Below are 56,043 nucleotides of genomic sequence, written 5' to 3'. Positions count from 1 at the left end.
CCGGAGCGTCGTCGACGATTCGACCTCGAGGCTTGCCGGCGCCATGTCACAGTCGGCCCAGACGTTACGCGCGATCGCGTCTAAATCGACATCCTCCCGCTCGTGAATCAGATCGCCTTCTCGGGTGAGCTGGAGGAGCTCCGACAGCATCTCTTCCATGCGGTCGGCGGCGTCCTCGACCGCGTCGAAATGTTCTGAGTCGCCGGTCTGTCTGGCGAGTTCCGCGTGCCCTTGAATGATTGAAAGGGGGTTTTGGAGGTCGTGTGAAACGATACCGGCGAACCGGTCGAGCCGTTCGACCTTCTGCTCCAGCCGGCGCCGGGTTTGAACGCGTCCCGAGATGTCTCGGAGCATCGCGATCATCCGTCTCGGTTCGGCGTCCGCCGCACCCGCCGTCGACTCCAAGGCCGCCCCGGAGACTTCGGTGGGGACCTTCTCTCCGTCCTTCGTCAGACACGTGAGATCGTCTGTGAAGCCGGTTCCCTCGCTTTTGACCTGCGAGATGAACTCCTCTCGAACCCGGTCGATATCGTCCGGGTGGATGTCCTCGGGATCCATCGAGAGCAGCTCCTCGCGGGAGTACCCCAACAGTTCGCACGCGCGTGGATTGACGTCGACGAACGACTCGGTCTCGAAGTCGACGATCATGACGGCGTCGTTGTTGTACTCGAAGACCTTTTGATATCGCTCTTCGACCGATGCGGGGTCCCCACCGGTTCCGCTCGCCTCAATGCCTTCGCCACCGTCCGTTGATTCGTTGCCCATGTGTCGACTGTCCAGTTTGCGATTCTGGTGGTCGGTTCGACCGGTCGGACCCAAACGGCGGTCGGACAGTTGCGGCCGAAGTCCGTTTCCGCCTCTCTATGGTTAGTTACTGCTCCGATGATATAATATTTCACTGGTCGGACGCAGGGGACATCGGACGGCTCTCGTGTGCCGGTGCGCTCGGCGATGGGCCGGTCTTCCTCGGCGCGCGCCGCGGCGACGCAGACACGACAGGTTACTCTGGCTTCCGCGCGTCCGCGTCGACGAACGTCTCACAGGTGAGGCAGTACTCGCGCTCCGCTTTCAGTTCCGAGGGCTCGATGATCGCGAGCCTGCTTTCCGTCTCGTCGCCGCAGGTCGGACAGGTAGCGTCCCCGCTCATAACTCGATCTGAATGGGTTTACGCTTCGTCCCCGAAGTTCTCTTCGTAGGCGTCGGGGTGATTCTCCTTGGCGTGGTCTTTCAGTTCGTCGAGCGTGTCGAACGTCGCGCCGCAGTCACACGCGTGGATATCGCCGTCGTCGTGGTCGTGATCGTGGTCTGACATCGTCTCTGATAATATGCGGACCACGATTAAATAGCCCCCGCGGAAGTGTACGCTAACCGCCTCGGCGGGAGCACACTCATGAGTCGACAATCACGCGATCGCAACGGAAGCGGAGGGTCGGACGGAACGGCCGATTCGGAGGGGAAGGCGCCCCTCTCGACGCTCACGGCCGAGCACGCGAAGCTCCTCTCGGAGATCGGGACGGAACTGAGCGAGTCGAGCGACGCGATCGAGTCGCTGTCTCGCGGTGCCGCGGAGGCGAACGAATCAAGCTCCGACACAGCGTCGCTGGCGGAGACGGCCCGAGGGTCGGCCCGTGAGGCGAACGCCGACGTCGACGAAGCCAAGGCCGCGGCGGCCGCGGCCGAGGAGAAACTGGAGTCGCTCCGCGAGACGGTCACCGAGATCGACGACATCGTCGCGATGCTGAACGAGATCGCCGACCAGACGAACATGCTCGCGTTGAACGCCTCTATCGAGGCCGCCCGCGTCGGCGAGGCGGGCTCGGGCTTCGCCGTCGTCGCGGACGAAGTCAAGGACCTCGCCGAACAGGCTCAGGAGCGCGCGACGGAGATCGAGGCGACCGTCGAGGAGGTGCGTTCGACCGCGGACGAGACGATAGACCAGATCGAGACGGTTGACGTGCGCACTGACACTGCCGCAGCGTCGATTACGGACGCGGTCGACGATCTCGACGGAATCGCCGACAGCGCGGTTCGAACCTCCGAGAATGTCGACGAGGTGAGCGAGACGACACAGGCGTACGCGGACGACCTCGACCACATCGCCAGGGACGTGATCGACGCGATCAGTCAGGCCAACGAGATCGACGAACGGACGGACTCCCCCGCGGAGCAGTAAGTCGCGTCGAAGCCGCCGGACTCACAACCCCCGCTTAGAGATCCATTTCGGCTGCCGAGTCGACTTCAAACCGGGTGACTTCCGGCTCGCCGGCGAGCAGGCCGGGTAGCGCCGCCTCGAACTCCTGGAAGTGTTCGGTCTGCGAGTGCGCCTCGAACGCGGCCTCGTCCTCGTATTGCTCGAAGAACCGGACCACGTTCGGATCGTCCACGTCCGTCGCCGGCCGGTAGTCGATCATCCCCGGCTCGGCGCGGGATTTCTCAGCGAGGTCGGCGATCAGATCGAGCGCCTCGTCGCGCTTCTCGGGATCGAGCGGAAAGACTGCGTGTAACACGATCATGCGATTCTCGCTCGTCGGCCGCGACGGATAAACCTCGGTCGTGAGGGCGCGCGATTCGGGCAGACGTGGGGAGCGACGGAGGGCGAAGAACACCGACGTGAGCCGAGAGAAACCCTGTTACGTCCGCGTTACCCGTGAGAGCCGTGCGTGATAATCGGTACCGACGAATTAAATCGGAGACCGTCACAGTCGCTCACATGGATTCGCGACAGATCACGGTCTGCGTCCCGCTTGGCCGTCGCTGGAGGTGGAGAGCGTGACGTCCGATCGAAGCCGCCGCGAAAGGGTTCGAAGTCGACTCGTCCCCGCAGTGGTGGAACAGAATCGGCTCGTCAAATTCGGACTCTCGATCGCCTTCGTCATCGCCGCGATCGCGGTGACGGGCCTCTTCACTATCCGACAGACGGCCGGGGTCGTCGATCCGGCCGCCCACGCTGCCGTGACGCGAAACATTCTGTTGATTATCGGCGTCGCGATCGTCGGCCTCGGGGCCGTCGGGGTGGGACTCGCACGTCCGACGATCCGTGAACTCGACGAACTCGGCCGACGGGCGGAAGCACTGGAAGACGGCGATCTCGATGTCGACCTCGAGCCGAAGACGAACGACGAGATCGGCCGGCTTTACGAGTCGTTCGACGCGATGCGGAGCGCGCTCAAGGGTCGCATCGAGGACGTGGAGGCAGAGCGGGAGCGCGCCCGCGAGGCCAAACGCGAGACGGAACGATTTGCGGACACGCTCGAGACGCGCGCCGAGGCCTTCGCGGGAACGATGGGAGAGGCCGCAGATGGCGACCTTACCGCTCGGCTCTCGGTCGAACGCGACGACCCGGAGGCGCTCCGCGAGATCGCGGACGCATACAATGAAGCGCTGTCGGAGCTCGAGACTACTGTCTCCGACGTGCGCCGCTTCGCCGACGAAGTGGCGGACGCGAGCGACGCGATGACGACGAGCGCGGAGGAGGTCGCCGCGGCCGCCCGGGAGACGAGCGGGTCGATAGACGAGATCTCCGCCGGCGCGGAGAAACAGAACGACCGGCTCGTCGAGGTCGCCGGCGAGATGGAGACGATGTCCTCGACGACCGAGGAGGTCGCCGTCTCGGCTGAACAGGTCGCGGCGACCTCCGAGCGGGCGACCGAGCTCAGCGACGAGGGGCGGGCGGCGACGCGGCGCGCCGTCGAGGAGCTCCACGCCGTTGAAGAGCGCTCTCGGTCCGCGACGGAGGCAGTCAGTCAGCTCGAAGCCGGGATGGAGCGTATCGGCGTCATCGTCGACACGATCACCGAGATCGCCGACCAGACGAACCTGCTGGCGCTGAACGCCTCGATCGAGGCGGCGCGGGCCGGCGAGGCGGGCTCCGGGTTCGGCGTCGTCGCCGACGAGGTGAAGAGCCTCGCCGAGGAGACGAGCGAGGCCGCCGCTGAGGTCGAGTCGCTCATCGCGGAGCTCGAAGACCGGACCGACGAGAGTGTGACGGAGATGACGGCGATTCGCGAGCGGATCGACGCGGGCGTCGACACCGTGGAGGCTGCGGAGGCCGCGCTCGCCGACATCGATGACCGCATCACCGAGGCGGACGACGGTGTCAAAGAGATATCCGACGCGATGGACGAGCAGGCCCGCGCGGTCAACGACGTAACGACATCGGTCGACGACGTCGCCGAGATCAGCCAGCGGACCTCGACGAACGCCTCGTCGGTCGCGGCTGCGGCGGAAGAACAGGCCGTCTCCTCGGACCGTGTCTCCGAGAAGGTGGAGGGCCTAGCAGAGCGGACGACCCGCCTCCGAGAGTCGCTCGCCACGTTCCGGACCCACGACCGGACGGAGTCGACGGGGATCGGAGGAGACTCCGACGGCACGGCCTCGGCCGCCGACGACTGACCGGTAATCGGTTATCCGAATGCCCAGTTCCAGTCGGCGCTTCTGTCCGGTAACCGCAGAGTAACGACGTAACCGGGTCCCCCGATAGCGTTTATATCGGCTCCCACCGCCAGTCCGTATGGGAAAGTACGCGGTGTTGCTCAGCGCGGGCCCGGACAGGACCGGGAGCGCGCTCAACGGGGTTGAGTACGCGCTCCGGCTCGCCGACGGCGGCCACGACGTACGGGTGTTTCTCGACGGGGAGGCGACCCGATGGCCGGAAGAGCTGGCGACGCGGGCCGACCACCCGCTCCGCGACGGGCTCGACCGGGCCGTGGGCGGCGGGGTCGAGGTCGCCGCCTGCGCCTTCTGCGCGGCCGCGTTCGACGCGACCGCGGGCTGTCGAAGGGAAGGAATCCCGCTTCTCGGAACGGCCGGCGAAGAGCACGGTCCGGACGTCGCGGCCCTCGTCGCCGACGGCTATGAACTGCTCACGATGTCCTGACGAGTGCGCGGGCGAGGCCGAATTGGTCTGATTCCCCACTCCGCGATTGGTTTCTTAAGCGTGCGTACCGAACGAACTAGTCGAGAGGCACACCGAATGAACGACGGACACTCCCCGCTTCGCCTGGCGTCATGAGCGATGTGCCCGAATCCGGTTCTGTGACGGGCGACGACCCGGAGTCGACGATCTTCGAACGGCTGTTCGAGCACACCCCCGATGCGGTCCTCGTCATCGACCCAGAGGCGAACCGCATCCTGCGGTGTAACGACCAGGCGTGCGAGCTGCTCGGGTACGATCGAGAGCGCCTCCTCTCGCTCGGCCCACCGGATATCCACCCGCACGACTACGATGTCTTCGAGTCGTTCGTCGAGCGTGTTCGCGACAGGGGGAGCGGGTTCACCGCAGAGCTGTCGTGTCACACGCGGGGCGGCGAGGTCGTTCCCGTCGATGTCACCGCGACGACCGTCCAGTTCGGAGGGGCCAATCGGATACTCGCGATCGTGCGGGACGCATCGGCGCGGACGGAGCACGAGCGCGAACTGCGCCGCCGATCGGCGGCGATGGCCGCGGCCGACGACGGGATCGCCGTGCTCGACGCGGACGGCGTCGTCGTCCACGCGAACGCCGCGTACGCCTCGCTGTTCGGGTACGACGACCCGGACGCGATCGCCGGCGCGAGCTGGGGCGAGCTGTACGCGACCCCGGACCGATTCGAACTCGACTGTCGACCGACGGTCCTCGACTCGGGAGAGTGGCGCGGCGAACTGACGATCTCCCGAACGGACGGCGACGACCTGCCCGTTCGAGCGTCGGTGACCGGCCTCGAAGGCGGCGAGTTCGTCTGCGTCGCCCGCGACGTGAGCGAAGAGCGTCGGCGGGAACGGCGCCTTACCGGGGTAACCGAGGCGAGCCGCGAGCTCCTCGCCGCCGCCGACCGTGATGATGTAAGCCGAATCGCGATCCGGACCGTCGTCGACGCCTTGGGCCACGAGCTCGCCTGCGTTCGACTGTACGACCCCGATGCGAATGAGCTGGTGCGGACTGCGACGTCGGACGCGGCCGCAGCGCTCGTCCGAGAGGCGGTCGCGTACGACCTCAAGTCGTCGAACGCCGGTGCGGCCTACCGAAGCGAGGAGACGGTCCAGAACGAGTCGAGCGCGAACGACGCGTACACCGACGACCCGTGTCGGGCCGAGGTCCACGTTCCGCTCGGCGATTTCGGGGTGTTGAGCGTCTTCGACCGCGAGGCACCGCTGACGGAGGAGGACATTCGGCTGATCGAACTGTTCGCCGGCGTCGTCCGCTCGGCGTTGACCCGCGCCGAGCGCGACGAGCGGCTCCGGTCTCGGCAGGAGGAACTGGAGCGTCGCCAGGAGGAGCTGGCGGCGGCCGACCGGTTCAACACCCTCGTCACCGAAGTGATTCGGTCGGTGCTGCGGACGACGAGCGGCGCGGCGGTCAGACAGTCAGTCTGTGACGAACTCGCCGACTCGTCGCTGTACGACGCTGCGTGGATCGCGACCGTCGGGACGGGAGGCGACGCCGACGCCGTGACGATCGATTCTAGCGCGGTCGCGACGGACCCGTTCAGCGAGACCGACGCGGAGTCGTTCCTCACGTCGCCGTTCGCGCGGCAACTGGTTCGGCAAGCCAACGAACTGGACGCCGCGGTCGTCCAGCGGCGACGGTTCGAATCCGAGAACGATACCGATACAGACGCTGAAGCCGATCCTATCGCCGCCGCAGTCCCCGTGGCCTGCGGCCGACAGCGGTTCGGCGTGCTCGCCGTGGCCGGGACCGAGGAGAGCGGGTTCGCCGAGACGACACAGAGCGGGCTCGAATTGCTCGGAGAGACGCTTGGGTTCGCGATCATCGCCGACCAACGCCGGAACACGCTGATCGAGAGCGACGCGGTCGAGTTGGAGTTCTCCTTCGCGAGCCCGCTTGGCGACCTCTCCGCGGCGTTCGACTGCCGGTGTGATCACCTCGGGAGCGTCGCCGACGGCGACGACACGCACGCGTACGAGACGCGGATTACGCACGGGGACTTCGACGAGATCCGAGCCTTCCTCGACGAGTACCCCGAAATTCGCGAGTGTCGACTCGTCGAATGTCGCGGCGAGACGTGTACCGTCGAAATCACGGTCGCGGGCGCGCCCCCGGGGCTGCTCGCCGAGGCCGGGTTCGGACTGGTGTCGCTCCACGCGAGCGACGGCGACACGAGGCTGATCGCCGAGGTTCCGAACGACGAAGACATCACGCGCGTGCTCGACGCGCTCTCGGAGTACTGGGACGACGTCGAGCTGGTCGCCAAGCGCCAGACCCCGACCCGCGGGGCGGACCTCCCTGTTCCGACGGACGGCGCGGCGGGGCTCACCGACAGGCAACGGTCGGTCTTGGAGACGGCCTACGAGAAGGGGTACTACGACTGGCCTCGCGACCACACTGCCGAGGAGATCGCCGAGAGCCTCGATATCGCCTCGGCGACGCTCCATCAACACCTCCGGGCGGCGGAGCACGCGCTCGTCTCGTCGTTCGTCGACGACGAGTGAGGGCCGCGGACCGAACCGGGTACCTACGTGTCTCGGTATCCCTCGCCCGAGACACGTAGCGTGGGTGATCATACCGGCGGCGCGTGACGCATAGTGTATGAGCACCGAACCGATCCCGCTGTCCCGACTCGACGGCTCGCACGAGCGCACGCAGCGCCTCCTCATCGAGGTCGCAGACGTGCTGGGCCACAAGTGGCACCCGATCATCCTCACGCAGTTACTGAACGGAGAGCACACGTTCAGCGAACTCGGCGCGGCCATCGACGACGTGTCGAACAAGATGCTCTCGGACAGCCTCTCGACGCTCGAAGCGGAGGGGCTCGTCGACCGCGAGGTGGTGAGCGAGAAGCCGGTCCGAGTCAAGTACACGCTAACTCAGCAGGGGCGAGAATTAGAGGCGGTCCTCGATCCGATGCTCAGGTGGGGTCGGGAACACCTGTCCGTCGACGGAGTCGAGGGGACGCAGAAGCCGACCGGCCCGCGTCTTCCGGGTCGCGCCGGCGGGGAGGTGCCGGACGATGAGTAGTCGAACGGACTTGTCGACGGACGTCTCGTCGGATGCGCGGGCCGAGCGCGGAGTCAGCCACCGGGGAACGAGAGCCGACGAGAGCGCGCTTTCGGTGAAAAATCCCACACGCGAGGAGGTGTTCCAGACGGTGTTCGACCTCGGCGAACAGGACGTTCGCACCTACGACGCCGTCGTCGAGGTCACGGGAGCGACGACCAGCGAACTGAGCGACCGCCTCGACCGCGACCGCAGCAACGTGAACCGTTCGTTGAAGCGGCTCCGCGAGACCGGTCTCGTGACGCGGGGCCGCCGGCTGCTCGACGAGGGTGGTCACGTCTACCAGTACTACGTCGACAAGGAGAGGTCCGAGGACCCCGTCGCTCACGCGATCGATCGATGGCGCTCCGCGGCGCTCGACGCCGTCGCGCCGGAGTAGCTCGCGGTCTCCTCGGAGCGTTCCGACGCCTGCTATCACTCAGTCAGTTCCACCGTCGGGCGCCAGTCCGAACGCCTCGTCGCGGACGTGGTTCTCGACGAGGAGCAGGTACGTCGCCTGACTCCATTGGAGGTTCGAGTTCCACCTGACCCGGCCGCTTCCGTCGACGCGCTCGGGCAGGAGCCCGGCGGTCGTCGTCCACTCGCGGGCGTCCTCGAACACGTGGTCCGCGACCGCGTCGGGATCGCTCCCGCCGAGCCAGCGCGCGGTATCGGCGTACGCCTCACAGAGCGGCCAGCCGCCGTCCTCGACGGTGCCAGTCGGAGTGTAACGGTCCCCGGGGTACCGGCCGAGACAGGGGGAATCGCCTGCGACCCACGCCTCGTCGGCAGCAGCCGCGAGCGTCGCGGCGACGGAATCGCTGTCCGCGTCGACGACGTTCCAGGGCCAGACGGCCATGAACGCCGCCGCGTCGGGCCGAGCGTCGGCCGACGGGTCGGACGGCGTCTCCGGGCTGTCCGCCGTGACGAGGGCGTCGCCGTACGGCGTGGATTTGAAACAGTACTTTTCGAAGTTCTCCGCCCAGACGGTCGCCTGCTCGCGGCACTCATCTGCGAATCCCTCGTCGCCGCGCGCGTCGGCGAGTTCGCTCATGGCGCGCAGCCCCGCGATCGCGGCCGCGGTGCCCTCCGTGCTGTGGCCCCAAATTTCCTCCCACGGGTCCTGGTGCTTCTTCGGGAAGCCGTAGCCGTTGTCGTACGAGAGGAGGAACTCCGCGGCGCGGCGTGACATGTTGTAGTGTTCGTCCAGCAAGTCGTCGTCGCCCGTCTCCCGCCAGACGAGCCAGTGGGCGTATATCGGGCCGCCGACCTGGTCGAGCTGGAGCGCCCGCCAGTGGGCCTCGCCGGTGACGTAGTAGTTCTGCCACCACGTCCCGTGCCGGTCGATCCCCCGGTCGTCGACGACGTCGCCGGTGATCTGGTTCTCGTCGAACCACCGGAGCGCGAGCCGCGCCTCGCGCTCGGCTCCGGCCGCGATCAGCGCCTGGGTGATGATCACCTGATCGCGCGGCCAGATGAACTTGTACGTCATGTCGCTCGGCTTGAACGCGCCCGCGATGACCCCGCAACAGCCGTCCTGAGCGCACTTCATCGCCGTCAGCGACCGCTCGTACAGGCCGTTGACCGCGGGGTCGTCGGTCGGGCCGTCCGAGACCGTCTCGTGCCACTCCTTCCACGCCGTCGCGAACGATTCCCGCTCCGACTCGTAGCCGCGGTCGAGGAGTCGGAGGGCGTGCTCGACCGCAGCGTCTTCGCCGTAGCCGAAGCCGACGCCCGTGAGCCACGACGCGGCGTCCGTCTCGCCGACGTACAGCCCGACGCCCGCGTCGAGGTTCCCTTCGCCGCGCTCGGCATCGTCGACGAACCCGTCGTTGCCCTCGTAGATATCGGCCCATGCGCTCCGGTCCGGCCCCGCCGCGACGCCCGTGTGGCCGATCCGGCGGCCGTCAAACTCGCGATCCCCGTCGCGGTCCTGTGCGAACGCCAGCCACCGGTCGCCGTCGGTCGCGACCACCAGCTCCGCGCCGTCGCGCTCCGTGACGTACGCCTCCTGGACCGCGTTCGGGTCCTCGTGATCGTGGCCGTGGATCCCGAGGTCGGCGACGGTGTAGAACGTCCGCTCCGCGACGGTTTCGAACTCGGCGTCGGTCTCGATCAGCAGGCCGCAGGTGTCGACGCTCGCGACGACGCGCTGCGTGAGCGTCCCGGTCGATCCCTCCTCGTCGAAGCGATTCTCGAGAGTGATCTCCGGGACTTTGCTCGAAGCGTACGAGACGTCACTCTCGACGGCGTCGTCGCGGGCGTCCAGCGTGTGCCCCTCGTCGGCGTTCCACGCGAGCGCGTGGAGGTCGTAGAACAGCTCGATGTCCGAACGGAACGCCGAGGTCTCCTCGATGATCGCCCCGTGACGGCCGCGGTCGGGGTCGTCGTATCGGTTCGCGGTCAGCAGCACGTTCGCACCCTCCTCGCGCGGCGCGCTGAGGATCGCGTCCTTGTCGCTCGGTACCGATGGCGCGTTCGACTCGACTGGCATGGCCGATAGACGGCCGACGAGCGGATAAGGACGAGGCGAAAATGTGTCCGCGTTACCATTCGACACGGAAGGGCGAGCGCGTCTCGCGGTGAGCCGAGGGTAACCCGCTTACCGCGCGGTTCGGGAAAGAATATCCCGTTTCGAGCCCTCCGTTCGGGTATGTCATCCGACGCGGCTTCCAGCGACGACGCACAGGTCGGCGGGATCATCGACGTGGAGAGCACCGAGTCGTTCGACGAGGCGATCGCGGAGAACGATCAGGTCGTCGTCGACTACTTCGCGGACTGGTGCGGCCCCTGTAAGCAGCAAACGCCCATCCTCGAGGAGTTGTCCGGGACGATCGACGCCCCGGTCCTCGGCGTCGACACTGACGAATACAACGGGCTCGCCGCGGAGGCGGGCGTCCGGTCGATCCCCACGGTCGCGGTCTACCGCGGCGGCGAGGAGGTCGAGCGGTTCGTCGGCGTCACGGGCGCCGACGAGATCCGGGCCGCGTTGGAGTGAGGACTGGAGGTCACCGGACCGACCGTGCTGGACGGCAGCGGAGAGACCGCAAAGGCCTACGCGCTCTCGTTCCATTGATCGGCACGAACTGCCGAGGATAGAGCGGCCCCCGCGACACCGATCGCAGTCGCAACGTTCAGGGAGACTGTCGGTCGGGTGAACCCGACGGAGACCTCGACGGCCACCCAGACGAGGAGCGCCAGCGCGACGCCGATCGCTCCCGGCCGGGCCCACCGTCGCCGCGTGTAGAGCTTGTAACAGACGATCGATGACACCAGACCGAACACCAGACGCAACACGAAACCGGGAAGGAGAAAGTTCTCGATCGGTGCGTTGTCGAGCGGTCCGGTCGGCGGTCCCACGAGTTCGCCGGACGGGGTCACGAGTAGCGCTGTGCCACCGGCGAGCGCGCGAACCGATAGCTGTCCAAGCAGTAGAAGTAGGAGTCAGAACGAGGTCGGACGGCCACGAAGCCTCATTGTTCAGGCTCGGGACGGCTCCTACACAAAAGTTAGCAATTCTCGACAATACCTCGCGTTCTCACCGGGTTTCTTTTGACTGAGAGGCGGTGAACTGCGACGGCTCGCCGACGTCGCTCTCGGTGCGAGCGAGTTTCTCGTATCGATCACGGGATTACGGCGGGGACGACGGCTTTTCCAGCGGTGTGTGACACGCTTCGTGAATGAGATCGGCTCGCGTGTGCGACAGAGGCACACGCCCGTTATGGTTACTTATAGTAACCGCACGTCTTCATTCGTATGGACGAGAGCATAGACCACGCGAACAGAGACGACGGGACCGACGACTGTACGACGACGGGGTCATTCGACGACCACGGAATCGATGACGGGTCAGAACTGATCCGGCGCACCTACTACCGACTGGTCACCGACGACCGGGACGCGTTCGAGCCGACGGAGCGGTTCCTCGACCGCCTCGCGGACGCGTTCACGCGGGCATACCTCACCGCAACCGACGCCTACGAGCTCCCGCCGCACGTCGCGGCCGCGGTCGACGACGCCCGCGCCTGGGTTGGAGCGGAGTTCGCGGACGAACCCGACGCAGACCTACGCGGGACGGTGATCCCGACGTTCTACCGGCATGCCGCCGGGTTCCACTGCGCGTACCGGGAATAGCGGGGCGGGCGACCGGACGGCGGAAGCGTCGGCCGGTTATAATTGATCGGCGTCTGTGCGGTTCGGCAACAACGCACGCTTTTGTTCCTCCCGCGCGACGAGAGCCGTATGTCAGCGGATTTACCGACGGAGTCGTACGACGTGGTCGTCGTGGGCGGCGGTCCCGCCGGCCAGACCGCGGCTTTGTACAGCACCCGATTAGGTCACCGGACCGCTTTGGTCGACCGCGGCGGCGGTCGCGCAGCGATGATGCAGGAGGTCCACAACCTGATCGGCACGCGAGAGGAGACGAGCGGGAACGAGCTGCTCGGGGTCGGGAAGGAACAGCTAGAAGAGTACGGCTGCGACCTCCACCGCGACGTGATCGCGTCGTGTAATCGGGCAGGCGACGACGACGACCGCATCGCGCTAGAGGGGAACAGTGCGGTGTACGAGACCGACGCCGTCGTCCTCGCGACGGGTTTCAACGACGTGCGCCCCGATCCGCCGCTGCCGCGGACGGGACGCGGGCTCCACTACTGCCTGCACTGCGACGCGCACATGTTCGTCGACAAGCCGGTGTACGTGATGGGGCACGCCGAGAGCACCGCTCACGTCGCCGGGATCATGCTCAACTTCACCGACGACGTCGACATCCTCACGCGAGGCCACGAGCCGGAGTGGAGCGACGACACCGCCACGATGCTCGACGACCACCCGATCGACGTGATTCACGCGGACGTCTCCGGCGTCCAGAACGGCGAGGACGGCTGGCTGAAGGCGCTGGAGTTCGAGGACGGGACGACCCGCGAGTACAAGGGCGGGTTCGCGATGTACGGCTCCGAGTACAACAACGGGCTCGCCCGCGAGCTCGGCTGCGACCTCAACGACGACGGGACCGTCGACGTCGGCGACCACGGCGAGACGTCGGTCGACGGCGTCTACGCGGTCGGCGACGTGACGCCGGGCCACAATCAGCTCCCGATCGCGCTCGCCGACGGCGCGAAGGCGGGCATCTCGATCCACTTCGCGCTCCGGGAGTTCCCGCGGACGCCCGAGGCGCTGCGGGAGGCCGGCCCCGTCCGCGACGAGGAGGTCCCGGGAATTCCGGACGAGCTGCTCGAACAGGCGGTCGACTTCCACACGTACGGCGACGAGTAGGACCGATCAGCGGTCGGTACTGTCGCCGTCTCCCACCCGCGCGGCGTATTCCCCCACCAGCCGCGCGTACGCCTCGGCGTTCCGCGCGAGCGCGTCGACGGTCGTGTACTCGTCGACCGCGTGGGCGGTGTCCGTTCCGAAGCCGAACTCCACGGTCGGAATGCCGTCGTGGCGCAGGTCCTTCGCGTCGCCGCCGCCGGTCGCGCTCCGACGGTAGATCCGCTCGTCGACGGCGGCCCCCGCCGCGGCCGCGCTCGCCTCGACCAGCGGCGAGTCGATCGGCTCGTAGCTCCCGCGACTCCACGAGGCGTCCGCGACAGATATCCCCTCGATCCCGCCGAGACAGCGCCGGATCGATCCGAGCGCGTCACGAGTCTCGACGGTCGCGGTCAGCCGCACGTCGACCTCCGCCCGCGCCGACGCCGGGACGGCGTTGACCGCGCTCCCGCCCTCGATCACGCCGAGGTTGACCGTCGGGTACCGGAACAGATCGCGGACGGTCTCGGCGTCGAGTTCCCCCTCGTGGAAGCCGACCGACTCCTCGACGATCGGCCCCATCTCCGGGGCGACGTCCAGCTCACGCGTCCCGAATTCCTGTTTCAGTCGGCCGACCGCGGCCGTCAGTCGGTCGATTGCGTTGACGCCGAGCATCGGTCGCGAGCCGTGTGCGGCCTCGCCGGTCGCCTCTAGCGTCAGCCAAATAGCGCCGCGGTCCGCGATCGACACCGCGAAGCGACCGTTCCGGGAGGTCGTCTCCCCGATGACGCAGGCGTCGGGAGCGAACTCGATCGCCTCCCTGACGCTCGGGAGGCCGGCGTCGCCGCCGGTCTCCTCGTCGCTCACGAACGCGAACCGTAGGTCGACCGGCGGCGCCGCGTCGGACTCCGCGTACGCGAGCGCGACCTGGAGCATCGCGGCGACGGCCCCCTTCATGTCCGTCGCGCCGCGGCCGTAGAGCCGGTCGCCCTCGCGCTCGCCGAGCGGGTCGCGCGACCACTCGGTCCCGTCGAACGGGACCGTGTCGACGTGGCCGACGAAACACAGCGTCCGGTCCGACGCTCCGGGCAGCGTCGCGACGAGATTGGGCTTCTCCGGGTCGACCGCAATCCGCTCGAAGTCGACACCCGCCGTCTCCAGCCGCGACGCGATCCACGAGACCGCCGTCGCGGTGTGACCCGGCGGGTTGGCCGTGTCGTGGCTCAGAAGGGTCTCTGCGGTCGAGACGAGGTTCGTCCGGTTCTCGGCGAGGAATCGCTCGACCGAGTCCGGGAGGCGTTGCTGCGTCATCGCCTCACGGCACCTCTCCGTCCATCGACCCGCGGTACCAGCGCCCCGTCTCGGTCCCGCACTCTGCGCAGCGGGTGACGACAGCCTCGCGACCCGACGCCGCGCCGTCGGCGCCCGGTTCGGTGACGCGGTCGAACTCGCTGTCCCGCTCGGCGTCGCAGTCGGGACAGTACCGGAGCCGCGGCATCTCGCCGTACTCTAGGGGGGCGCCGAGCGCGAGCGCACGGACCGGCTCGTCGCCGCGGTTCCAGCCGCGCTGGAGTTCGCCGCGGTCGAACCGCACGATCTCGTTTTTCCCCACCTCGACCGGCCCCTCCTCGGTCTCGAACGTCGCGGTGCCGGAGATGACGTAGAACGCCTCCTCTTGGACCTCGTGGCTGTGGTACGCGAACGCGAAGCTGTCGCCCGGTTCGAGCTCGTAGTAGTTCACGGCCATGTCCGTCAGCCCGAGCGCGTCAGTGAGCGGTCGCATCACCGCGGCCGGCTGAAGCGAGTTCTCCACGTCGTCGACGCGGACGCGTTTCATACCCGCCAGTGCGCGGCCAGTCGAATAAGCGACGCGGCGCTGTGCGGTGGCGGCCCCAACCCGCGGACGACCGAGTTATGTCTAGCGAGCGCCAGTCGCCGACGTGAACGTCCGACGAGTCCTTCCCCGAGACGCGATTCCGAGCGTCGACGAGCCTCGGTTCAGCGGCGCGTACGACGGAGACGCCAACGACGCGGTCATCGCCGTGACCGACGCAGATCCGCCGCGCGCGTATCCGGTGCGGTACCTCCAGTTCCACGAGATCGTCAACGACGCCCTTGACGGCGCGTCCGGCAGCATTCCGATCGCCGTGACGTGGTGTCCCCTCTGCGGGAGCGCGGTCCTATACGACCGGAGCCACGCGGGGCGGACGCTCGAGTTCGGGGTCTCCGGGAAGCTCGCGGACGACGACCTCGTGATGTACGATCGAGAGACCGGCAGCGAGTGGAAGCAGTCCACCGGCGAGTGTATCGACGGTGCGTTCGAGGGCGACTCGCTGTCCGTCCGCCCGGCGGCAATGCTCTCTGCCCGAGAGTTCCGCGAGTCGTACCCGGACGGCGTCGTCCTCGACCCGCCGGGGGGAGAGAGCGAGGCCGCGAGCGACGACAATGAGCCCGCCCCGATCGACTACGCCGAGTCGCCGTACGAGGCGTACGCCGCGGGCGAGGGGTTCGGGCTCGCAGCACACCGCGGCGCGGCCGACACTCGGGAGTGGGACGGACCCGCGGACCTCGACCCCAAAACCGTCGTTGTCGGCGTCGAGTTCGACGAGGACGCGGTCGGCTTCGCCTTTTCGCGGGTGCGGGCGGCCGGCGGCGTCGCGCGGACGACGGTCGGCCACCGGGATGTCGTCGCCTTCGCGACGGACGACGGTATTCACGCGTACGCGGACCCCGGTCACGAATTCGAGATGACCGACGCCGGCGTTGTCAGCGACGGGACGACGTGGAATCCACACACAGGCGCCGCGACGGACGGGCGCCGGCTCGACTGGGTTCCGGCGCGACGACTGTACGCGTTCACTTGGCTGGACGACCACGGTCCAGACGCGTTCCACCGACCCGACTCGCTCGACTGAGCCGCCGGTCTTCGCCGAGCCGACTCCCTCGGCCGAGCCGACCGTTCACCGCCGACGCCCCTCCGCGCCCACGCCCCCGTACTCGACGCCGGTGAGGTCGGCGACGTCCCGTTTCCACGTCGTCAGGTCGCGGCGCTCGAACTCGGTCAGCGCGTCGTGGCCGCAGGCGCGGGCCATCACCTTCATCAGCTTCACCGTCGCGGCGAAGTAGTTCGCGAGCCCCTCGGCGGCCGAGTCGACCACGAGCCGGTCGCGAAGTCCCTCCTTCTGCGTCGCGATCCCGACCGGGCAGTTGTTCGAGTCGCAGGCGCGCATCCCGAGACAGCCGATCGCCTGCATCGCGGCGTTCGCGACCGCGACGCCGTCGGCGCCGAGCGCCAGCGCCTTGATGAAGTCCGACTCGGTGCGAAGCCCTCCGGTCGCGATCAGCGTCACGTCGTCGGCGCCGCGGGCGTCGAGGTGGCGACGCGCCCGGGGGATCGCCGCGATCGTCGGCACCGAGATGTTGTCTTTGAACACGTCCGGCGCGGCGCCCGTCCCCCCGCCGCGGCCGTCTAAGATCAGGTAGTCCGCCCCGGCCTCCAGCGCAAAATCGATGTCGTCCTCGATGTGCTGGGCGGAGAGCTTGAACCCGACCGGGATGCCGCCGCCGACCTCGCGGACGCGGTCGGCCATCGCCGCGAAGTCGTCTGGGGCTTCTAAGTCGTCGAACCGCGCGGGGCTGACGGCGTCGGTGCCCGGTTCGAGGTCCCGGACCTCCGCGATCTTCCCCTGGACCTTCTCGCCCGGGAGGTGGCCGCCGGTGCCAGTCTTGGCGCCCTGGCCCGCCTTGAAGTGGAACGCCTGGACGTCAGCGACCTTCTCGATGTCCCAGCCGAACTTCCCGGTGGCGTACTCGTAGAAGTACCGCGAATTAACCGCCTGCTCCTCAGGGAGCATGCCCCCCTCGCCGGAGCAGACCCCCGTCCCGGCCGCGTCCGCGCCCTTCGAGATCGCGACCTTCGCCTCCTCGCTCAACGCGCCGAAGCTCATGTCGCTGACGAACACCGGGATCTCCAGTTCGAGCGGGTTCTCGGCGTTCGGGCCGATCACGAGCCCGGAATCGACCGGCGCCTCGTCGTCGAGGGGCGTCCGGTCGAGCTGGGCGGTGAGGATCTGGAGGTCGTCCCAGCTCGGCAGCTCCGTCCGCGGGACGCCCATCGCGGAGACGCTCCCGTGCTCGCCGATCCCTTCCGGACCCTCGCGGGCGAGCGTCTGGATGTAGTGGGTGTGCGGCTCGGTCTCGGCCTCCGGTTCGCCGTAGAACTCGGGGTTCACCGCGGCGTCCACGTCGTCTGCCTCGTCGGCGTTCTCCGGTAGGTCGTACGGCTCCGGGTGGTCGTCGGCCCACTCGGCGACCGCCGCCGCGTCGACGTACACCGCCTCCTCGCCGTCGCCGTCGGCTTCGATCCATGCCGGGAACTTCTCTAACCGCTCCGAGTTGTCGTACTCGCTCACGCCGGTGTCGTACCGGTAGTCCCAGCCGTGGACCCCGCAGATGAGGTCCTCGCCTTCGACGTGGCCGTCGCCGAGGAGCACGCCGCGGTGGAGACACCGGCCGTACAGCACCGACACCTCGTCGTCGTACCGGACCACGACGAGGTCGACGCCGGCCGCCCGGGCGTGCGTCGGCTCCCGGTCTCCGAGGTCGCTCCACGTCGCGACCCGCTCGGGGTCGCGTGCGCTCTCGGCGCTCATCGGCCCGTTCGCCGCCTCGTCGGTTCGGGTCGCTCTCTCCTCGCCTCTAGCCCCGCGTCCGCGTCCGTCAGTTCAGCCGCGTCACCGATCGCTGGCGTCATTGATAAACGGACACACTACACCGAACCGTATAACGCTCCGGTGAGTCCGAGGTAACCCGCGTGAACCGACGGGCCGTTCTACTCGGCGTCCGTCCGCGACAACGGGACGGCGAATTCGTCGCCGAACGGGTTGTCGTACTCAATATCGAGGCGGTCGTACACCATCGCCGGAATCGAGAGGTCGACGAGTAGGAGGTCACCGCCGACGGCCGCGAGCCCGGTCTTCGGCAGCGCGAGCGTGACCGTGCGGTCCGGTTCGACCGCGACCCCGGGCGCCTCTCCGGTCGTCGCGTTTGTGCCGGAGGGAACGTCGAGCGACACGATTGTTTCCGCCGCGCCGTCGACGGCTTCGATCAGTTCCGCCGCGGCGCCGCGGGGCGCCCCGGTCAGTCCGTAGCCGATCAGCGCGTCGACGACGAGACCGTCGAGCGCCGCGTCGATGTCTGCGTCGGCGTCGACCCATTCGATTGGTACGTCCATCGCTTTCAGTATTCGTAGCTGTTCCGCGGTGACGCCGTCGACTTCGGTCGGCGCGCGGTCGAGAACGACCCGGACGGGGTGGTCCCGGTTCGCCAGATGTCGAGCACACGCCAGTCCGCCGCCGCCGTTTCCGCCGTTGCCGGCGAGCACCGTGACGGGGAGATCGGCCGGTCGAGCGGCGAGAACGGCGTCGGCGAGCCCCCGACCGGCGTGTTCCATCATCCGGGGGAGGTCGAGGCCGATATCCTCCACGGCGACTCGGTCGACCGCCCGCATCTCTGCGGCCGTGACCGCCGTGACGGGCCGATCGTCGGGAGCAACGAATGCAGACGCGTCCATACGTTGTTGTTCGAGGCGGGATTCAAAAAACGGAGGTCGTCCGGGAGGTGTGAGGTCCTTTCGGCGCCTTAGAACGTGATAATTTCGTAGTCGTCGTCGACGAGCGAGCGGATGCTCGGGTGGCCGTCGTACTCGTCGAGGGTGACGAGCCCGGAGTCGGCGACGGCGTCCTCAACGCCGAACGCCCCGGAACAGAAATCACAGACGGCTGCTTCGTCGCGAACCGCCTGGTAGAGCTCGTGGTAGTCGCTCTCCTCGTCTTCCAGCTCCGGGATCCACTGTGTCCCAGCGCCGTCGAAGATGAGCTCGAGCTCGTCGTCGTCGTTCTCGGCGAACTCCTTGGCCGCTTCGAGCGCGTTCGCGAGGCGACCGTAGTCGGAGTGCGATTCGTTGCCGGCGAGAATCACGATTGCTGCTTTTGCCATCGTGTTCATTTATAAGACGCATACATACAAAACCCGTCCGCGGGTGTGTGTTCGGAACGTCATCTCGGCATGTGATCGCGTATCATACTCGTCGGAGCGCGTTACGAGAAGTGATCGGCGTCGAACGATTGCGGCTCGGGTCCCTGATCGGTGAACCGAACCGACCCGTCGTCGATGGCAACGAGGGCCGCCACCCCGCCGTACCCGTGCGTCTGGTCGTGACCGCGGACGACGACGCGGGCGACGTCCTCGGGAACCGCGACCGTCGCTGACCGCGTGAACGGCTGCTCGGAGTGGGCGTGGAGCAGCTCCCGGCGGCCGAGCCGCGTCCCGTCGAGCCGCTCGACCTGCCACCAGTTCGCGTACCCCTCCTCGCCGTCGTCGTGATGGAGCGTCACGTCGAACACGTAGCCGCCGTCCGTCGCCTCGAACGCGACGTCAACGACGTTCGCCTCCCGGAGGTCGAGGTCGTCGGCAGCGGGCGGTTCCGATCCGGTTTCGCCTGCGGTGTCGGTGTCGCCCCCAGAGCCGGTATCGGCGCCGCCTTCGGCGTCAGCATCGCCGTCGGTACCGGTGTCCCTCTCGGTACAGCCGGCCAGCGCTCCCAGTGCGCCGCCGCCCATGAGGCCGGCCAACAGTCGACGCCGAGAGAGATGACCGCGGTCGTTCATAGTGGGTGTTTGGTGGGAAGCGACAAAACCACTCGGCTGACCGGGAAGTCGCCGTGTTCGGCCGCAGCGCTGCCTTGACGGCTATCCGTGGTGATGATGTCCGTAGTCGTGTCCGCCGCCGCGTGAGAACTGCCCGGAGAAGGCCCGGTCGACGACCTCGGAGAGCGCGGGGTGGATGTGGACCGCGTCGCGGATGTCCGCAACGGTCCCCGAGCCGGCGGTCATCGCGACGACGACCTCCTCGATCAGGTTCGACGCCTCAGGCCCGATGATATGGCACCCCTCGATGTTCCCGTCGAGGTCGATGAGGACCTTCACGAACCCCTCAGCGTGCATCGCGCTGCCGCGGGCCGTGTCGTCGTATGCGTACGTGTTCATGGCGTACTCGGCGTCGGCCTCGCGGAGGTCTTGCTCACGTGCCCCGACGCCGGCGACCTCGGGCGAGGCGAACACCGCGAACGGCATCGCCGAGTAGTCAACCGGCTCTGGCTCGTCGCCCAGCAGGTTCCGGACCACCGCCTTCGCCTCGTGGTTCGCGCTGTGTTTCAGCAGGTACTCGCCGACCACGTCGCCGAGCGCCCACACCCCCTCCGCGTCGGTCCGGAGGTACTCGTCCGTCTCGACGAAGCCGTTCGCGTCGGTCTCGACGCCCGTCGCGTCGAGGTTCAGCGAGTCGGTGTTCGGGCGGCGGCCCGCGGCCACGAGCAGTTCGTCGCCCGCGACGGTCACCGGCTCGGCCTCCTCGGGCGCGCCGACCGGCTCGTCGCCCGCGCGGACCGAATCCGCCTCGGGGTACGGGCGAGCCTCGACGGTCACCTCGCCGTCGGCCTCCTCGGCGGCGACGGCCTCGTAGCCCGTGTACACGTCGAACCGGTCGGCGTAGCGGTCGGTGAACGCCTCGCCGACCTCCGCGTCCGCCTCCGGCAGGAGGTGCTCGCGCCGGCCGACGATCCTCACGTCGGTGCCGAACGTCCCGAAGAAGTGGCCGAGTTCGGCCGCGATGTACCCGCCGCCGACGATCACGAGGCGGTCCGGCGCCGTCTCCAACTGGAGCGCCTCCGTGCTCGTGAGGTAGTTGAGGCCGTCGATCCCGTCGATCGGCGGGATCGAGGGGCGCGTGCCGGTGGCGACGAGGACGGTGTCGGCCCGCAGCGTGGCGCCCGCGTCGTCGCCGTCGACGATCTCGACCGTGCGGTCATCGACGAACCGTCCGGTTCCCGAGAACAGATCGTGGCTGTTCGAGGACTCGAGCCCGCGGCGGATCGACTCCGAGCTCCCGGCGACGTCCTCGTTCACCTTCCGGACGATCTCCGCGAAGTCGATATCGGTCACCTCGGCGTCGATCTCGAACGCGTCCGCGCCCTCGATCGTCTCCAGCACCTCGGCGTGATAGAGGAGCTGTTTCGAGGGGATACAGCCGCGGTTGAGACAGGTCCCGCCGAGCCGCCCCTCCTCGACGACCGCGACCGAGTTCCCCCGGCCGGCCATCGCGTTCGCCACGTCCAGTCCCGACCCCGACCCGATCACGAGGAAGTCGAACTCCTGCATGTCCCGGTCGACGGGACCCGCGGTCATCAAGTCCCGTCCGCCGTGGCACGCGCCGCACACGACCGCGGGGCAGGCCAGCGGGAGAGGCGGGGCGGCGGATTCGCGGTTCCGAGCCGTTCGGCGACGGGATATCACCGCTCCGGCCTCGGCGATCGACCACGTCCGAAAACGACCCCGCCCGAGGCCGCGCGGGCCGGGCCGACCGCCCGACTGTGTTTTCGTCCCGCACGCGCAGCGGTCATTTATGACCGCTCGCCGCGTCGCGGCGGTATGACGCTCGCGCTCTCGGTCGAACTGGCGGCGGCGATCGCCGTCGTCGTCGCGGTCGCGGGCGCCGTCAACGGGGTCGCGGGGTTCGGCTTCGCCGTCGTCGGGACGATGGTGCTCGCCGCGACGCTCGATCCCGCGACCGCCGTCGCGTTCATGATCGTCCCGATGTTCGCCGTGAACGTCGCGCTCGTGGGCGACCTCACCCGCGAGGAGCTGCGAACGTGTGGAACTCGGTTCGCACCCCTGCTCGTCGCCGCGCTCGTCGGAACGGTCGTCGGGATGGCGCTCCTCGACCGGATCCCGGGCGCCCCGCTCCGGGTCCTGCTCGGGCTCGTCTCGCTCGGGTTCGTCGCGGCGAATCAGCGTCTCTTCGCTCTCCCGTCCCTCCCGGTCGTGAGCGACCCGGATGTCGCCGAGACGCCGCTCGTCATGGCGACCGTCGGCGCCGTCTCCGGCGTCCTGTTCGGCGCGACGAACGTCGGGGTCCAGCTCGTCGCGTACGTGCGGAGCTTCGACCTCTCGCACGGGCTGTTCGTCGGCGTCGTCGCGCTCGTGTTCGTCGGCATCAACGGCCTGCGAGTCGGCGCTGCCGCGGCACTGGGGCTGTACCCGGATCTCGGGCTCGTCCTCGCGTCGGTCGCCGCCGCGGTCCCCGCCGTCGCGGGGGTCGCGGTCGGAAAACGCCTCCGCGAGCGCGTGAGCGAACGCCTCCGGCGCGGGGTCGTCCTCGGACTGTTGACGGTCATCGGTGTCCGGCTGATCCTCGGCGGCGCGGGAGTCCTCTGACCGCCGGTAGCGATACCGCGCCTTCCATCCCCTCACCGGTCAAGCCGCCAGCGGATCGCGACGGCCGCGACGAACACGGCCGCGAACGTGACGCCGCCCGAGATCAACGCGCCGCGAGCGCTGGACGCGCCCGTGGTGAGGACGGTCGCGGAGGCGCCGCCCCCGGCGAGGAGCGCACCGCCCGCGACCCCGCCGAACCCGATACAACAGAGGCTCAAGAGGCCGACGACCGACAGCGACTCCAGCAGGCCGTCGTCGCTCATCGGCCTTCCTCCTCGGTCCGGAACGCGTCGAGCGCGAGCGACCAGTCGTACTCGCGGTAGCGTATCCGTGAGACCGCGTCGGGGTCGATCGCGTCGTGCTCGCGGAGGAGCGCGCGGATGCCCGACCGTCCGCCGAAGTCGCCGCGGTACCACAGGAGGAGGCGCGGCACGCTGGCGGTCCCCTCCTCGACGACCGTCTCGCTTCGCAGATACGAGCCGGCGGCGCGGTTGAGCTGGTCGTCTACGTCGGTCGCGTCGTACGCGGCGACGGCGGGACAGGAGGCCGCGCCGCAGTTGAGCGCGAAGTGGACGCGCGCGTCGGGGTCGGCGACCCGGTGCCGCCGGACGAACGCCGAGGGGAAGGGATTCGGGACGTAGCCCAGCCCGTACTTCCACTGCGAGCCGCGGAGAATCCCGTGTTCTATCTGATCGAGGCTCAGCTCAGTCCCGGCGACGGTGACGATCGGCTCGCCGAAGAGCCGACGACGGTCCTCGAAGCGGTCCGGGTCAGCGAGCAGCGCGGCCCCCGTCGCGGCGTTGTAGACGTTGAGCCAGAACGCGATCCGCTCGTCGGGTGCGAGCGCGTCCAGTTCGTCGGGCGAGGCGTCCGCGATCCGGTTTCTGACGGTATCGAGCGCGGGCCCGCGGTCGTCGGGAGTTCGGACCGCGCGGAGGAACCGCTGCGAGTCCGCGACGAGAGCGGGGGCGGCGGCGGACGCAGAGTCGGAGTCGTCAGGTGGCGACCGGTCGGAGTCCGGTGCGGGCGTCGACTCTGGAGCGACCATGAACGGACATCGATCACCCCGTGCGAATAGGTGACGCGGTCTGGTGCGCGAGGCGCCAGACCGACCCGGCGTTATGCCGTGGCCTCGTCTACCCCGTCCATGAGCGACTCTCTCGGTCGTCCCGGGCCCGATCGGTGATCAAGGTTCGATCGGCCGCCCCGGATCGATCTTCGTCGCGACGTACGCGAGGCTGGCGAGGAGCAGCGCGATCCCGATCGGTAACAGCCAGACGAACGCCGTCAGGACGACGGCGGTCGCCTGGACGCCGACCGCGAGCAGCACGACCGGGCCGCAACAGACCGTCCCGGAGAGGAGGGCGGGAACGGACGCGACCAGGCCCGAAACGGCTCCGATCCCGCATTCCGCGGGCCGCCGAACCGCGAGATACGTCGTCCCGAGGTTGATCCCGACGAGCCCGGCGACGACGGCGCCGATCGCGACGTCGACCGGTGAGAGCAGTAGCCGAACGACGCCGGTGTCGACCGTGGCGATCGCGCCGAACGACGCCGGCCCGGTCCGGGCGAACAGGCGACCGAGCGGGTCGTCGATCACGAGTACGCCGGGAGCGACCCCCGTGCGAAGGGACAGATCGCCCGTCGCCCAGAGGTACGCCAGCAGGTAGCCGACCGTCACGGCGGCGACGACCGCCGCGCTATCGCGGCGGCCGAGAGCCAGTCGCACCGCCCCGTCGACGTCCCCGAGGACACCGGAAACCGTCGCACGTGCGCCGCGAGCGGTCATCGGTGGAGGTCGGTCATGGGGTAGTAGCCGTACCAAGCGAACCACATGGCGTCGAAGGCGATCTCCCGCTCGAACGGCAGCGAGTCGGGAGCGTGAACGGAACCGTCGACGACGACGTCTCCGTCCTCCCACGAGAGCGTCGCGGTTTCGAGGTCGGCACCGTCGGTCCCGTCGCTCTCGGCGCCGTCTCTGGGCCGGTACACGTACCCGGTGTCGAGCGATCCGTCGTAGACGGCCGCGTGGCGGACGGCGTCGAGGTCGAACTCGATGATCCGCTCTTCGCGGAGCGTCTCCTTGCGGACGGCGACGGCGCCGTTCGCCGACCGCATCCCGATCACGACGGTCTTCGGGGCGAGCCGATCGTCCTCCGCGAGCGGCGGAAACAGGAGGGAGTCATCGGCGTAGTACCCGCTCCGGGGGTTGTACCCGCCGTACGGATCGCTCCCGTAATTCCGGGCGAATCCGGTGTCGTCGGTGAGCACGACCGTCTCGGGATGAGCCGACCGCCACCGTTCCCAGGTCGTCCAGACGACCCGGAACTCCTTCAGGTGGTCTCCGGGGTCGTCGCCGGTGATCCGCGTCGCGAGCATCTGCGGCCACCGGGCCCCCGTCGCCCGGTCGAACATGACGAGGTTCGCGTTGATCAGCTGTCCCGAGACCCCGAACGTCGTCTCCCCGCGGTGGAAGCCCTGTGCGGTGCCGGTGAGCGGACAGTACGTCACGGAGACGGGCGTCCCGGCGATAACGTCGTTGGCGATCTCGTGCCACACGAGGACGGACTGCGGGTACGCCTTCGCCTCGCCGTCGAGGACGACGCCGAACACCGGATCGCCGTCGTCGAGCAACGCCGGCGGGTCCGTCGCCTCGGCGAACTGCGGGTCCTCGATCGCGGGAATGCCGTCGGGCGGCGGCCCGCCGGACCGGCTCGCCGCCGCGAGCTCCTCGGCGGTGTACGCCGCCGGGAGCGACCGCTCGACCGTCGGTGGCCCCTCGGCAACCGAACCGGTCGATCCGTCGGAGCCGCCGTCGATCGACCCCGATTCGGCGCCGGCGTCGGAGGAGCCGAGACACCCCGAAACCGACGACATCCCGACCCCGAGGGCGCCGAGGAGGGACCGTCTGCCAATCTGTACCATACAATGAGTCGGGGTCGACGGATGTTAACAGCGTTCAGATCGTGCGTCGAGAGCGCACAGGCGGTTCGACCGAACCGAGAACGTGCTCGACCGGCGAGCGGCGATCGATCCGCTATCGACGATGGCTCCCGACACCTGGTCTCGGATCGTCTGCCGATCCGGAAGCGGCGGCGGCGTCGCCGAGAGCGCGCCGACGAGTCCGCCCCGGAGGAGGTGACCGACGAGCGAGCCGAGACGAGGGTCGGGAGCGGCGTCGCGGATCCGACGAAACTCGTCGACGACGGCGTTCTCCACGACGGTCTCGCCGACCTCGTCTCACGCCTCGCTCTCGGGCTTCGGGAAGTCGATCTGCGGACCGGCGATCGGGACGGCCGTGGTGTCGGCGTCGATTTCGAGTTCGCTCACAGATACATATAGTAGCCTAGTACGAGTGGGTATGTGACGGTGCGGCGTGGACGCTCACGACGGGCGAAAGTGACGACGGCCGCCGGCTCCGGCGCGTCGAAACCCGCCGTCTCCACGCGTTTGCGTGGCAGGACGACCACGGGGCCCGTTCGTTCCACTCGTCGTGAATACGCCGTTGCGAGCGGTGCGACGGACGAACCCCGGGACGAGCAGTCGAGACGAGACGTGGTCGCACGCTCCCAGGCGCACGACGAGATCGGATATATGACCCGTTGATTTCGCATCGATCTCCGGACGGAGTGCCGTTCGATAGAGAGCGATGGTCACATAAACGTGAGCCTCGTACGTGGGTACGATCAACCGTCTCATTACAAGTTCACTACTACTGTATGAAAGAAGCATGTGCCGTGATGCTCGCTCGAGTCTGCGCGCTGTCCGACTGAGGAAACGAGTCGCGCCCGTCGCAGTATGAGCAACGAGTGTTCCTTGTGCGGTCGATCGATTCAGTCGTCCTCTTTTGAAGCACCCGGTGAGCGCGCGTTCTGCTCGAGCGGGTGTCACGACGTGTATGCGACGCTCGGAGTTGCCGACCCGCCCGACGTCGACCGGTCCACACCTGAGCGGACACCGGACGGACACGGTCTGCCCGACTCGGATGACTCCCGGACGTTCTTGCGGATCGACGGGATGTACTCCGCGACGTGTGAAGCGTATCTCGAGTCGCTCGCCGAGAACCGGGCGGGAGTGACCGCCGCTGAGGCGAGTTACGTCACGGAGACGATCCGCGTCGACCACGACCCAGGAACCGTCTCGAAGGGCGCGCTGCGTGACGCGTTGAGTACGCTCGGGTACACGGCGTACCTCCGTGACGACGCCTCGACAGAGGCGGACACAGCCGGCGGGACGACGCGCCGGTCACGGGAGATGGGTGGCATTCGGAAGCGGCGGGACGACCAGCTCCTGGGGATGCGGTACTCGCTCGGGTTCCTCTTCGGTGCGTTTCTGTTGGTCCCGTACGTCGCGATCCTGTATCCCGCACACCTCGCGTCGATATTCGACTGGCAAGCGCTCGCGATATTCGAGGGCGCGTTTCAGTTGAACAGCGAGGGCGCGTTCGTGTTCCTCCGGCTGTACTTCGTGATGACCGGACTCATCCTGGTGTTCACCGGGCTTCCGGTGTTGCGGGGTGCGTACATCAGTCTCAAAATGCGGCGCCCGAACACCGACCTGTTGGTCGCGATCACCGCGGTGAGCGCGTATCTGTACAGTACGGCGGCCGTCGTCCTCGGACAGAACGACATCTTCTACGACCTCGCGATCGTCGTAACGGCTGCGGTCACCGCGTCGGTGTTCTACGAGTCGTCGATCAAACAGCGCGCGCTCGACCGGCTCACCGAGCTCACGATATCGCAGGTCGAGCGGGCGCGGACGTACGACTCGGACGGAACCACTCGGGACGTTCGCGTCGAGGACCTCGAGGCGGGCGACGTCGTCCTCGTTCGACGGGGGGAGCGCGTGCCGGTCGACGGCGAACTGGTCGAAGACGGCTGTACCGTCGACGAAGCGATCGTGACCGGTGAGTCGCTTCCGGTGTCGAAACGCGCCGGCGACGACGTGATCGGGGGGTCGATCGTGACGGACGGCGCGGCGTTGGTCCGCGTCGGCCCGGACGTGACGAGTAGCATCGACCGGATAACGACCGCCGTCCGGGACCTACAGAGCGCGACGCACGGGGTCCAGCGGCACGCCGACCGGCTCGCGTCGTACGCCGTGTTCGTCGTCGCCGGAGCCGCCGTCGCGGTCGGCGGCGTCGGTGCGCTCGCGTTCGGGATGGGCCCGGCGGACGCCGTCCGCCTCGCGCTGGTGGTCCTCCTCGCCGGTTCGCCGTGGGCCCTCGGACTCGCGACGCCGCTGTCGGTCGCGAAGAGCCTCTCCAGTGCGCTCCGTCGCGGGATCATCATCTTCGACGAGACGGTCTTCGAACGGCTCCGCGAGGTCGACGTCGTCGTCTTCGACAAGACGGGGACGCTCACGACCGGAGAGATGGAGGTGATCGAAGCGGACGCGCCCCCCGAGCTGCTCGACGCCGTCGCCGCGCTCGAACGACGGGCGTCACACCCCGCTGCGAACGCGATCGCGACGGCGTTCGCCGGCAGGGACGGGGGCGACGACACGGGGGATCAGTCGGACTCGGCGGACGACGCCACCGGAACGGAAGGCGGCGATCGGATACGCGAGTTCACGACCCATCGGTCCGGTATCGAAGGCGTGATCGGCGACACGTCATATCTCGTCGGGAACCTCGACCTGTTCGCGGAACGGGGATGGACCGTCGACGACGACATCAGGTCTCGGGTCGCCGACGCTCGGGGGTTCGGTCAGCTGCCGGTCGTGATCGGTCGCGACGGGACGGCGGAGGGGCTGATCGTCGTCGGCGACGAGCCGCGGGACGGCTGGGACGACACCGTCTCTCGGCTCGGGGAACGGGGCACGGAGGTCGTCGTCCTGACGGGCGACGACGAGGAGGCGACGGACTTCTTCAAGCGACACGACGCCGTGACGCACGTCTTTGCGACGGTTCCGCCGGAGGGGAAGACGGCGACGATCCGGCGGCTCGGATCCGACGGCCGGGTCGCGATGGTGGGTGACGGCACCAACGACGCGCCGGCGCTCGCCGCCGCCGACCTCGGCATCTCGCTGGGCGGCGGGACGGCGTTGGCCGCCGACGCCGCCGACATCGCGATCGTCGACAACGACATCCGATCCGTCGAAACCGCCTTCGACCTCGCGGGAGCGGCCCGTCGTCGCGTGAAACAGAACAACCTCCTCGCGTTCTCCTACAACGGCATCGCCCTCGCGGCGCTGGCCGTCGGGTTTTTCAATCCGCTGACAGCAGCGGCTGCGGTCATCGCCGGCGGCGGGGTGATCGCCGCGAATACTCGGCGGAAGCTGCTCGGGTGAAGAGTCGCTATCTGTCACTCGAGCATCGTCGATCCGATCGTTGAGGTCGTCGTCCGGATCCGCATCGCGTTCGTTTCTAAAGGACTATCCTTGTCTAGGCACAACCACACCCATGGAATTCGACTTCACGCGCTCGGTGGTTCCGCTCGCCGCGATCGTCGCCGTCGCAACGGTCGCGCTGACCGCGGTGATGACACCCTCGACCGTCTTCATGATGGTCCTCCCCTCGATGATCGCGTTCTCGGTGGTCGCGTACTTCTTCGGGATGAAGCACGGCGAGTTCCGCGCCAGTCCGTAGCGGTCCCGTCCGGTATCGGCCCCGAAGTCGCAGAGTCGGCCGTCCGAAACGTCCTGATTCGGTCACTACGTCCGGTAGTCCGCACTTCGTTTCGTAGATCTAGTCTTCAACAGCCTCCTCAACGATCTCGATCTCCTCGTCGGTCAGCCCGTACAGCTCATACACGATCTCGTCGATAAGCCGGTCCGTCTGTTCGATCTTCGCGTCGAGCTCCGCGGCGCGTTCCTTCGTGTCCAGGTAGTTCTCCAAGTCGTCGGCCACGTCGTCGACGTCCGGCACCTCGATCGCCTTCAGCCGGTCGATCAGCGAGTTCGTCTTCGTCGCCGTCTCGCGGAAGTTCGCGAAGCCGCCCGCCTCGTCGACCGCGACCGGGACGAAGTGCTCGATCAGGTCCGCCTCGCGCTCCGTGAGGTCCGTGATACGGAACGCCGGCAGGTACTCCGTCTCCGTGTAGCCCCACTGGTCCGTCTCGTGTGCGTCCTCATCGTCGGGCTTGTAGCGAGCAGTGAGGTGGATTTCAACCGTGTTTCTTGAGACCCGCTTAATCGTCGAGTCACCGGTCCGCAGGTTTGTCTTCTCGTCAGATGTCTGCTGGAGTATTGTCGGCGTCGAGCCTTCTGGAGGTTGTTCAAAACCAATATCTCCTAGCTCAGGCCCATTCGTATAGGTCCCAAGATGGTCTGTAAGATTTGTATTGAGTACTGACTGCTCTTTTTCTTGAGTAATCCGTTCCGCAGCCAGAGCTCGGAGAATTTCCTGATAAGACGGGCCATCTCCAGAATCCACTGAGTTTCCGGTAGCGAACAGATTATTCGCTCTTTCAACAAGGCGTTCTGAATTCAGCTTTTTGCTCGCCGCTCCGATCGACGGGATACAGAACGGTTCCAAGTAGTCCGTTTTGAAGGTAAAGTAGCCGCCGCGGAGTACGTATCCAGTACTCCTTAGGTAGAACCAGAACAGCTTACTGTTCAGTAAAGTCAGAAGGTATTCATTGTCGATGTTTTCTTCCGACACGATGCCGTAAACTTTCGACTTATGGAGTACACCAGTCTCGTCTAACGTGAAGTTACCCCCGTAGCTGATCTCGGGAGTGACTATTTTGTCATTCAGAAATTCACCCATATTCTGGGCCCGAGTGAAGTCATACCACCGTTCCGTGTCCATACTACCACTGTCACGCGATCGAAGCTTCGACTCGTGACTCTTGAAGTACTCAAATGCTCGTGGGAACTCTGAACGAAGGGATTCTTCTGGTATGAAGTCTAGTTCGTTGTCATCAACCCGGTATGGTAAGATGATTTGTAGAGGCGGATCTAAGGGAGCATATCGTTTCACGTCTTTTCCTTTCAAAAAGGGGTGTAGAAGCTCTGATTCTACCTTAAATTGCTCACCATGTCCGTTTTCTACAACTGTCAGATCTCCCATCTGTTCGGTGATTTCCACCAAGAAAATACTATCAGCACTCGTTATGATTCCCTGATATATTTTCTTCGTAGCATCAGCTAGACTTAGTGGGTTATCCTCGATTTCCTGAATAATCTCTAGAACTTCTGGCGATTGGAATACCCAAGCATCTCCGTCAAGTTCAGGATTGATGTGACGGAAATTAGGATCTTTCCCAGTTGCTAGATCCGCAGGATCGACTTCAGCATATTCGAGTCCGTCCTCGTCATATTTGCTCAATATAAGGACGCAGGTATAGACAGAGGCGTTCCCAAACACCTGCTTGTGACCGAATGAGAGGATCTTATCGAGGGAATCATTGTCTGCGAGGAACTCGCGGATACCTCTTCCAAATTCATTTTGGAAGAATTTGTGAGGCTCAATAAACCCGAGTAGCCCCCTCGGGGATAACAATTCGTACCCCTTCTCGGTGAAGTTTACATAGAGATCGAAATTCTGCTCGGAGGATCGATATCTAGAGAGATACTCCGCCTGTTCTGGCACATTTGTCTGTAGCTCTTGGATTCGCACATAAGGCGGATTCCCGATCACGGTGTCGAAACCGGCTTCAGGCATCCGCTCACCGTCGGCGTCGAAGAACACCTCGGGGAACTCCAGTTCCCAGTGGAAGAAGTCCTGCTCGTCGGCCGTCACCTGTGCCGCGGTAAACCAGTCCTCCTCGCGGATCTCCGCCCAGTCGGCTTCGTCCTCGATCGCCCCCGCCATCTGCTCGTAGGCGTCCTCGGGCACGTCACAGCCGAACTCCTCGGCGGTGTGGACGTTCGCCAACTCGAAGAGGCGCGTGTACAGCGGGTCGTCGCGGATCTCGTCGTACAGCTCCTCCATCGATTTCACGCTCTCCAGCGAGTCGTTGTCGTACGCCAGCAGGTCCGCCATCAGGTCCATCACGTGCCCGAGGGTGTCCTGCCGAACGCGTGCGAACGCCTGTGTGAGCGTCAACTGGCCGTCGTTCTCCTCGGTGTCGTCGGAGAGGACCTCCGTGATGTCGCTGCCGACGAGCGAGTTCCCGTCCTTCAGGTGGTGGTCGAGGAACGCGAGCGGCTGGTCCGCCGCGAGCGTCTCCAACCACATCGAGAGCTTCGCGAGTTCGACCGCCATCCCGTTCAGGTCGACGCCGTAGATGACCTCCTTCGAGATCGTCCGCCGGATGTCCTGTTCGTCGTACGACTGAATCTCCTGCTCGCGAACGACGCTCATGACGTGCTCGGTCAGGTAGCCCGTCGCCTTCGTCAGGAAGTGCCCCGAGCCCATCGCGGGATCGAGGACCGTCAGATCCGTCACGCGGTCGTAGAACCGCCGGAAGTACTCCCCGTCGCTCCGGGAGAGCCCGTCGGCTTCGAGGTCCGCGTGAATCTCGTCTATCAGCGGGTCGATCGTCTCCTCGACGATGTAGGTGACCACGTAGTCCGGCGTGTAGTACGCCCCCGTGGCCTTGCGCTCGCCCTCGTCGTTGACGACGTACAGCCCGCCCTCGTCGACGACCTCGACCGCGTCCGCGACGGAGACCTCGTCGCCGGGCTTCCACACTTGTCCGCCGTCCTCCGCGACCGCGGCCATGCCCGCCTCCGGCGCGATCCGGAACTCGTGTTCCAGCAGGCCCTCGTAGATCGAGCCGAGGTGCCGCGTGTCGAGGTCGGCGTAGTCCGCCGGGACGTACTCGCCCTCGTCGTTCTCCGTGGTCGACAGCCGGAAGATGACCTCGGCGATCGCCGGGTCCGAGACCGAGTTTTCCGCGAGGAACTCGTGGTCGTCGTGGTCGAACAGCCCGCCGTTGTACGGCGGGATGTCGAGCTCCTCTTCGCCCTCGTCGATCAGCTCGAACAGCCGCGAGAGCCGGTTCCAGATCGTCGTGGAGAAGGTGCTGTACTCCTCGCGGAACGCGGCGCCCGACTCGACGTCGCCGCCCTCGACCGTCTCGATGATGTCGCTCCGCACCGCTTCGAGGCTGAAGTTCTCGTGGTACTCCGCGTTCGCGCTCGGCTCCTCCGGGTCGATCAGCCCGCGCGACTCCGCGTAGAGAACGAACATCAGCCGGTACAGCAGCACGAGCGACTGTTCTTTCAGTTCGCTCCGCGCCGACTCGTCCTCCGGGTCGATCGCGAGGTCGTTGTTCTCGACGAACCCCTTCCCGAGGACCCGTAGCGCGGTGAACACGTTGTCTTGGAGGTCCTCCCCGAGCTCCTGTGCGGCGGTCTCGGACTCCGACCAGACGGTTTCGAGGAACGAGCTACCCGCGACCTCGACGAACGCCTCGGGCCGGAAGAAACAGTAGAAGTACTTGAACTGCTGGAGGTCCCCGGATTCGAGCAGTTCCGGCAGGTCGACCTCGTAGTACGTCTGTGTCTCGTAGTCCTTCGTCCCGTAGAGCCGCCACTTCTTCCCGTCCGTGAGAATTCCCCACTTGAGGTCGGGCGGCGTCCGTTCGAGGTAGTACTTTACCTGGTGCGACGCGTCGCGATAGGGTCGCTCGTCGCTGAACCGCTGCTCGAAGTCGTGGCCCCACTGTTTGGCTTCGAGCAGCGCGGACGCTCCGGAGAACATCCCCTCTCGGTCGTCGTTCTCCTTCCGGTCGACGGCCGCGTATCGGTCGTCTCTCGACTCGTAGAGCAGTCGGTCGACGTACCCGCCGCCGCCCGGAAGCGTCCCCTCGGAGATCGTGTCGAACCCGAGGATATCGAGGACCTCACCGATCCACTGGTCGATCAGTTCGTCTTCCCCGTGCGTGGCGACGTACTCTCCCTCCAGTTCCCAGAGTTCGCGAAGGTCCTCGAACGCCGCTTCCGCCTCGTCGTCGGACTCCCAGTCGTCGAGGTCGGCAACGCGTTCGTCGAGATAGTAGCCAGAGAAGAGGCTGGAGTTCCGGTAGGGACCGCTTCCGAGCGTCGCTTGGCTCATTGAATATCAAACCCACACGTCAGCGCGATTAAATAGATGACGGAGGAACTCACGGATTCCGAACGGTCGCGGGTCGACACGGAGACGACGCTCTCGTGTCGCGATTAGAACTGGTCGCGCGGCGCCGCTTCCGCCACCTCGGTCGCCGCCCAGCGCCTGCCGAACAGCTCCGTCTCGACCTGCCCGCCCGTTTCGATCACGACGTTCAGCCCCGCTCGTTGAGCTTCACGATCGGGCGCAGGTCGGTCGGGTCCGGCATCGACTCGACCACCGCCGCGACGCGGTCGGCGATCGCGTAGGTGTCCGTCGTATCGTCGGCGTAGTAGAGCACCGGCACGTCCCCTCGCGTCTCCGCGTCGAGAAAATCGGTGTCGTGCGTGAGGACGACGTGGCCGCCCTCGCGAGCGAACGCCGCGATCGACTCGTCGTCGACGCCTTCAGAAAGCGCCTCGTGGACGTGTTCCGCGGCGACGCCCTTTCCCCGGAGTGACTCCGCGACCCGCGGACTCGTGTTCTCGTCGACGAGGACCCGATACTCCAGCCAGTTACGCGCTCTCGTCGTCTTTCAGCTCCGAGAACGACACCGCGCCCGCCTCCCGCGCCGCGGCCTCGCGTTCCGCCCGTTGACCTTCGACCGCCGCCATCTCGTCGGGGTGACTGTGGTAGTACTGGAGCGCGCCGTACACGTCCGCCACGTCGAGGTCGAGCTGCTCGGCCACCTCCTCGGCCGACTTTCCGGCCCCCTCGACGAGCCCCTGAATCCGCCGGACGGTCACGCGCCGTCCCTCGATATGCGGCTCGTCGTGGACCTCGGTCACGATCCGAACCGACGACTGTGCCATACCCGCGCGTATTAGCCGAGAAAACATACAACGTCGCTCTAGCGGCCATCGCTGGCTTCAGCGAGTACTATTCGGTCTATGTCAGAGATATCATCATCACAGTACCGGCACTGCGCGGTTTCGTCGGAACCGCCGATTTGGCGGTTCATAGCGCACCCTCGAATGCGTTTTTCGGGCGTTAGAAGGCGTTGAGACTGCCGATAACGGCAATCTGTAAAGAATCTGATGGGACCGCTGAGGACACAAACACGGTTTTTGCTGCGCTTCATCCGAATCGAGAGTGTCGTTTGAGTGTATCATTGTTCGTACAGTTTGTCGAGGTTCTCGCGGCGGATCGCCATCCGCTTCAGCTGCTCGGGTTGGTCGTAGACGCTGTTCACCAGCTCCACAGAGGTCGCCATCTTCGTCGCAATCTCCTCCGGCGGCCACCCTCGGTCGCGATGCCACGTCACCGAGCCCGTCCGCCACTTGTGCGGTGACCGAACCGACGGGCAACGCGACTTCTGTCCGGGCACCCGTGCCTCGCATTCCTCGGGGTCGCGATCGTGAGGGCACTCCTTCCCGACCTGGCACGGCTGAGTAATCTCGTACGACCGAATCCGGATTCCAGAGACGGTGATCCGGCCCGGCGCCTTCTTCGAGGAGAGCAACGGCTTCCGTCCGTGCTCGTCGGTCCCCGCCGCTCGGCGGACTCGGATGTACGCGCCGAGCACGTCGCCGAGTTCCTCCGAGATGTTCACCGGCCGCGCGCCGCTGTCCTTCTTTTTCAGCGGCGTGTCGGTCTCCGGCCGGTGTCGGAAGTAGATGAATGGGAGCTCGACGCCCGTGAGGATGTCCTCTAGGACGGACTCCCCGACGTCAAGATCCTCCTGGTACCGTAGCCGGTCGAGGTCGTCCTCCTCGAGGTAGACGTCTTCCAGGTCGAGCGCTCGGAGCGAACCCGCACGGGCGCCGGTCTCCCAGAGCAGGAACGCGATGACGTGGTCACGGCTCGCGTACTCGTAGCGGTCGAGGAACGCGAGGATGTCCTTCGCGCGCTGCGTCGGGAGCTTCTCGCGGTTGATCCGCTCGTCCTTCGAAACGTGCGGGATGTCGACCTGACTGGCGACCGTAGGCTTGACCGCGTTCGCCTTGATCCCGAACTCGAGGAACTGCCGGATCGTCCCGAGTTGGTTGTTCAGCGTGTTCTTCTGAATGTCGCCGCTCGACCGGCGCATCGAATCGAACCGGAGCAGGTGACGGCCGTTCAGGTCGTTCAGGTTCTCGATACCCTCCTCATCCTCGAGGTACTCGACGAACGGCTTGACCCGGTAGCGATAGCTCTGGACCGTGCTCTCCGCCTTGTCCATCTCCTGGCGTTCGAGCCAGATGTCGAGCGCCTCCTGCGGCGCCATCGGGATCAACTCCTCACCGCCCGCCGGCGCCTCGTACGAGTCGTCCCTCACCGCTTACCTCCGAGTGCGCGGATCGCGTCCCGCAGCATCTCCTCATCGGCGCCGTTCGCGAGCTCGACGAGGCGCTTCACCAGCAGGTCCCGCTCGGTCGACGTCGGCGGGTCCGGCCACGGCGTGCCCTTGACCTCGGTCCAGAGCAGGTACATCGCCTCCTGGTCGAACTCGACTTCGAGCGGGCCGTCCGCCGTGATCAGCGTGAGAACGTAGCCGTCGGCGTCGACCGCAGGCCCGTACGTTACCCCCGTAAGTGGGCGCTCGGCGTCGACGACGCGGCGCTCGACGTTGCTCTCGCTCATCGAAGGAACACCCCGAGGCCGTTGATCTCGAACTCCTTCGGGTTCCCACACACCGGACACTCACCGGGGAAGCCGGGGAGGGAGATCTCCCCATCGGCGCCGACTCCAGCCGGCTCATCGAGTTCGATCGTCTCCGGCTCGTGGTCGCAGTACTCCGGATCGTCCGGCTCGAACCGGTCGTACGCCGCGACGCCACACTGCCACTCGACAGTGGTCTCGCCAGCGAGCCGTTCTTCGTACGGGTCGCTGTACTCGTCGTCAGCGCTCATCGATCGCCCTCCAGCATCGCCTTCTCGGCCTCGACGACACGCTGAAACTCGGCCGTACTCCCGCCGTTGTCCGGGTGCGTGTCCGCCTTCCGCGCTCGTGCGGCCGCCTCCACGACATCCGCCGGCGCGTCCGGGGCGACCCCCAGAACATCGTGCGGCGGTTGGCTCGTGGCAGACGCCGCGACGACCGCTCCCTCACCGTCTCCCGGCGGGAGCCGCGCCGCCGCGAACTCCGTGTCTCCCGTCTTCACGGGACGGGTCCCGCGCATCCGCGTCTCGCGGACCCACTTGTAGACCGTCCGGACGTTGTCCCGGATCTTCGGAGAGGCGTCGCACGCCACTGCGAACTGCTCTTCGTCGTCGGTCCACCGCAGCACGAATCCCGGATCGTCCGGGTTCGCGTTGTGGAGCGGGAGACCGTTCGACTTGGTGTGCGCGTTCGCGATTTCGCCACGCCACGCGTCGACGTCCATCCGGTCCATCTCCGTCGCGAGCGCCTTCGTCGTCGCGCCGAGCGTCGCTTCGAAGCTCCGGTTCCGTTCGCGCTCTGCGGCGGCCGTCCGCTCGAAGCCGGCGGGCCAGTCGAGTCCGCTCACGCCGAGACACCTCCCGAACGCTCTTGTCGCTGGTGAGCGACCACACCGGTAGATCGATGAGCGAGTCTACCTCCGAGACGTGCGCCAGTTGCGACGAGGCCATCGAAGGTCGTCCGCGCCACTTCCGACTCCCCACCGAGTGGCGGATGTATCTCGAAGACGAGCGGGACCTCGGGTGGTTCCCGCTGGCTCCCGTCGTCGTCACCTGCTTCGAGTGCTACCACGACCTGAAAGAGCTGAAGAACAGCCACTCCGAGCTTCGAGCGTACGGAACAGACAGCGATGTCGACGAAATCGAGGGTGAAGTCTTCGACGTGCTCGACGACCTCACTCTCGACCGCATCGTCGACGAGGGCGAGATCTGAGCTACGCATTCCGACCACCCCGCTCGAACGGAACCAGCTTCACCTTCAGGTGACCGAGCGGATGGACGCCCGCTGAAACGATCCGAAGATCGTGGTCTCGGATGACGGGGCTCAGGTAGTACGTCCCCGGCGAGCCCTCCACCTCGACGCGCAGGTACTTCGTGATCTCTCTGTCCTCTGGGCCGCGCTCGAAGTCGATCACTTCCTCGATCGAATCGAGGTCGTCGACGATCGCCTCGACGTCGCGATGGGCGCGCATGTCCACCGGCGGCGGCGACTCGCCGAGCTCCTCGGGTCGGTCGAACTCGCCAGTCTCGCAGTCCAACTGATCGAAGACCAGCACTGAGTTCGCGCTGGCGCCACAGTCGACGCATTCGTACTTCGCCAAGACCGACATTCCGGTCTCGACCGCGATCCGCCGGACCGTGTGGTCGGTGATCTCGAACGTCCGCTCCGTCTCGCGTTCGACGACTTCCGGCATCACGCATCCCCTCCGTCGTCCCGCGGGATCATCGCCCACTGCGCGCGCTGGTCCATCGACACCGTGACGCCGCCGAGCCGCTCGATGTCCGGGTAGTACTCCGCGACCGCGACCTGTGGCGCCTCGTCCGGCTTCCGGCACCACTCCGGCGTCAGGTTCTCCTCCGCGTTCTGGAGGAGGACCTCGGGGAAACGGTTGAACAGCCGGCGCTCGATCTCCTCGATGTCGATCGCCTTCGCGACCTCGTCACCGACCGCGCTCTCGTCGACCCACGCGTGGAGTCCCTGATCGTTCCGGTGGAGCTTGATCGGCACCTCGATGACGGTCGGTTCGTCGCCGTCGGCCTCGGCGATCGCCAACTGCTCCGCGACGGTGCCGGCGTGCGAGTTCTCCGACATCACGCGCCTCCGTCGATCGCTCGCGCGATGTGGTCGCGGCGCTCGTCGAGGACGCGGAACCCCTCCTCGGTGACGCGGTAGAAGTTCGACCGGTCGTCGATCTTCCCCTTCTCGATGAGCCCCTTCGTGGCGAGCTCGTCGAGGTTCGGGTACAGGCGGCCGTGGTTCACCGGCTTCTCGATGACGTCTTCGAGGCCGTCCTTGATGGCGAGGCCCTTCACCTCGCCCAGCGAGGACTCCAGCCGCGCGCAGACGGCGAGGAGGTCGATCTGGAACATCGTGAGGTCGGTGTGGCGGATGCGGTGCGTCTCGGGGTCGGTCGTCGGCGTGGTGGAGTCGGAACTCATGAATCTGTGAACTGCGAGGTGTCTCGGCCGATCGCGTCGAGCAGCTCCCGAAGGGGAACGCCGCTGACGTCGAGGCCGCACGGTGACAGCGTGGCGCGACCGCCGAAGCCCTCGAACGAGTAGCCGTGCGTCGAGAGCGGGCGACCGCACCCCGGACAAGCGTCGCTGTCGCCAGTGAGAACGATACCGCCGTGGTCTGTCCCGGGAGTTTGAAGATGCCCGGACGGGTTTGCTGACATGGCTTTCGTGGGGTCGACACGGAAGCCCACGCGGACCCGCTGTCATCACCAGCGGGGTCCGCATCGTTTCTGAGGGACCCACCGCCGAGCGACGGGTCCGCGAGATTGCTTCCGTAGCTACACTTTCTGAAGGCAGGGGTTATCAATCTAACGACGTACGTAGTTGAAAATTCACTACATACATGGGTAGACTGAAATGATATAGGCGAGACTTTACTTTCATGGTCAGTGATGTGATTCGAGAAATGGTTGAACGCGTATCGTGGCTCTCTCCGGTAGATTACGAGGTTCTCGAATTTTTCGAGAGCCACGACATCGTGACCTCGCCGAAGGTACTCGCAGCCAACATCGACTACGACCGGCAGTACGTGAGTAAACGGTGTCAGACCCTCCTCAGCAGCGGACTGTTGGAGCAGCCCGAAGACGGTCTTTACCGACTCTCTGACCTCGGTCGTGATTTCCTCGCTGGGGATGTTGAAGCAGAGGTCATCGAAGAAGCTGGCGAGTAATAATTCGGACACCAGACCCGGATCGACTGAAGCCTTTTTGTGTGACAGCGTGGTAGGCGGAGATATGTCTGTCAGGAATGTGGGGGAGAGTGCCTGAATGACCAGCCTCGCCCTCGCAGTCCTAGAGATCACCGCAATTTCCGTTCCGCTAGTCGCGATTCTGGTGATCCAGATCCTCCGAACGGACAAACTGAACGAGTTCGTCCCTGACGATCTACTGAGGTATGTGAACCGACTCCTTATCGCGACGAGCTTGCTGTTCGTACTCGCGATCGTCTCATCGATGAGTCTCGCTTTTGAGTCCGGGCTCTCTCTGTGGGGGCTGGCGAGCGTGACGTTCCTCGGGATGGGTTTGGCTCTCCTAGCGATCGTGGTGCTTTTTTTCCCGCTGGTGGCACTGACGCTCTTCGGCGAAAATACGGAACAAGCGACGCTCTCCGAGACGACCAGCGAATCGGAAGATGGTGAGGAAGATTTACCACCCCAGCGGAAAGAAGGATCAACTGAGAAGACAGCCGACTCGGAAAAAGAGACGTAGATCCGGGCCGGTTGCGGAGACCGCCCATGGCGATAAAAACGCTCAACCCGCGGGATATCGACGACCTGTTTAAGTCGGTAGTCTGGGCTATGGCGATTCTCGCAGGCGGCGTTGTACTCCTCGCAATTGGGGCGTTTACTGGGACCAGCGCGGTGAATGCCGTCGGCTACATAACCATTGGAATCGCGTTCGTGATTCTCATCATGGCGAGCCGACCGGCTTGGTAGTAGTTCGGCGCCGACGACCTCCACACGTAGTGTAGCTGGATCGACGAGCATCGCTGACGCGGTCACACCTCCTCCGGATCGAAGTTCATCACGAGCCGCTCTTTGGCGTCCTTCGATGACCCGCGCTTCCCGTTGTTGATGAACCGTTTCTCTTCGCGGTCGAGCACGTACACGTCCTCGAAGCCCTCCGGTAGGTCCTCGTACGAACAGATCCAGTCGCCCTCCAGCCGCGCGAGCCCCTCGACGAGCGCCTCGTGGTCGATCGTGTTCACGAGGTAGTAATCCTCGTAGCCGACGTACGGCGGGTCGCAGTAGAACACGGTATCCGCGCTGTCGTACTTCTCGAAGACATCAGCCCAGTCGAGGTTCTCGACGACCACGTCCCCGAACCGCTCGGCGAACTCGTCGAGGCGGTCGACCTTGTTCGCATACGATAGAGCCAGATTTCGGACCTTCGAGGTCCCGAACCCGGACCGAGAGTCGTACTTCCCTCCCCACTGCGTGTAGCGGAGGTAGAAGAACTGTCCGGCCCGCTCGATCGGGTCGGCTGGCCGATAGCCGTGGAAGAACTTGTGGGCCCACTCGTCATAGATTTCGCGCGAGTACGGCGTCCGATCGAGCCACTCGACCAGCTCCTCGCAGCGGTCGCGGAGAACCTCGAAGAACTGGACGAGGTCGCCGTCGCGGTCGTTGTACACCTCGACGTCGCTCGTGTCCGGGTCCTTGTTCGCGAGGACGCCAGCCGCGCCTCCGAACACTTCCACGAAGCAGGTGTGCTCAGGCGTCTGGTCGAGGATCCACGATGCGAAGCGACTCTTCCCGCCGGGATAGGGGAAGACGGCGTCCGCCATCACCGATCCCCTTCCAGGCGCTCGCCGACGACATCGGCGACGCGCTCGACCCAGTTGGGGATCACGTCCTCGGGAACGCCGTCGCCGTCGTTGAACGCGCGGACGATCTCCAGCGAGCCGCTGGCGATCCGGGCGTCGAGCTCCCAGTTCAGTTCGTTGGCCGCCTCGATCTCGATGCGGAGCGTGGAGTTCGCGTCGACGCTGACGACGACGCTCGCGCTGTAGGGGCCGGTGCCGGTCTCGATACCCTCGGCGACGAGGTCGACGGTGAACTCTTTCGTGTGTGCGCTACTGCCGTGGACAGGTGGCTTCGAGGCCATACCCATCCGTGGTCAGGACTACCTCTTGAGAGTCCCACAGGGTGTTCCAGATGGTTCCAGATGGTTCGAAACCCGAAGACGTGACGCGGTTAGACGAATTCCGGATGTTGTTCCGGATGGTCAGTCCCCCTAGATGAGATTTTACAGCTCCCATGCTGAATATACAGCGCGAAGGTCGCTGTCGCGGACACAATAGCTGCCGGTCGTGGAAATTGGTTCTAAGCCGCTTATATTCCTCAGCTAAAGATTAGGCATCTAGATTCCAAATTTGAACCATCGCATTCGCTAATTCAGAAGTCCGCTGTTCGATCTCATCAGTACTCCAGTTGTCGTAATCCTCACAAAGTTGCTGGTTCATACTGAGTTTTGACTCAGCGTATGCCTCTTTCTTCTTTTCAAATGGATCGGCACCGATGGATATGTTCTTGTCTGTCTCAAGTAACGTGAGGTTCCCGAGTTTATCTCGGAACTGTTCAAATTGAGCTTCCGTAGTACCGAGTGTAGAGGGCCACGCACTGTATTTTTTGGCTGTGAAGGAGGCTCTTGGCGCGATGTGCTCGCGATCTAGCTCGTCAAGATTCACTTTTGCGCCGTCGTAGTAGTCCATCTCAAGCCGTTTGAGGATATAGCTCGTACGGTCGTTTAGCCGCACTCGTTTATTTTCAATCGACGCAATGAACTCCTCGTCGCTGGGGCACCGATCTGAAAGTCCACTGTAGATCTCGCGGATCGAGTTTTCTTTCTCAAAGGCTTCAGAGCAAATCCGGGAGTAAATCCGATCAAGTTCCCCACCAGTCGGATAGCTGGATACCTTCCAGCGCATCAGGAAGCTTTCGAGGAGAAGTAGACTCTCCATTACCTTATTTGCCGTATTATATTCTTCAAAGACACGCAGAATGAGTGTCCTCGCTTGGACAGAATTGATGATCTCTAAATCTTCAAGCTTGGAATTAATTGCCTTGTTGCCCGCATCGTCGTACATGTCGATTTCGTGGCAGAGAATCTTTGCGTAGAGCTCTGCCTTGTCAGCCACCTCAGAAACGTACTCATTCAGCGAGATCCCTGCTTCAGGGAGCTTGGAATCGACAATCTTCTGGTACTCATCGTATAGTTTGTAGTCAGAGACGTCGCCATCATAATTCGGCTCTGACGCAGACATGATGTAATGTCGGAAGAATCGACTCGGTTGACTCATGTTCGGCATGAGTGTCTTAATGAGTCGCTCCCAGTCGTTCTGTACCTGCTCGTAGTCGATCTCCGAATCAGGAGCACTCGCAGCCTTACTAAACGTGTAGTTCTTCATCAGATCGACTGATGATAGTTCCATACCCCGATCGTTCAGTGTCTCGAACAGGCGGAACGCAGACTGTTCTCCCTCACAGCGGATCGATACAAGCGTAACTGACGCTAAGAGTCGCTTTCTCAACTCATCTAGTTCTTGAGTGTCCAAGTCATCGAGCTTGCTCGCGTAGAACTGGACAGCTTCACGCAGCTGTCCTTCATCCATCTTCTCGTATTTCCGCTCGATCACCTTCTCTAGGTTGGGGTTGTCGAACGTGCTGAGAGTGAGATTCTGGTACTCGTTCAGATCAAGATCTTGCTTCTTGAGATACTTGTTCTCGATATCCTCAGCCTGCCCTGGCTCTCCCAACTCGTAGTACTTCTCCCGCATCAACGACAGAAGGACAGTGATCGTTGCGATCCGCTGCTGGCCGTCAACAATTTCCAGTTTGTTCAGTTCATTCAGGCCACTTGAGCGCTCGATGAGGACAACCGAACCCAAAAAGTGCGTTGAGTCAGGCCGGATTGAGTTTAGATCAGCCCACAACGCCCCCCACTGTTCTTCCTGCCACGAGTAGCGACGCTGGTAGTCCGGAACAGTATAACGGTAGTTCCGGGTGAGAACCTGTTCGACTGTATCTTCAGTCGCAGAGAGTCCAATCCCGTTCGGCATGTCCGAAATGTATCATTCGAGTATAAATAAAACACAAAGAAAATTCCTCGGCGATTCCCGTCCAATTGGGATGAAGACAGTAGGGAGTTTTTACTAAGTACCTAAGGCGCGAACTCGTCGTACTTCTTGAGGACAAGATCAAAGTACTCGTCTGTCATCCGGCGCGGATTTTGTACCTGGTAGAAATCGTCGAGCACGAACTCGGTTTGCTCACGATCGAGGCCATATGCGTGGAACGCACCAGCGTCGAGTTCTGCCTGAATCCGTTCGCGCTCATCCGATGACGTCGCAGCTTCGAGGTCAAGGCGATCGCGCATCTCGGCGAACGAATCACCGTAGCAGTTGAGTTTCGCAGCTCGTGTCCAGATGTGTTCGAACCAGTTGTCACCCTCAGTTAGACGTGGCATCTGTGATTCTCTGAGCTTGTACATGACAATATGGCTCTCAACTTTTGTTCTCATCAGGAAGTCAAACGGAATACTGTTCAACAATCCAAGGGCCACAAACAGCTCTTTGTCGGAGAATCTACGTTCGTATACACTGTGTAGTGGTACAGCTTCCAAATCTTCTTTCTCAGGTTCAATATCGTAGGGACGAATAGTGTGAACAGTATGGACAGCGACTGAACCTTTGGGTATCACCGACGCAATGAGCGTTCTTTCATCATTCGCCCTTGCTACCTCCCGAACTGCAATCCGATATGTAGTACAGTCAAGTAGAACATCTTTATCGGATAGCGGTTCTCCACGCTCACGCTCTAGAAGGTCATTTACAAATTGAACTTGGGATTTGCTTGTTTTATTACCTCCCATTTCATCATAAATAGAACGTTTCAGATTGCGTACTCCCTTTCCTCGAATCATTGCTTTAGCGCTCTTGTCCTGATCTTTCTCCTCCGAAATTCCCCAGAGAGATATGTCGCCAATATCAAAGTACTCGCTGTTATATGAAAATTGATATACATTCTTTCCCTCATAGATTGGATAGTCACCACGCAATTCATCCTCAAATAGATATTCAGAATCTTTTGAACGATGTACCTCTGAGTACGGATCTATTTTCCAGGTTCCCTCTATTTCCTCACCAATGGACGGATTTTGAAGAATTCTATGTAAGGTGTCTACCTCCTCTTGTTTTGTTACGAAAGGGAACACCCCCGACTGTGGTGAAAATTCTCTAAGAACGGTTCTCGGAATCTCAATTGTATGATGTCTGAAGTTTTTGAGTATAGCCAGATCTCGTTGCTGAAATGTGCCCTGAAGAACATCGGTACTTCCAGAGTTTTTGAAGGTGGTGACAGCAAACTTATATCGATTATCAATTGATTCGAATATTCCATGGTTCTCAAATCCAACTATTGATTGTACATCTGTTTCATCAAGTAGATGAAGGCGAATATCCTTTGTATTTGATCCAGAAAAGATGGTTCCAGGTAATACCTGCGAGACGTAACCCTCGTCTGCAGCAAGTGAATATATTCTCTCAAGGAATAAGGCAGACAATTCGTTTTGGTTATTTGAGGCCGTCTTTCCTGCTATTTTGGGTGTTTGGAGTTGATAAACCTCTGAGCCATTAAAATAATCTGCCCTGTGTCGCATGCTTTCCTTATACGCATTGAAATCAGTCTGGATCTCCTCATCCTCCAATAGTTCATTTTCTATCTCATCTTTCTCACTCTGCGTTCGGGTTCTAAATCGCGGATCATAGCGAGCAAAGAACTCCTCGCGATCTGTTGTTAACACATCCCATGGAGGATTTCCAACAATAACATCAAATCCGCCTGCATTGAACACCTCAGCAAATTCTAGCACCCAGTGGAAGGGATCATAGTTCTGTAAATCGCTCTCAGAAACATCATCAACAATATCACGGAAGTCAGCGAGTATGTCTTCATTAAGATCTTCTCGGTATTCGTCTAATAATTTGAGCGCATTCTCCCGATGCTTTTCAGCTTTCTCCGGGAAAGCACTGTACTCCTCATGGAGTTCGATTTCCTCAATGACATCATCATATCGCGAGCGGACACTGTCTTCTGTCCACTGCTCAAATGTTGCTAATCCATCTTCTGTCTCTTCTTGGAACCCAACGTAGCCAATCAGCGAGTTCCCCTGACGGACGTTGAACGTGATATTCGGCAACGCCAGCTGCTCGGTACTCAAGTCATCGACGTCTTCTGCCTCCAGCTCGGAGACAATCGAGAGCCACAATCGTAGCTTCCCGATCTCGACGGCGGGCTCCATGATGTCGACACCGTAGATGTTCTCCTGTACCGTTGTCTGTTTCACGCGGTGCCGGCTCGGTGTCTTGTCGAGCGTCGCCCACAGTTCTTGGCGGACGTTGGTGATCTCCTCTACGACGGACGTGAGGAAGTGCCCCGAACCCATCGACGGATCCACGACATAGAAATCGTCGACGTCGTCGAGTAGCGTCAAAATCATGTCCTTAGACGCAGCGAGTCCATCGATGAGCTCGTAGAGCGTGTCGTACTGTTTGATCTCGGCCTCGGGCCAACCCCGATCCTCGATCAAGATGCGCTCGAATCGTTCCTTTAGTGCGGGACGAACCGTCTGCTCGGCGCTGAACCGGGTGATTTCCTTTGGAGTGTAGTAGGCGCCCAGGTCGGCGTTCTGATCGGCGGGATCGGTGGTGAGGTAGTTGATCGTCTTCTCGAACACCGAACCGAGGACGCTCGGGTCGATGTCTGTCGGTCCGCCGTCGACAGAGAACTGGTAGCGCTCTAAGAGCTCGATGATCGATTCGAGGACGCTGTCTCGGACGTTGAATCCGCGCTCGTCGACGTCGGAGTCGTTGCTGAGTTCCGGCCGGAACAGGCCACCGTTGAGATACGGAATCTCGCTGTAGAGGTCGATGTCCTCAATGTGCGACTCCCGCTGGTCTTCCTTCTCGTTGAATACGTCGTAGAACAGCGGGTCGAAGAACGACTTGTACATCGTCTGCGGGTACACGCCGCTCTCGTAGGTATCGAGGATGGTGCGCAGTAAGTCGGGTCGGACGATGCGCTTGTCTTCGAGGAACTTGATGAAGATGAGCCGATTCATCAAGTCGACGGAGAACAGCCGTGTGTCGTCTCCGTCGGCATCGTCCGGTGGCATGACGCCGTCGCCGACGAGGCTCCGAGCCCGGCGCTCGTCTTCCCCCTCCGCGACGCCGAACACGTACTTGATGTAGTCGTCGTAGAACTCGTCGGTGACGGCCTCCTGCTTCTCTTTAATGACATCCTGCGCGTCGTCGATAATCGACCGGAAATTCGTGTTTGCGAACGTCCGCACCAGCTCCGCGACGAGCTCGCGTTCATCGTCGGTGACGACCTCGGTCGCGGGGTCGTTCGTCGTCGACGCGTTCTGGTGGAGTCTCTGGAAAACAGGACGGAGATTGACGTCGGAGATGACGTTGTGCGTGTACGAGTCGGCGTCGTACCGGACGAAGATCCAGCGGATCCCGTCCGTCGCGAACCCGTAGTCAGACTCGAACTCGCGCTGGCTGAGCCACGACTTCACTTGGTCCAGTCCATGCCCGCGATCTTCGAGGGGCTTGTTGAGCGGTTCCGCTTCGATCAGGAGCCGCGAGGAGTCGACGCTGGCGACGTCACGAAGCGAGATCGCGTAGTCCGCCTGTTCGCCACGTGTGTCAGAGAAATCTCCCGCTTCGTATCCGTAGTCATCGTAGCCGAGTGTCTTAAGCAGGGGCTCGATTACACGCGCCTTCGTGAATGGCTCGGGATCCAGCTGGTCAGTGGTGTACTTGGACTTGAAATTGTACGGAGCAGGCGTTGATCGCAGAATCCCATCGAGATCGTCGTCGTCGATCTGATCGCGCATCCTGCCGATCGACTCGGCGATCGCCTCGATGACAGCATCCTCATCCTTTCGGGAGACGTCGGTGTCGAAGTCGTCAAAATCGAACTCAGTTTGTGAGCCGGAGGCCGACATTACGCCCGACTTTCACGTGCGCCGATAAGAAACTGGCTGTGGGTTAGCCAGCCCGGTGGGTACCCTGGAACATCTAGTCGGGAGTTCAAGACGATATCTTGATTCTAAAATAACCTGAGTAATCGGCTAAGGCTGCGCTACACGGCCGATACTAGCGGGCTCTGAGAGGCTATAGAGCTTCTTTCCGGCCCGACTTTCTGTCTCGACGAGTTCGTAGTGTTCTAGCTTCGCCAGGTGTGCGTCCCGGAAATACCGCAGACTAACCGGGTCATCGTGACGCTCGGAGTACCGCTCGTGGAGCTCGCGCTGGATCAACGGTCCTTCCTCCTGAAGCACGTCGACGACAACCCGCTGGTGATCGTTCAGCTTCGAGTACGTCTTCCGCGCGATCTCCTGCTCCGCCTCGGAGATCGAGTCCTCGACGAGCCGCCTCGGAATGTTCGACAGGCCCTCGCTGCTCGCCTTCCGCGCCGCCGCCCGGAGCGTCGTGATCCCCATGCGAGCGTCGCCGTCGGCGAGCCGCGCGATCGTCTCGAACACCTCGTCGCTCGCGGCGTTCGGCCCCAGCCCCTCACGAGCCCGTCGCTCTAGAATCTCCGCGATCGTATCCTCGCCGTACCGGTCGAACCGGACCCGGTAGCCGACTGAGACGCGAGAGCGAACGCGCTCGTCGAGATCGGCGAGCAGGTCGACCTCGTCGTTCGCGATGCCGATCCACGAGAGCCCGCGGAACTCGTGGAGGTCGTAGAGCAGCTCGGTCTCGCGCAGCTGGTCGACCTCGTCGAGGATGACGACGCCCGGGCCGTTGAAGTCACGATGGACGCGATCGAGGAGCGTCGACGTCGACGCCGAGCGTGGAACCGCGGCGCCGACGAGGTCGCGAGAGAGTCGTTCGAGCACGGCGTTCCGGGTGTAGTCCCGCCAGCAGTTTACGTAGGCGTACGGGACGTCGAGGACCTCCCGTCGGAGCTCGCGAACAGCGGCCCTCGCGACGGTTGTCTTCCCGGCGCCGGAGGGACCGAAGAGAAAGCAGTTCTCGGCGCGCTGGCCGTCTTCGATCGGGGCAAGGGCGTCGGTGACTTCGTTCATGTGGCTGTTCCGGCCGACGATCGGATCTGGAAGGTGGTCGTCTTCGAAAACTGCTCCGTCGCTTATCACGTCTCACCAGGAGACAGTACCGGGATTTAAGCGAAACCCTCGGTGTTCCGGATGGTTCCGGATGGTGCTGGAATCACTTTCACTACGGTCACTCAAGACTTTATTAGACGGGTTGATATGATGATGTATGCCGATTGAACGAGATTCTGGGGATTGGAGGACTGGGGATGAATCGCCGACGGCCGAATCCATAGTCGTTGATTTTCTCAGCAACCACCCAAACAAAGCCTATAACCTCCGGGAACTCGCGAACGAGCTCGGAGTCGCAGATTGGGATAAGGCGAAAAAAGTCTCCGAGGATCAAATGAGGATGGAGAAGTCGGAATTTGATAAAAAATACCCTGTTGAAGACAATCATCCGACGCCGAATTCAGAGATTGATGCTACCCGGCAGTTCTACACAATGATCCGACCTCTAGCCCAAATGGATATAATCGACATCCGCAAGGTGGACGCTGATGCTTTTGATGATGAGTATATACTGCCTGACGAAGATCTAGATACAATCACTACAGTTGCGTACACCGCTGACGAACATTCACTGACTGTATAGGTGTCTGGGACTGGTGGAGAGTCAAACAGCTTCACTCAATTAGGTCGCTGTCCTACCTCTATGTCGCCACATTGCGTACCAGTTGACGAGTGTTGCTCCAACAGCCATTAATCCAAAGGCTACAGGTATCAGCAATCCGGTTAGATGTATAATATAATATTCTTGAAGAGGTTCGTAGCTGAATATTAGAAGGTACGGTATTAGTATCGCACCGAAGACGACTAGCCTTGTACCACCCGCACAAAGTAATGTAGGCTCAGCACCACAAGCCCAGCGAGTGTAGCCTCTATCTTGCTCATTGAGACCAAATTTACTCAAATAGCCTGTAGTGATTGAATCTCCCAGTAATCCAATACCAAGTATACCCCAAAACAGAGTTTGAAGCTCTGCTAATGGAAGCGTGTACTGTATTACCACGGTGATAAGGATAGATACCACGGATATCAGTACAACTGGATACGTCAGAACAACTCTGTCAAGCACTTGTGTCCACTTCATGTGTATACTCATTCACAATTTGTCCGGATAAGAGCGGTGTCTCTGACTGGGTCAGATGCTACTAGCACATGGCGAGAAGCACATCCTTTTCGCCCAACTGGCGAGTTGCCGATCTATTTTATCAATCCTCCAGTTGTGGTCACTTGACCGCTCTGGATTACGCGCTAGACAAGAATAGTCTGTCTACGTCTTCGCCGATGCGATAATCTCTCAGATCAGTCTGGAGTTAACATTCGTGTTTTTCCAGATTCGGTCCCAATAATCACGGACTCAGCAAAACTACTGAGCGTCACGACTTCTTCGTCGATCTCCATTCTATGTGTCACCGCTCCATCCGACTTTCCACAGCCAGTCAGTCCATCATTGGAGTAATAAAATAGTGTATCTCCCAGCCATACTGGTTCTGTAAACCTCGCTTCATAGTCTCCGTGCGTCCATATTTCTTCTCCGGAAAAATCACCATGCCAGATGCCGCCTGTAGTATATATAAAAACTCCCGAGTTGATTGTCGGACCACTAATTGAAGGACTAACCCCCGTATCTTCTGAGTTGATCTCACTTGCGACGGTCTCTTTCCAGACCACTTCCTCACGTTCGAGTTCGATCGCGTGGAGTTCAATAGGCTCGCTCCCACTGTAAGCTCCCCCGCGTTCACCCCCGCCAGTAATGTAGTAGGCTAGTGACTCTCCCACTGCGAGACCGCCTGAATAATCAGTCTCAGGGATAGTTACCTGTGATTTCTCGCCAGATTGTCCTGGTTCTTTTATGGACTTTAGTTCGCCTCCACTATAGAATAGCGAGCCATTGAGAAAGACTGGATAATAAAAATAGTCATCTGTCATTTCCCAGATTGTGTCCCCAGCACTAGTTGAGAATGCTTGGAGAAATTTCTCTTGACCACTGGAAGCCAGCACGACTACATCTTCATTATTAGCAGCATCAGGCCTCGAATTGTAGCCAGTCGCGTTGTGGCTGACACTCCACTGTGTTTCACCTGAATCCTTTCTGAGGGAGGTTACGAGACTTGTAGTGACTAGTATTAGACTATCATTAGTTGTCCCAAGATGAATCAGCTTCCCGTCAAAACCTTGTGTCCAGTTTTCTTTTCCTTCTGGAGAAAGGCTCCGTACAAGTGACGAATCGGTCCCCGCATAGATGGCTGAGTCGCCCCTTTCGAGAGTGGTAATCGTTTCGTAAGTGTCGATAGCATCCGTCCATTCTTCTGTGAATCCTTTCACCGGGGTATCAGTCGAAGTTGGAGAGTCACTCTGTGTTGTGCCAGTTCCGTCTCCACCCGACACATCGTCTTCCGATGCGGAACTGGGCTGGTTACTGTCACCGCTAAAAAAGTACCCGGCAATTCCGCCTACCCCAACGAGTCCAAGAGTTTTCAGGATAGGGCGACGTGACTCGTCTCCACCTCCTCCTGATGTCGCGCTATCAGTACTCGGGGTCGAACCTGCCGCTCCAGCCTGACCACTGGTTTCCAGTGTGATTTCCTGGTAGTCCTCGTCCCCACCGACATCGAAAGAGCTGGTAGCTTGATCAAATCCATCTTTCGTAATACCCACTTCCACCTGTGTCCCAGACGGGATCGAGAATTCCACTTCTCCGTGTTTGTCGGTTCGAGAGCTCATTTTGGTACCACTCGTCGGGAACGCAACCTCGACTAAACTGTCTCGCAGCGGGGAGTGCTCGCTATTGACAGTACGAATGGTCAGAGCGGTAGATTTTGCGAGCCCCATATCTTCGAGAAGTTGGTCGAATTCATTTCGCATCCGTAAAGCATCACCTGGGCTGACCGGAATCGTTACAGCAGAGTTCGCAAATTCGTTTTCGCCAACCGGGCTCTTGTCGGCAATTAGTGAAATTTCAGGCTGGAACTCTTGTTTTTCGCCGTCAGTCACAGGTCTCCGAACTGTCGCCATTCGAGGATCCGCATCGGGGTGCGGGAAGATCGGCGCATCTCTCCACTCACCATCGAGGTTCTCTACATCTGGGTGGATGAGCTTATGACAGTCAGCACAGAGATTAACCAGATTGCTGAGGCTGTGTTGTCCATTTTTGCTAACTGGTCGGTAGTGATGACAATTAAAATAATATTCACCAGATAGTGAAATACGGCAACGGGCACATCGACCATTCTGATGTTCGAGAACAGCTTCGCGGCGGTCAGTCCAGTCTGGGGGGTAATTTCCGTTTCCGAAGTGGGAGTTCTCTTCGGATACGTTAGAAGGATGGTCGTACTTTCGGTCAATTCCGTATTTCTCGTACATCTCTCGGGTGGTAGATGTGGTTTTGTCTGAGGACATTACAGAATGAACACTAAGTCTATCTTATCGTATAGATATCTGGTCTGATATAGGTATATGTATCTCAATCAGATTTTGAGCATGCCAATAGCACTACTCGATCTTGAGTCGTTTGAGAGTGGGCCAAGTCTGAGTTTTTTCACGGAGGCCAATAGTGTTCACGTATCTAAAACTAGAGGGAAGTTGGAAAAGACCGGTGTGTCAAAACGTTGGCTATCCCTGTCATCAAAAACCCAGAAATAAATACATATTTACATGTAGGCTACAGAACACATATATGGATTCAATCTCTCGACGGCGTCTCTTGGAACTTACCTCAGTTGGGGCCGTTACAGGGACAGCTGGGTGCTCTAATATCCTAGGTAGTTCGGGATCAACAACCGCACCGTCATCGAATACTTCGGGAAAGTCTAGAGCTGAGCTTCAGAATCGTATTGCGGAGTTACAGAGCAGGGTTGAGTCTCTTCAGGATGACATTTCGTCAAAGGACGAGGAGATCGTGTCGCTACGTCAGGATCTGGAGGAACTTCAAGAGAGGTCCAACGAGAAGGATCAAACTGCTAGGTCTCTAAGGTCTGATCTCAGGGAAGCCGAGGCCCGAATTGAGGAACTAGAACAGTCTGTAGAGTATCAGTACAGTGCTGAAGTGAGACAATCTGCGACTGACGCCGGTCGGAAGCTTCGAGAAGCTGTCGTCTTGTTCGAATTCGAGTACGAAGGCAATTTTGGTTCAAGTGGAACAGGGTGGTTCATCGACCAGAATCACATCATCACGAATAGACACGTTGTTCAGGACGCGGGTACTGCTACTTCGAAGACTGGATATCTCCTTGACGGCACAGAATTTGATTTTTCGGTTAGTCACACAGCGGAAGATGATGATATAGCACTGGTTGAGACCGACGTGACAGCCCCCTATATCCCACCACTCGGGACTGCGTCTTCACTGACTGCTGGTCAACCACTTGTCCAGGTCGGGCATCCAGCAATGATTGGGAATTGGGTCATCAGTCTCGGTGAATTCCTTAAAGATCAGGAATTCGGGAATGGACTACATACAGAGATGCCGTCTACATCTGGAAATAGTGGGTCACCACTCATTACACTTGACGGGACCGTTGTAGGGCTCACATACGCGAGTGGCAGTCGTGACACCAACAGTGGACCACCGACACCGAGTGAGGAAGGAGCAGTTGAAGAGTACCCATATCAGGAGGTACAGTACAGCATACACGAAGGCATAGACACCGTACTGGACTACTACGAGCAATGGACTGAAAAGTAGCGACATGAGAACCAGCATCGGTCGATAGTGCTACTAAGAGTGTGTTTCTAATGCTGGTGTACTTCGGGTAGAGAGTCGGGCAATCTACTCATATTGTTGTCAAGGAAGTCATGGAGAGTCGGACACGAGCGGCTCTTCTGCGAACCGATTAGAACGGGAGATCCCGTCGTCGTGAGCGAACACTAGGGTTCCGGAGAAGATCACAAACAACGCCGCTCAACCAAAACCGGAAGACGTGAGCTCCGCACGACCGTTGCTCACAGCGCTACCCCGCTCATCGAGTCGATGATGTTCTCCTCTGTCGGCGCCGCGAGGTAGGGCTCGATCGCGTCATAGGAACTCCAGCCGCCGAGCGCCATCACGATCCGCGGGGAGACGTGTTCCTCGACGAGCAAGTGGTTCGCCCAGCAGCGACGGAGGTCGTGGGTACTCACCCGCTCGAAGTCCGAGTCACCGCTCTCTTCGGCAGCGCCGACGGCGGCTTTCTCGACCCAGTTCTGAACGGTGCGCTTCGTCACGTCGACGAGCGACTCGTCCCGCGCGATCTCCTCGGTCTGGACGTAGCGGTTGATGGTCGCCTCGACGTCGACAGGGAGCCACGTCTCGCGCTGCTTCCCGTCGACGAACTCGCCGGTCGTGTCTTTCCCGCCGACGACTTCGAGCTCGTAGTGCCGGCCGTCGGTCATCCGGGAGATGTGCCGAGGCTCGACGTCGAGTACCTCACCGACACGGAGTCCGCAGTCACCCATCAACCGAATCGCGATCTCGTGCTGGAAGGATCCAGCGGCTCGGGGTAGTGACTGGTACTCCTCGCGGGACATCCAGACGTTCCAGGAGCCGTCGCGGTTTCGCTCTGTTCTCATTTCGTGCTTCTCCGCATGTCCATGAAATATGAAGGTTGCGACGGACGGGGTTTCGGGAGTGATCGGGGCGGATTCGGCGGCTGTTCTTCGCGTTTGTATAGAAACGTGAAGCACCGTTCAGCAAACATCCTCAACATTGTCCTGTAGTTGAGGCCGACGCTTTTGGAGTGGTATGTATCTGAATGGGACTTGGAAACGCTCTTCAAACATCAAAATGGGGCTACCCACAGGCTGTGAGATGAGGAACTTGAGTGGTGGTAGAGTAGTTTTAGTCGACCTCAGAATATCAGCTCGGGATGAGTAAATCATTATCAAAGTTGCCAAACCAGATACAGCATCCAGTCCCGATTCTAATAGTGTTCATTAATTATAGATATTCACACATAATAAAGATATTTAGTTTTATAGAATACATGTATCAGCCAGTATGATTGAGTCTGTCGTGAGCAGCCTAATCGCCACTGGCTTAGCCAAGGCTGGCTCACACGGTAAAGAATACTATGAAGATGCCCTTTCAGAAGATTTCTCTGAAGATCTCAGCGAAATTGGTGAAGATTTTAATCGCTCGCTCCGCGATAGTGTCACCGAAAGGATTGAAAACCAAAACATCGAACAAATATCAGGTATAGGTGAGCAATGGACAGTAGTTGAACGTAGGTTGGGCGCAGAAACGCAGTTGGACTTCTCCGACGAAGACGCGGCGATCGAAGAGATCACCGATGCTATATTATATGCCGTAGGCCCTGAGGCAAGGGTTCGCTCCTGGATTCGCCGGAGTGTGAAAGAAGCTGTTGCCGAAACATATACTGAGGCAGTACAGGACTTCAAACAGCGGATCGCTGGTACTGATCGCGCCGACTTACTTGGGTTCGCAAACGATGAAGAGTTGTTGGAGCAGTGTAGCGCAATTGAGGCAAAGATCGGCAACATCCTACAGTTACTCCAGCGGCGACAGTACTACACTTTGTTCGATGGGACTCCTGAGGGTTTTGAACAAGCTCGACGAGAGTTAACGTCAGAAAATATTGAATTCGTTGACCGGGAAATTCTCCCCGAAGATATCGAAGCATATCGTTTGCTGCTTATCGGACGAAAAGGGGTTGGCAAGTCGCGGACACTCGCAGAATTAACGCGACGCATCGATAGTGACGAAATTTCACATATTATTATTCCGAGTGAAGGGTTCGATTCGAGAGAGGATATTGGAGCGATTGAACAGGAGTCCTTTTCAGGGGATGTACTACTCTTGTGGGATGACATACATAAGATATCTGAAGAGGGAGAAGACGCAACGGTTCTAAGTTTGGTAAAGAAACTAGAGAATATTCTTGACAACCAGGGGTATAGTCTTCGGGTGCTTGTCGCGAGTCGATCAGAACGTCTTGATCAGTTACCTGGAAGTCTTAACGACCCAGATTCATTCTGGTATGAGTTTGAACAAATCGAACTTCCCCCGCTTGATCCAAAGGTTCTCGTCGAAATACTGCGTCGAACGTTGGAACACTACGAAGTAGAAGCGAGTGAAGATGTAGTGCGAGAGTTCGTGGCGAAGGCCCTACAGACCGACCCTTCACCATTCTACGTGGTGTCTGTCGTCGGTCTCGCAGATAATGAATTGACAGAAGAAGACATTGAGAGGCTTCCGGAGACGGCTCTCGAAGTGTGGGAATATCAGTACGGGCAGCTCAGGGAGGAACCGCAAAGGATACTGCGCACTATTGAACTTCTGTCCCTCACGGGTAGTCCATTCTATAAGTCCCTCGTGGAAGGTGCGTATAGGAAGGTATTCAACCGTCCTGCACCGGAATATGGATTTCGAGACCCCGTTGAACCATTACTGAACCAACAGTGGATTACGCTCAGTGACTCAGACACAGATCCATTCAAAGGTGAAACTGAATACCGCGTACACGATATTCAGATCGAAGCTATTCAGCATCCAGTCGACAACGCTCTAGAACCTTTTTCAAACTACCTCCTCAGCGAGTTACGGGCGGATCTCCCTGAGGCAGAGAATGAACGAAGAGTATCAACACACCGGCAATTTGCGAATCAAGTTTCAGAACTAGGCACAGAAGAGTCATCAGAGATTGCGACGGTACACTACCAATACATTCTACAATCCATCGACTCTGATGACACTGCAACTCGGATATTCTTTGGTCGCCATCTCAAGAATCAGGGAGAAACAAAAAAAGCGACTGAAAAGTTCAACTTCGCTATCGAGTCTCTCACAGAAGAGATTGAGAACGGGCGCAACGATCCGGCAATCTACGCCATCCGAGGTATGACGAGA

General features: G+C 62.2%; 56 protein-coding genes and 1 pseudogene (1 of these 57 only partly in view). 21 read left to right on the top strand and 36 right to left on the bottom strand.

The annotated features are described in order from the left end of the window. The 3 genes from BM286_RS13465 to BM286_RS15680 all read right to left on the bottom strand — a co-directional run. Window positions 1-765: the 5' portion of a PAS domain S-box protein gene (locus tag BM286_RS13465; protein ID WP_092923463.1), read on the bottom strand. It extends 321 nt beyond the left edge of the window; the window shows 765 of its 1,086 coding nt (coding positions 1-765); it begins with the start codon at window positions 763-765; the stop codon falls past the left edge of the window. 235 nt (window positions 766-1,000) lie between these two features. After that, complete coding sequence (locus BM286_RS15685; RefSeq protein ID WP_158293488.1) at window positions 1,001-1,147, bottom strand: hypothetical protein; 147 nt, start codon at window positions 1,145-1,147, stop codon at window positions 1,001-1,003. A gap of 18 nt (window positions 1,148-1,165) precedes the next feature. Further along, entirely contained in the window at window positions 1,166-1,312 is a 147-nt protein-coding gene (locus tag BM286_RS15680; protein WP_158293594.1) for a hypothetical protein, read from the bottom strand. A 78-nt stretch (window positions 1,313-1,390) separates the two neighbouring features. On the opposite strand from BM286_RS15680, the gene BM286_RS13460 reads away from it, so the two are divergent. After that, window positions 1,391-2,173: a methyl-accepting chemotaxis protein gene (locus tag BM286_RS13460; protein ID WP_241989492.1), complete on the top strand. Its 783-nt coding sequence runs from the start codon at window positions 1,391-1,393 to the stop codon at window positions 2,171-2,173. A gap of 34 nt (window positions 2,174-2,207) precedes the next feature. Here BM286_RS13460 and BM286_RS13455 read toward each other — a convergent pair whose 3' ends face one another. After that, the gene (locus tag BM286_RS13455; protein ID WP_092923460.1) at window positions 2,208-2,513 is read right to left on the bottom strand and encodes a putative quinol monooxygenase; all 306 of its coding nucleotides are present in this window, start codon (window positions 2,511-2,513) and stop codon (window positions 2,208-2,210) included. A 313-nt stretch (window positions 2,514-2,826) separates the two neighbouring features. On the opposite strand from BM286_RS13455, the gene BM286_RS13450 reads away from it, so the two are divergent. The 5 genes from BM286_RS13450 (at window position 2,827) to BM286_RS13430 (ending at window position 8,372) form a co-directional block, all read left to right on the top strand. Further along, on the top strand, window positions 2,827-4,392 hold the full coding sequence (locus tag BM286_RS13450; protein ID WP_245779361.1) for a methyl-accepting chemotaxis protein: 1,566 nt from the start codon (window positions 2,827-2,829) through the stop codon (window positions 4,390-4,392). A gap of 118 nt (window positions 4,393-4,510) precedes the next feature. Next, window positions 4,511-4,876, top strand: coding sequence for a DsrE family protein (locus tag BM286_RS13445; protein WP_092923454.1), 366 nt, complete (start codon window positions 4,511-4,513; stop codon window positions 4,874-4,876). Window positions 4,877-5,034: 158 nt separating this feature from the next. Continuing rightward, on the top strand, window positions 5,035-7,428 hold the full coding sequence (locus BM286_RS13440; RefSeq protein ID WP_167603409.1) for a PAS domain S-box protein: 2,394 nt from the start codon (window positions 5,035-5,037) through the stop codon (window positions 7,426-7,428). Between the two features lie 97 nt (window positions 7,429-7,525). Next, window positions 7,526-7,954 carry a winged helix-turn-helix transcriptional regulator gene (locus tag BM286_RS13435; protein ID WP_092923448.1) on the top strand — a complete coding sequence of 143 codons (429 nt, stop codon included), beginning with the start codon at window positions 7,526-7,528 and terminating at the stop codon, window positions 7,952-7,954. Then, entirely contained in the window at window positions 7,947-8,372 is a 426-nt protein-coding gene (locus tag BM286_RS13430) for a helix-turn-helix domain-containing protein (protein ID WP_092923445.1), read from the top strand. Before BM286_RS13435 ends, BM286_RS13430 begins: the two co-directional genes overlap by 8 nt. Before the next feature lie 39 nt (window positions 8,373-8,411). Here the strand turns inward: BM286_RS13430 and BM286_RS13425 are convergent, their stop codons facing one another. Then, a complete protein-coding gene (locus BM286_RS13425; protein ID WP_092923442.1) occupies window positions 8,412-10,466 on the bottom strand; it encodes a glycoside hydrolase family 15 protein in 2,055 nt (684 codons plus the stop codon). A gap of 159 nt (window positions 10,467-10,625) precedes the next feature. Between BM286_RS13425 and BM286_RS13420 the strand changes: the two genes are divergently transcribed. Then, window positions 10,626-10,970 carry a thioredoxin family protein gene (locus BM286_RS13420; RefSeq protein WP_092923440.1) on the top strand — a complete coding sequence of 115 codons (345 nt, stop codon included), beginning with the start codon at window positions 10,626-10,628 and terminating at the stop codon, window positions 10,968-10,970. 56 nt (window positions 10,971-11,026) lie between these two features. On the opposite strand, the gene BM286_RS13415 is transcribed toward BM286_RS13420, so the two are convergent. Beyond that, entirely contained in the window at window positions 11,027-11,353 is a 327-nt protein-coding gene (locus BM286_RS13415; protein WP_092923437.1) for a hypothetical protein, read from the bottom strand. Window positions 11,354-11,728: 375 nt separating this feature from the next. Here BM286_RS13415 and BM286_RS13410 point away from each other — a divergent pair, with 375 nt between their 5' ends. Together BM286_RS13410 and BM286_RS13405 are read left to right on the top strand one after the other, a co-directional pair. After that, on the top strand, window positions 11,729-12,106 hold the full coding sequence (locus tag BM286_RS13410) for a hypothetical protein (protein ID WP_092923434.1): 378 nt from the start codon (window positions 11,729-11,731) through the stop codon (window positions 12,104-12,106). A gap of 108 nt (window positions 12,107-12,214) precedes the next feature. Then, window positions 12,215-13,246 (top strand): NAD(P)/FAD-dependent oxidoreductase, encoded by a 1,032-nt coding sequence (locus BM286_RS13405; protein ID WP_092923431.1) that lies wholly within the window; start codon window positions 12,215-12,217, stop codon window positions 13,244-13,246. A gap of 6 nt (window positions 13,247-13,252) precedes the next feature. On the opposite strand, the gene BM286_RS13400 is transcribed toward BM286_RS13405, so the two are convergent. Continuing rightward, entirely contained in the window at window positions 13,253-14,533 is a 1,281-nt protein-coding gene (locus tag BM286_RS13400; protein WP_092923427.1) for a M20 family metallopeptidase, read from the bottom strand. Window positions 14,534-14,537: 4 nt separating this feature from the next. Then, window positions 14,538-15,059 carry a cupin domain-containing protein gene (locus BM286_RS13395; RefSeq protein WP_092923423.1) on the bottom strand — a complete coding sequence of 174 codons (522 nt, stop codon included), beginning with the start codon at window positions 15,057-15,059 and terminating at the stop codon, window positions 14,538-14,540. Between the two features lie 103 nt (window positions 15,060-15,162). Between BM286_RS13395 and BM286_RS13390 the strand changes: the two genes are divergently transcribed. Continuing rightward, window positions 15,163-16,137 carry a DUF3179 domain-containing (seleno)protein gene (locus BM286_RS13390; RefSeq protein WP_092923420.1) on the top strand — a complete coding sequence of 325 codons (975 nt, stop codon included), beginning with the start codon at window positions 15,163-15,165 and terminating at the stop codon, window positions 16,135-16,137. A 45-nt stretch (window positions 16,138-16,182) separates the two neighbouring features. Here BM286_RS13390 and BM286_RS13385 read toward each other — a convergent pair whose 3' ends face one another. The 5 genes from BM286_RS13385 to BM286_RS13365 all read right to left on the bottom strand — a co-directional run bounded on the left by BM286_RS13385 (window position 16,183) and on the right by BM286_RS13365 (window position 21,438). Beyond that, window positions 16,183-17,874: a glutamate synthase-related protein gene (locus BM286_RS13385; protein WP_092923417.1), complete on the bottom strand. Its 1,692-nt coding sequence runs from the start codon at window positions 17,872-17,874 to the stop codon at window positions 16,183-16,185. 179 nt (window positions 17,875-18,053) lie between these two features. Beyond that, entirely contained in the window at window positions 18,054-18,794 is a 741-nt protein-coding gene (locus tag BM286_RS13380) for an NAD(P)H-hydrate epimerase (protein ID WP_092923414.1), read from the bottom strand. 68 nt (window positions 18,795-18,862) lie between these two features. Beyond that, on the bottom strand, window positions 18,863-19,219 hold the full coding sequence (locus BM286_RS13375) for a DsrE family protein (RefSeq protein ID WP_092923411.1): 357 nt from the start codon (window positions 19,217-19,219) through the stop codon (window positions 18,863-18,865). 101 nt (window positions 19,220-19,320) lie between these two features. Then, window positions 19,321-19,890, bottom strand: a complete 570-nt coding sequence (locus tag BM286_RS13370; protein ID WP_092923408.1) for a hypothetical protein — start codon at window positions 19,888-19,890, stop codon at window positions 19,321-19,323. A gap of 81 nt (window positions 19,891-19,971) precedes the next feature. Continuing rightward, the gene (locus tag BM286_RS13365; RefSeq protein ID WP_092923850.1) at window positions 19,972-21,438 is read right to left on the bottom strand and encodes a dihydrolipoyl dehydrogenase; all 1,467 of its coding nucleotides are present in this window, start codon (window positions 21,436-21,438) and stop codon (window positions 19,972-19,974) included. Window positions 21,439-21,708: 270 nt separating this feature from the next. Here BM286_RS13365 and BM286_RS13360 point away from each other — a divergent pair, with 270 nt between their 5' ends. Further along, a complete protein-coding gene (locus BM286_RS13360; protein ID WP_092923405.1) occupies window positions 21,709-22,494 on the top strand; it encodes a TSUP family transporter in 786 nt (261 codons plus the stop codon). Window positions 22,495-22,526: 32 nt separating this feature from the next. On the opposite strand, the gene BM286_RS13355 is transcribed toward BM286_RS13360, so the two are convergent. The 4 genes from BM286_RS13355 to BM286_RS13340 form a co-directional block, all read right to left on the bottom strand. Further along, window positions 22,527-22,757, bottom strand: a complete 231-nt coding sequence (locus BM286_RS13355) for a hypothetical protein (RefSeq protein ID WP_092923402.1) — start codon at window positions 22,755-22,757, stop codon at window positions 22,527-22,529. Further along, window positions 22,754-23,542, bottom strand: coding sequence for a DUF547 domain-containing protein (locus BM286_RS13350; RefSeq protein WP_092923399.1), 789 nt, complete (start codon window positions 23,540-23,542; stop codon window positions 22,754-22,756). Before BM286_RS13350 ends, BM286_RS13355 begins: the two co-directional genes overlap by 4 nt. A 138-nt stretch (window positions 23,543-23,680) precedes the next feature. Continuing rightward, window positions 23,681-24,283 (bottom strand): hypothetical protein, encoded by a 603-nt coding sequence (locus BM286_RS13345; RefSeq protein WP_092923396.1) that lies wholly within the window; start codon window positions 24,281-24,283, stop codon window positions 23,681-23,683. Further along, window positions 24,280-25,419, bottom strand: a complete 1,140-nt coding sequence (locus tag BM286_RS13340; RefSeq protein ID WP_092923393.1) for a DUF3179 domain-containing protein — start codon at window positions 25,417-25,419, stop codon at window positions 24,280-24,282. Before BM286_RS13340 ends, BM286_RS13345 begins: the two co-directional genes overlap by 4 nt. Before the next feature lie 213 nt (window positions 25,420-25,632). Between BM286_RS13340 and BM286_RS15675 the strand changes: the two genes are divergently transcribed. From BM286_RS15675 to BM286_RS13325, 3 genes are all read left to right on the top strand, one after another. Next, on the top strand, window positions 25,633-25,836 hold the full coding sequence (locus BM286_RS15675) for a hypothetical protein (RefSeq protein WP_158294275.1): 204 nt from the start codon (window positions 25,633-25,635) through the stop codon (window positions 25,834-25,836). 456 nt (window positions 25,837-26,292) lie between these two features. Further along, window positions 26,293-28,785 (top strand): heavy metal translocating P-type ATPase, encoded by a 2,493-nt coding sequence (locus tag BM286_RS13330; RefSeq protein ID WP_092923387.1) that lies wholly within the window; start codon window positions 26,293-26,295, stop codon window positions 28,783-28,785. Between the two features lie 112 nt (window positions 28,786-28,897). After that, window positions 28,898-29,083, top strand: coding sequence for a DUF7333 family protein (locus BM286_RS13325; protein WP_092923384.1), 186 nt, complete (start codon window positions 28,898-28,900; stop codon window positions 29,081-29,083). Between the two features lie 99 nt (window positions 29,084-29,182). On the opposite strand, the gene BM286_RS13320 is transcribed toward BM286_RS13325, so the two are convergent. The 8 genes and pseudogenes from BM286_RS13320 to BM286_RS13290 form a co-directional block, all read right to left on the bottom strand. Continuing rightward, window positions 29,183-33,442 (bottom strand): Eco57I restriction-modification methylase domain-containing protein, encoded by a 4,260-nt coding sequence (locus BM286_RS13320; protein ID WP_092923380.1) that lies wholly within the window; start codon window positions 33,440-33,442, stop codon window positions 29,183-29,185. 205 nt (window positions 33,443-33,647) lie between these two features. Next, window positions 33,648-33,779 (bottom strand): hypothetical protein, encoded by a 132-nt coding sequence (locus BM286_RS16010; RefSeq protein WP_281245276.1) that lies wholly within the window; start codon window positions 33,777-33,779, stop codon window positions 33,648-33,650. Window positions 33,780-33,785: 6 nt separating this feature from the next. Next, window positions 33,786-33,983: pseudogene (locus BM286_RS16005) on the bottom strand (DUF5615 family PIN-like protein); the annotation flags it as partial. 4 nt (window positions 33,984-33,987) lie between these two features. Next, window positions 33,988-34,284, bottom strand: a complete 297-nt coding sequence (locus tag BM286_RS13310; RefSeq protein ID WP_092923373.1) for a DUF433 domain-containing protein — start codon at window positions 34,282-34,284, stop codon at window positions 33,988-33,990. A 296-nt stretch (window positions 34,285-34,580) separates the two neighbouring features. Further along, window positions 34,581-35,729 (bottom strand): tyrosine-type recombinase/integrase, encoded by a 1,149-nt coding sequence (locus BM286_RS13305; RefSeq protein WP_092923370.1) that lies wholly within the window; start codon window positions 35,727-35,729, stop codon window positions 34,581-34,583. Further along, entirely contained in the window at window positions 35,726-36,034 is a 309-nt protein-coding gene (locus tag BM286_RS13300; RefSeq protein ID WP_092923366.1) for a hypothetical protein, read from the bottom strand. Before BM286_RS13300 ends, BM286_RS13305 begins: the two co-directional genes overlap by 4 nt. Continuing rightward, window positions 36,031-36,303 (bottom strand): hypothetical protein, encoded by a 273-nt coding sequence (locus BM286_RS13295; RefSeq protein WP_092923363.1) that lies wholly within the window; start codon window positions 36,301-36,303, stop codon window positions 36,031-36,033. The genes BM286_RS13300 and BM286_RS13295 overlap by 4 nt, the downstream gene beginning before the upstream one ends. Further along, window positions 36,300-36,899 carry a molecular chaperone DnaJ gene (locus BM286_RS13290; RefSeq protein WP_092923360.1) on the bottom strand — a complete coding sequence of 200 codons (600 nt, stop codon included), beginning with the start codon at window positions 36,897-36,899 and terminating at the stop codon, window positions 36,300-36,302. Before BM286_RS13290 ends, BM286_RS13295 begins: the two co-directional genes overlap by 4 nt. 56 nt (window positions 36,900-36,955) lie before the next feature. On the opposite strand from BM286_RS13290, the gene BM286_RS13285 reads away from it, so the two are divergent. After that, window positions 36,956-37,264 carry a hypothetical protein gene (locus BM286_RS13285; RefSeq protein ID WP_092923357.1) on the top strand — a complete coding sequence of 103 codons (309 nt, stop codon included), beginning with the start codon at window positions 36,956-36,958 and terminating at the stop codon, window positions 37,262-37,264. 1 nt (window position 37,265) lies between these two features. On the opposite strand, the gene BM286_RS13280 is transcribed toward BM286_RS13285, so the two are convergent. The 3 genes from BM286_RS13280 to BM286_RS13270 are packed head-to-tail and all read right to left on the bottom strand — an operon-like array spanning window position 37,266 to window position 38,490. After that, entirely contained in the window at window positions 37,266-37,745 is a 480-nt protein-coding gene (locus BM286_RS13280) for a hypothetical protein (RefSeq protein WP_092923354.1), read from the bottom strand. Then, window positions 37,745-38,143 carry a hypothetical protein gene (locus BM286_RS13275; protein WP_092923351.1) on the bottom strand — a complete coding sequence of 133 codons (399 nt, stop codon included), beginning with the start codon at window positions 38,141-38,143 and terminating at the stop codon, window positions 37,745-37,747. Before BM286_RS13275 ends, BM286_RS13280 begins: the two co-directional genes overlap by 1 nt. Beyond that, window positions 38,143-38,490 carry a PadR family transcriptional regulator gene (locus BM286_RS13270; protein ID WP_092923348.1) on the bottom strand — a complete coding sequence of 116 codons (348 nt, stop codon included), beginning with the start codon at window positions 38,488-38,490 and terminating at the stop codon, window positions 38,143-38,145. The genes BM286_RS13275 and BM286_RS13270 overlap by 1 nt, the downstream gene beginning before the upstream one ends. A gap of 484 nt (window positions 38,491-38,974) precedes the next feature. Here BM286_RS13270 and BM286_RS13260 point away from each other — a divergent pair, with 484 nt between their 5' ends. From BM286_RS13260 to BM286_RS13250, 3 genes are all read left to right on the top strand, one after another. Continuing rightward, window positions 38,975-39,238 (top strand): MarR family transcriptional regulator, encoded by a 264-nt coding sequence (locus BM286_RS13260; RefSeq protein ID WP_092923345.1) that lies wholly within the window; start codon window positions 38,975-38,977, stop codon window positions 39,236-39,238. A gap of 97 nt (window positions 39,239-39,335) precedes the next feature. Then, on the top strand, window positions 39,336-39,776 hold the full coding sequence (locus BM286_RS13255) for a hypothetical protein (RefSeq protein ID WP_092923342.1): 441 nt from the start codon (window positions 39,336-39,338) through the stop codon (window positions 39,774-39,776). Window positions 39,777-39,802: 26 nt separating this feature from the next. Next, window positions 39,803-40,003, top strand: a complete 201-nt coding sequence (locus tag BM286_RS13250) for a hypothetical protein (RefSeq protein ID WP_092923339.1) — start codon at window positions 39,803-39,805, stop codon at window positions 40,001-40,003. A gap of 62 nt (window positions 40,004-40,065) precedes the next feature. Here BM286_RS13250 and BM286_RS13245 read toward each other — a convergent pair whose 3' ends face one another. The 5 genes from BM286_RS13245 to BM286_RS13225 all read right to left on the bottom strand — a co-directional run bounded on the left by BM286_RS13245 (window position 40,066) and on the right by BM286_RS13225 (window position 48,167). Then, window positions 40,066-40,854, bottom strand: a complete 789-nt coding sequence (locus BM286_RS13245) for a DNA adenine methylase (RefSeq protein WP_092923337.1) — start codon at window positions 40,852-40,854, stop codon at window positions 40,066-40,068. Then, window positions 40,854-41,174, bottom strand: a complete 321-nt coding sequence (locus BM286_RS13240) for a hypothetical protein (protein WP_092923334.1) — start codon at window positions 41,172-41,174, stop codon at window positions 40,854-40,856. Before BM286_RS13240 ends, BM286_RS13245 begins: the two co-directional genes overlap by 1 nt. A 247-nt stretch (window positions 41,175-41,421) precedes the next feature. Further along, complete coding sequence (locus tag BM286_RS13235) at window positions 41,422-43,128, bottom strand: DUF262 domain-containing protein (protein WP_092923331.1); 1,707 nt, start codon at window positions 43,126-43,128, stop codon at window positions 41,422-41,424. A 101-nt stretch (window positions 43,129-43,229) separates the two neighbouring features. Further along, complete coding sequence (locus BM286_RS13230; protein WP_092923328.1) at window positions 43,230-47,078, bottom strand: Eco57I restriction-modification methylase domain-containing protein; 3,849 nt, start codon at window positions 47,076-47,078, stop codon at window positions 43,230-43,232. 126 nt (window positions 47,079-47,204) lie between these two features. Then, on the bottom strand, window positions 47,205-48,167 hold the full coding sequence (locus BM286_RS13225; RefSeq protein ID WP_092923844.1) for a Cdc6/Cdc18 family protein: 963 nt from the start codon (window positions 48,165-48,167) through the stop codon (window positions 47,205-47,207). 196 nt (window positions 48,168-48,363) lie between these two features. On the opposite strand from BM286_RS13225, the gene BM286_RS15255 reads away from it, so the two are divergent. Then, window positions 48,364-48,789, top strand: a complete 426-nt coding sequence (locus BM286_RS15255) for a hypothetical protein (RefSeq protein WP_143103877.1) — start codon at window positions 48,364-48,366, stop codon at window positions 48,787-48,789. 39 nt (window positions 48,790-48,828) lie between these two features. On the opposite strand, the gene BM286_RS15250 is transcribed toward BM286_RS15255, so the two are convergent. Together BM286_RS15250 and BM286_RS13220 are read right to left on the bottom strand one after the other, a co-directional pair. Further along, complete coding sequence (locus tag BM286_RS15250; RefSeq protein ID WP_143103876.1) at window positions 48,829-49,287, bottom strand: hypothetical protein; 459 nt, start codon at window positions 49,285-49,287, stop codon at window positions 48,829-48,831. A 215-nt stretch (window positions 49,288-49,502) separates the two neighbouring features. Beyond that, complete coding sequence (locus tag BM286_RS13220) at window positions 49,503-51,599, bottom strand: HNH endonuclease (protein WP_092923840.1); 2,097 nt, start codon at window positions 51,597-51,599, stop codon at window positions 49,503-49,505. Between the two features lie 304 nt (window positions 51,600-51,903). Here BM286_RS13220 and BM286_RS13215 point away from each other — a divergent pair, with 304 nt between their 5' ends. Further along, complete coding sequence (locus BM286_RS13215) at window positions 51,904-52,884, top strand: S1 family peptidase (RefSeq protein WP_167603405.1); 981 nt, start codon at window positions 51,904-51,906, stop codon at window positions 52,882-52,884. A gap of 257 nt (window positions 52,885-53,141) precedes the next feature. On the opposite strand, the gene BM286_RS13210 is transcribed toward BM286_RS13215, so the two are convergent. Then, entirely contained in the window at window positions 53,142-53,747 is a 606-nt protein-coding gene (locus BM286_RS13210; RefSeq protein WP_092923322.1) for a site-specific integrase, read from the bottom strand. 427 nt (window positions 53,748-54,174) lie between these two features. Between BM286_RS13210 and BM286_RS15245 the strand changes: the two genes are divergently transcribed. Then, window positions 54,175-56,043, top strand: a 1,869-nt coding sequence (locus BM286_RS15245; protein WP_143103875.1) for a hypothetical protein, incomplete at its 3' end; no start/stop codon positions are given.

It is taken from the genome of Halorubrum sodomense, from assembly GCF_900111935.1.
Lineage (GTDB): Archaea > Halobacteriota > Halobacteria > Halobacteriales > Haloferacaceae > Halorubrum > Halorubrum sodomense.
Note: the sequence above shows the minus strand (reverse complement) of the source record. Positions and strands in the feature narration are given on the sequence as shown.

Excerpts from the sequence above, each read along its gene's own strand:
- BM286_RS15685 (WP_158293488.1), bottom strand. The coding sequence starts at position 1,147 with ATGAGCGGGGACGCTACCTGTCCGACCTGCGGCGACGAGACGGAAAGC.
- BM286_RS15680 (WP_158293594.1), bottom strand. The coding sequence starts at position 1,312 with ATGTCAGACCACGATCACGACCACGACGACGGCGATATCCACGCGTGT.
- BM286_RS13460 (WP_241989492.1), top strand. The coding sequence starts at position 1,391 with ATGAGTCGACAATCACGCGATCGCAACGGAAGCGGAGGGTCGGACGGA.
- BM286_RS13455 (WP_092923460.1), bottom strand. The coding sequence starts at position 2,513 with ATGATCGTGTTACACGCAGTCTTTCCGCTCGATCCCGAGAAGCGCGAC.
- BM286_RS13445 (WP_092923454.1), top strand. The coding sequence starts at position 4,511 with ATGGGAAAGTACGCGGTGTTGCTCAGCGCGGGCCCGGACAGGACCGGG.
- BM286_RS13435 (WP_092923448.1), top strand. The coding sequence starts at position 7,526 with ATGAGCACCGAACCGATCCCGCTGTCCCGACTCGACGGCTCGCACGAG.
- BM286_RS13430 (WP_092923445.1), top strand. The coding sequence starts at position 7,947 with ATGAGTAGTCGAACGGACTTGTCGACGGACGTCTCGTCGGATGCGCGG.
- BM286_RS13425 (WP_092923442.1), bottom strand. The coding sequence starts at position 10,466 with ATGCCAGTCGAGTCGAACGCGCCATCGGTACCGAGCGACAAGGACGCG.
- BM286_RS13420 (WP_092923440.1), top strand. The coding sequence starts at position 10,626 with ATGTCATCCGACGCGGCTTCCAGCGACGACGCACAGGTCGGCGGGATC.
- BM286_RS13410 (WP_092923434.1), top strand. The coding sequence starts at position 11,729 with ATGGACGAGAGCATAGACCACGCGAACAGAGACGACGGGACCGACGAC.
- BM286_RS13405 (WP_092923431.1), top strand. The coding sequence starts at position 12,215 with ATGTCAGCGGATTTACCGACGGAGTCGTACGACGTGGTCGTCGTGGGC.
- BM286_RS13400 (WP_092923427.1), bottom strand. The coding sequence starts at position 14,533 with ATGACGCAGCAACGCCTCCCGGACTCGGTCGAGCGATTCCTCGCCGAG.
- BM286_RS13395 (WP_092923423.1), bottom strand. The coding sequence starts at position 15,059 with ATGAAACGCGTCCGCGTCGACGACGTGGAGAACTCGCTTCAGCCGGCC.
- BM286_RS13385 (WP_092923417.1), bottom strand. The coding sequence starts at position 17,874 with ATGAGCGCCGAGAGCGCACGCGACCCCGAGCGGGTCGCGACGTGGAGC.
- BM286_RS13380 (WP_092923414.1), bottom strand. The coding sequence starts at position 18,794 with ATGGACGCGTCTGCATTCGTTGCTCCCGACGATCGGCCCGTCACGGCG.
- BM286_RS13375 (WP_092923411.1), bottom strand. The coding sequence starts at position 19,219 with ATGGCAAAAGCAGCAATCGTGATTCTCGCCGGCAACGAATCGCACTCC.
- BM286_RS13370 (WP_092923408.1), bottom strand. The coding sequence starts at position 19,890 with ATGAACGACCGCGGTCATCTCTCTCGGCGTCGACTGTTGGCCGGCCTC.
- BM286_RS13365 (WP_092923850.1), bottom strand. The coding sequence starts at position 21,438 with ATGCAGGAGTTCGACTTCCTCGTGATCGGGTCGGGGTCGGGACTGGAC.
- BM286_RS13360 (WP_092923405.1), top strand. The coding sequence starts at position 21,709 with ATGACGCTCGCGCTCTCGGTCGAACTGGCGGCGGCGATCGCCGTCGTC.
- BM286_RS13355 (WP_092923402.1), bottom strand. The coding sequence starts at position 22,757 with ATGAGCGACGACGGCCTGCTGGAGTCGCTGTCGGTCGTCGGCCTCTTG.
- BM286_RS13350 (WP_092923399.1), bottom strand. The coding sequence starts at position 23,542 with ATGGTCGCTCCAGAGTCGACGCCCGCACCGGACTCCGACCGGTCGCCA.
- BM286_RS13345 (WP_092923396.1), bottom strand. The coding sequence starts at position 24,283 with ATGACCGCTCGCGGCGCACGTGCGACGGTTTCCGGTGTCCTCGGGGAC.
- BM286_RS13340 (WP_092923393.1), bottom strand. The coding sequence starts at position 25,419 with ATGGTACAGATTGGCAGACGGTCCCTCCTCGGCGCCCTCGGGGTCGGG.
- BM286_RS13330 (WP_092923387.1), top strand. The coding sequence starts at position 26,293 with ATGAGCAACGAGTGTTCCTTGTGCGGTCGATCGATTCAGTCGTCCTCT.
- BM286_RS13325 (WP_092923384.1), top strand. The coding sequence starts at position 28,898 with ATGGAATTCGACTTCACGCGCTCGGTGGTTCCGCTCGCCGCGATCGTC.
- BM286_RS13320 (WP_092923380.1), bottom strand. The coding sequence starts at position 33,442 with ATGAGCCAAGCGACGCTCGGAAGCGGTCCCTACCGGAACTCCAGCCTC.
- BM286_RS13310 (WP_092923373.1), bottom strand. The coding sequence starts at position 34,284 with ATGGCACAGTCGTCGGTTCGGATCGTGACCGAGGTCCACGACGAGCCG.
- BM286_RS13300 (WP_092923366.1), bottom strand. The coding sequence starts at position 36,034 with ATGAGCGAGAGCAACGTCGAGCGCCGCGTCGTCGACGCCGAGCGCCCA.
- BM286_RS13295 (WP_092923363.1), bottom strand. The coding sequence starts at position 36,303 with ATGAGCGCTGACGACGAGTACAGCGACCCGTACGAAGAACGGCTCGCT.
- BM286_RS13285 (WP_092923357.1), top strand. The coding sequence starts at position 36,956 with ATGAGCGAGTCTACCTCCGAGACGTGCGCCAGTTGCGACGAGGCCATC.
- BM286_RS13280 (WP_092923354.1), bottom strand. The coding sequence starts at position 37,745 with ATGCCGGAAGTCGTCGAACGCGAGACGGAGCGGACGTTCGAGATCACC.
- BM286_RS13275 (WP_092923351.1), bottom strand. The coding sequence starts at position 38,143 with ATGTCGGAGAACTCGCACGCCGGCACCGTCGCGGAGCAGTTGGCGATC.
- BM286_RS13270 (WP_092923348.1), bottom strand. The coding sequence starts at position 38,490 with ATGAGTTCCGACTCCACCACGCCGACGACCGACCCCGAGACGCACCGC.
- BM286_RS13260 (WP_092923345.1), top strand. The coding sequence starts at position 38,975 with ATGGTTGAACGCGTATCGTGGCTCTCTCCGGTAGATTACGAGGTTCTC.
- BM286_RS13255 (WP_092923342.1), top strand. The coding sequence starts at position 39,336 with ATGACCAGCCTCGCCCTCGCAGTCCTAGAGATCACCGCAATTTCCGTT.
- BM286_RS13250 (WP_092923339.1), top strand. The coding sequence starts at position 39,803 with ATGGCGATAAAAACGCTCAACCCGCGGGATATCGACGACCTGTTTAAG.
- BM286_RS13245 (WP_092923337.1), bottom strand. The coding sequence starts at position 40,854 with ATGGCGGACGCCGTCTTCCCCTATCCCGGCGGGAAGAGTCGCTTCGCA.
- BM286_RS13240 (WP_092923334.1), bottom strand. The coding sequence starts at position 41,174 with ATGGCCTCGAAGCCACCTGTCCACGGCAGTAGCGCACACACGAAAGAG.
- BM286_RS13235 (WP_092923331.1), bottom strand. The coding sequence starts at position 43,128 with ATGCCGAACGGGATTGGACTCTCTGCGACTGAAGATACAGTCGAACAG.
- BM286_RS13230 (WP_092923328.1), bottom strand. The coding sequence starts at position 47,078 with ATGTCGGCCTCCGGCTCACAAACTGAGTTCGATTTTGACGACTTCGAC.
- BM286_RS13225 (WP_092923844.1), bottom strand. The coding sequence starts at position 48,167 with ATGAACGAAGTCACCGACGCCCTTGCCCCGATCGAAGACGGCCAGCGC.
- BM286_RS15255 (WP_143103877.1), top strand. The coding sequence starts at position 48,364 with ATGCCGATTGAACGAGATTCTGGGGATTGGAGGACTGGGGATGAATCG.
- BM286_RS15250 (WP_143103876.1), bottom strand. The coding sequence starts at position 49,287 with ATGAAGTGGACACAAGTGCTTGACAGAGTTGTTCTGACGTATCCAGTT.
- BM286_RS13220 (WP_092923840.1), bottom strand. The coding sequence starts at position 51,599 with ATGTCCTCAGACAAAACCACATCTACCACCCGAGAGATGTACGAGAAA.
- BM286_RS13210 (WP_092923322.1), bottom strand. The coding sequence starts at position 53,747 with ATGAGAACAGAGCGAAACCGCGACGGCTCCTGGAACGTCTGGATGTCC.